The following is a 57671-nucleotide window of genomic DNA, read 5'->3' on the forward strand; positions in this document are numbered from 1 at the left end:
ACTGGTAGAATCGATCACGTACCGCTGGCTTGGGCACTCTACCTCGGATCCGGGAAAATACCGTACCAAAGAAGAAGTGGATGAGTGGAAGAAAAAGGACCCCATTGCACGCTTCAAAGATTATATACTCGAAAACAAACTTGCAACGGAAGAGGAAGTTAAGTCGCAGGAGACCGCATCTGAAGAAGCGGTAGAGGAATCGGTAAAGTTCGCGTTGAGCAGTCCCGAGCCCACGTTGGAGTCGGCTTTTGAAGATATATACGCACCCTGATTGCCTCTTCGGTATACCGTTAATAAAAATGGGGCTTCAGGGAACCCCGCTAAAAAAACAACAGTACAGAAAACAGATAAATGGAAAAAGAGACAAAATTGATGTCCGTGCGTGATGCGATCATCCTGGCAATGTCGGAAGAGATGCGGCGCGATGAGAATGTATTCCTGATGGGAGAAGATGTGGGTATCTTCGGCGGCGATTTCGGTACCTCGGTGGGAATGCTTGAAGAGTTTGGCAAGGAACGGGTAAGAGACACTCCCATATCGGAAAATGCAATCTCCGGCGCTGCCATTGGTGCAGCCATGACCGGTATGCGCCCCATTGTGGATGTTACGTTCATGGACTTTATCGTTTACATGATGGACAATATTGTAAACCAGGCTGCGAAAACAAGATATATGTTCGGCGGCAAAGGGCAGATACCGGTGGTGTTCCGTGCTGCCGCAGGGGGCGGCGTGGGATCGGCAGCACAGCACTCTCAATCGCTCGAAGCATGGTTTACCCATATCCCCGGCCTCAAGGTAATTGCCCCGGGTACTCCCGCCGACGTGAAGGGACTGTTAAAGGCGGCCATCAGAGATAATAATCCGGTGATATTCCTGGAATACAAGGCACAATACAACATGAAGGGAGAGGTGCCTCTTGACACCGAGTTCATCCTGCCCATCGGCAAGGCCGAAATAAAGAAAGAGGGGAAAGATGTGACGGTGGTCACTTACGGCCGCATGCTTGAACGTGTGATGAAAGCGGCCGAAGAGGTGAAGGAAGCCGAAGGCGTGGAGGTGGAGGTAGTAGACCTGCGCACCCTGTCTCCACTCGACAAGGATACCGTGATTGAGTCGGTGAAGAAGACAGGCAAGGTGTTACTGGTGAATGATGCCCACAAGACGAGTGGTTTCATTGGTGAGGTGGCAGCCACGATTGCCGAGAGTGATGCTTTCGACTACCTTGACGGACGTATCCTGCGACTGGCCGGCGAAGATGTACCCATTCCCTATAACCAGACATTGGAGACGGCCATGATCCCGAGCGTGGATCGCATCAAGAAGTACATCCTCAGGCTGGTCAATAACCGATAAAAAAGGAATGATGGAAAACAGGAAATTGAGGGCTACGCCGGCAGCGAGAAGCCTGGCCAAACGGTTGGGAGTGGATCTCTTTCACGTGACCGGCACAGGATATAAGGGACGCATCCATAGAGATGACATCGCCGGCTTCAACTACGAGGAGAAAACGCATATTTCCCCGCTGGCACAACGTATTGCCGACATCCACAATATCGACCTGAAAGGAGTAAAGGGTACCGGTTACGGAAATAAGATAATGAAGGACGATGTGCTTCAGCTGATAGATGACCAGGAGATAAAATCCCGTTTTATGCTCGATGATTACGGCTATCAGATGGCGTCACCATCTCCGCAGGTTACCAAGGCTGCTCCTGGCAAGCAGGCTGTAACTCCCGTGAAGGCGGAGACGGTCAGGGAGCCGGCTGCTGAAGGTGATTCAGAGACGGTACCTATGACGCAGATGCGTAAGATTATTGCAAAACGCATGTCGGAGAGTTTCTTTGGTGCCCCCACCTTTATACAGACCTGGGAGATCGATATGACCGAAATGCTTGCATTACGCAAACGGCTGATTGAACCCATCATGGAGAAGACCGGAAAGAAGGTAACGGTGACCGATCTGATTTCGATGGCTGTAATCAAGACGTTGCCTAAGCATAAATATATCAATTCGAGTCTGAACAAGGATGCTACCGAAATCACCTTTCACAACTATGTGAACCTGGGTATGGCGGTGGGTCTGGATGAAGGTTTGCTGGTGCCGGTAGTGAAGGGTGCCGACAAGATGTCGCTGAGCGAATTCGTTGTGGCAATGAAGGACCTTACCGAGCGGACCTTCTCGAAGAAGCTGCTGCCCGACGAACAGGCGGGAAGCACCTTTACCATAAGCAATCTGGGAATGTATGGTGTGGATGAGTTCACAGCCATCATCAATCAGCCCAACTCTGCCATTCTGAGTGTATCATCCACACAGCAGAGGGCGGTACCGCGGGATGGTGAAATTGTGATCCGCCCCATCATGAAGGTAAGCCTCACAGCCGATCACCGGGTGATTGACGGGCTCACGGGAGCAAAATTCATGACCGATTTGAAAGCGGCCATGGAGAATCCGTTGACGCTGTTCATCTAATGTGCCAATAAAATATAGAGCTAAAAGCTAAAAACAAAAAACAGAAAACAAAAAGATATGGCTTTTGAAATAATCATGCCCAAAGCAGGTATCGACATGACCGAAGGGCAAATTGTGAAATGGTTGAAAAAAGAGGGCGACCCGGTGAAGGAAGGTGAGATTATCCTCGAGATTATGACCGACAAGACCAGTATGGAGATTGAGGCAGAAGCTTCAGGAATCCTGCTGAAAATCGTGCATCACAACGATGAAACGGTGCCGGTTACTACAGTAATTGGTTATATTGGGAATGAAAATGAATCGGTAGACATCCTGATGCCTGAAGAGTTTGAAGATACCGGGGCCGAAGAAAGCGAAGAGGATAAACGGATGATCCGCCTCGAGGACAGTTACAACGTGGCGGTAATCGGTGGCGGACCGGCAGGCTATGTGGCCGCCATCAGGGCAGCTCAGCTGGGAGCCAAGGTGGCTATAGTGGAGAAGGGCGTGTTCGGGGGTACCTGCCTCAATGTGGGTTGTATACCATCAAAAGCTTATCTGAAGAATGTAGAAATAGTGGAGCATATCAAGCATGCCGCAGCCAGGGGAATCATCATTGAGAATCCGGAGATCAGAATCGATATGGAGAAGGTGGTGGCGTTCAAAAATGGCGTGGTGAAAAAACTTACCAGCGGCGTGGAGGCTTTGTTGAAATCTAACGGTGTGGATATCTACAAGGGATTTGGGAAGATCAATAAGAATAAAGATGTGGTGGTGGATGATGCAAAGATCATCAAGGCCGACAAGATTATTCTTGCCGGCGGCTCCAAGGTATTCATGATCAACATCCCGGGTATTCAGAACGATAAGGTGCTGACGAGCGACGACCTGCTCGACATAAAAGAGGTTCCCGAAACCATGGTAGTGCTGGGAGGCGGCGTGATTGGTGCCGAAATGGGACTTTCCTTCGCGGGACTTGGCTCGAAGGTGATCATTGTGGAGATGATGGATCATATTGTATCTATGTTTGACGAGGATGTGACTGAAGAGCTGACCCGATTAATCAAAAAGAAAGGAATTGAAGTGGTCACATCGGCCCGGGTTACCGAGGTGGTTGACAAGGGAGATAAGCTTGAGATCAAGATTGAAGGCAAGGATTCTGTCATAGCCGATAAGGCACTGCTGGCAATAGGGCGTGTACCTGATCTTGAAGCAGTGGGAGAAGTGAAGTTTGAGACCGAAAGAGGCAGGATCAAAGTGGATCAGTATATGGAGACCAGTGTGAAGGGTATTTATGCTCCGGGCGACATCAATGGGATCAAGATGCTGGCGCACGTGGCCTTCCGCATGGGTGAGGTGGCAGCGGATAATGCAGTGAAAGGCAATCACCGCCAGGTGAAGCTGCTCTCCGCACCATCGGTGGTCTACACCCTGCCCGAAGTGGCCATGGTGGGACTGACGGAGGCGCAGGCACGGGATAAGTATGGTGACGATATTCGCATCGGACGTTTTAACTTCAATGCCAATGGCCGTGCTTTGGCATCGAGTGAAGCGGAGGGTTTCGTGAAGGTGATCGCCGACAACCGCTATGGCGAGGTGCTGGGTGTACATATCCTGGGACCGTCGGCTGCAGAACTTATTACCCAGGCTTCCCTGATCATGGAGATGGAGATTACCGTGGAGGAGGTGGTGAACACCATTTATGGCCATCCCACTTACTCGGAGGCAATCTTCGAGGCTTTTGCCGATGTGCTGGGTGAAGCGGTGCATATTATTCCGAAGAAAAAGAAATAATATCAGACAGAAGTTCTTTGTTTGCAATTAAGTCGCCGACTGTCGAAATTTTGTGACTCATTATCGCTCGCGCGAGCTGAAGAGTAGAACTATTTCGTAAGTTAAATGAGTAGAAGGCTCGCTCATTTTTCATGACGGGCCTCCACAAAATATCTGAATGTCTCCGTCTTGATTGCAAGCAATAAAGGAACTACGGAAGAAACATAAACTTGAATTCTAAGGGGATCGGTTCGGGCTTACAACAGCCGGAATTGATCTTCTTTTTTTACCTTTGCACGGTTTAATTTTTTAAAGGATAACCAATGATATATATCGTCAGTCAGTCGAACAAGCCCGACTTTAATATCGCGCTGGAGGAGTATTGTTTTAAACAGATGACGCAGTTCGATAAGATTTTTATTCTGTGGATCAACGAACCTTCCATCATTGTGGGCAAGAATCAGAATACCCATGCCGAGATCAATGAAAAGTACGTGAAGGAGAAGGGTATCCATGTGGTGCGCCGTATTTCGGGTGGTGGTGCCGTTTATCACGACCTCAACAACCTGAACTATACCATCATCTCCAACGAGGATTGTGACAGCAGGAGGTTCGACTTTAAAGCCTTCTCCGAGCCGGTGATTCAAACATTAAAGGATCTGGGCGTAGAAGCTCAGTTTACGGGCCGGAACGACATCACCATCAACGGTAAAAAGATCAGTGGCAATGCGCAGGCCTATCTCGGAGGGCGTGTGATGCACCACGGATGCATCCTCTTTGATGTGGATCTTACGGTACTCTCAAAGGCATTGGAATCATCGGATAAGATTGTCGATGCCAAAGGGGTGAAGTCGGTGCGCAGCCGCGTGGACAACATCCTTCCTAACCTGCCGGAGAAGATTACCGTGACCGAGTTTGCGGATAAGATTCTGGCACACATGAAGCAGAAATACCCGGAGATGAGGGAGTACCTCTTCAGCGATGAGGAGTTGGTGGCCATTGAAGAAAGGCGCCGCAAAAAGTTTGGCAGCTGGACATGGAATTTTGGCAGCAACCCCACTGCGGAGATCGTGCGTGAGCGACGTTATCCCGCGGGGAAGATGCAACTGTTTATCAATACAAAAAAGGGAGTTATTGAGGATGTCACTTTCTATGGTACTTTCTTCGGGGTGAGGAGTGACCTTGCCGAGGTACAGCATCTTCTGAAGGGAGTAAAATATACTCCCGGCGAGGTCCGCAAAAGACTCTCCTCTTTCGATATCTCTCCCTATTTTTCAGGTTTCTCCATCGATGAACTTACCGATGCCATTGTGGGCTAATGCTTCATCATACGCTTCCATTTAAAGTAACCAAAGACGGAAATGATTGAATAGATGGCAAAAAGGATTGAGGTGGGGTAAAGCCCCTTCCAGAGATAGAGCCCGCACGACACAATATTTACCATGAACCAGAACAGCCACTGCTCTACACGCTTGCGTGCCAGCAACCACATTCCGAGGATGCTCAGGGCGGTGGTAAAGCTGTCGCCATACGGAACCGGGCTGTCGGTGTATCGCACCAGAATATAAGCGATAGCAGCAAAAAGAGCTACACCCACCACCGCGAGCGGTAACAGATGGCGCCGCGGGGTGTGGGTGACGGGCAGCTCCCTCTCTTCCTGTTGTTTGTGCCGTGTCCAGTATATCCAGCCATAGATGCTGGCGAAAAAATAGTACACATTTATTCCCATATCGGCATAAAACTTGCTCTGGAAGAAGATCCACACGTATACCACCGGCATCACGACGCCCACCGGCCATAGCCATTTGTTGGCTTTGTATTCGAGATACAAATAAAGCAGGCCGATGACGGCGCCGATAATTTCGATGGATTGCATTTAAAATCTTATTGTGATGCTTGCCAGTGCGTTTGTTCCCGCCTGGGTAAAGTAACGCTTTTCATTAACCCGTTTCCCGTCCAGGTAGTAGCTATACCAATTGTAACCGTTTGTTTCGTACTCCACATTAAACAGGTTGTTTACCCAGACACCCAGGGTCACCGACTCGAGATGGGGAAGATCAAAGGAGTAGCTTGCGCGCAGGTTGTTCACGAAATAGGCATCAATACTGCGTTGCTTGCTGGAGGTGTTATCCAGATACTGTTGCCCCACATAATTGCTGTGCAGGGCTGTTTCGAAACCGCGGTAGGAGAACGAAAGGATGCTGTTGGCGATGATGTCGGGGGAGTAGGCGATGTTCGTGTTACCCAGCTCGTTGGATCGGGAGTCGACCCAGTTCCAATCTGCATCGTATACATCGACATCCTGCTCCACAAAATTCTTAATCTTGTTTTGACTGAATGTGACGTTGCCATCCCAACGCAATAAGGGGCTTATTTGTACGCCTCCGGTCAGTTCGATTCCCGCGCGGTGGCTGTCGGGTATATTGGTCGTTAGCATCTCTCCTATTTCGCTGATTTTCCCTGTGAGAATCAACTGGTTGTTGTATTTCATATAATAAATATTCGCACCGAAACTGGCGACAGGAGATTGATATCGGTATCCTATTTCGGTATCGTACAACCGCTCACTGGTAGGCTTGTCGTTGGGTCCCGCGTCGGTGTAGTTGTTCCTGTTTGGTTCACGGTTGGCCACGGAGAATGAAGCGTAGAGGTTGTTCCGGTTATTCAACCGGTAGGTTGTACCCACTTTGGGGTTGAAGAAGGAGAAGGTATGCTCTTGCGTGATATCGCGCATCGCGTTTGCCGTTTCATCGTATTTATCATCCTTGCCCCGCATGTCATACGCTATGTAGCGGTATTGTGCATCGGCATATACAAACAGATCACGTATCGGCTCCACATTTAATTTCAGGTAAATGTTTGCATCATTTTTTTTACTTTTGCTGCGATACCACTCTTTGTCGGGGTCGAAACTGTTTGGATGGCGTACCCACAAGACTTTCCCGAAGTGATCACCTTCATACGAATTTGCGCCTCCACCGAAGATCAATCCGAGTTGCTCCCGTGTATAATTCAGCGCGAAGGTGGCTCCGTAGAAGTCGTTATCGAGCCATTTTTGGCGGATAAGATCCGTTTTTTTCCGTTCCACGCCGTTTTCCACGGCAGGGGTGAGCAGGTATTCAACATACTTCCGGTCTGTTCGGTATTCCTCATAAAAGCCCTTCCCCGCCGTGTAATGCAAAGCTGCGTTAAGATACAGGGATGGGGAGAACTGATGCATGGCATGCAGTTGGTAATGTGTTTGGGTATAATTGTCGGTTTGGTTATTGTAGAACTTCACATGGCCTTCGTCATCGGTATACCGCCCCAAATCGTTGTAGCTGCGTGAGTAGTTCAATGGATCGCGTCGCACCAGATCCAGGTCTACACCGTTCCAGGCCTGGTATGTTTTTTCTTTCCCTCCGAATGTGACAAATTTAAGAACGGTATTTTCAGCCAGATATGCTCCGGCGAGATAATATGAGCGCATGTTTACCGATGCCCTGTCGATATACCCGTCGGAGGCGATTGTTGAATACCGTCCATCTATGGCGAAACGGTTGTTGATAAGGCCTGTACCCGCTTTCAATGTGTTGCGGCTGGTATTGAATGAGCCGTAGGATGAGCCAATTTCGGCATATGGCAACCGGCTCACGTTCTCGGTCTGCATGTTCACGCTCGCGCCGAATGTTGCGGCACCGCTTGTGGATGTTCCCACGCCCCGTTGTACCTGGATGGAAGAGAGAGAAGAGGCGAAATCGGGCATATTGACAAAGAAAACACCATGTGATTCCGAATCATTCAAAGGTACGCCGTTTACGGTGATGTTGATACGATTGGCATCCGTCCCGCGTATGCGAAAGCCGGTGTAGCCGATACCTGTGCCGGCATCGGAGGTAACGATAACAGAGGGTTCGAGAGACAAAATGTAGGGAATGTCTTGTCCCGAATTGCGTTCGGAGATAGCACTCCCGGTAATGTTGCTGTGTGTCACGGGTGTGTTGCTTCCTGCCCTTGTAGCCGAGACAACCACCTCTTCGAGCTGGATGTGATTGAGGCTGTCGGGCGCTGCTGCTTCCACTGGTGAGGATCCGGAATTGGCCGAGGCCTGATAACCTGCTGATAGGCTTATCAGCATAAACAATAAAAATACCTTTTTCATTTTCTTAAAAATTTTAGATGAATCTTGCCATACAGCGGATTCATCGGTTGTTAGTGAAATAAAAAAGGGGAATAATATAAGATGTATACCATAGAAAGCGTCACTGGAACGTGAGCACTTTTTTTTCCCTCCGCCGGCATTATCCGGATCAGGTAATTTGGGTATGATCTCAGCCCGTATATGTGGGGCACCCCTGTTAAGGGGCAAAGGTAAGTACTTTTATACAATAAACAATGAATCCGGACATTTTAACATCTTGAACGGCTCCCACATGTATCATTCTGTTTCTTCATATACCTCACCTTTCAAATAATTGAGGCTGGATTTGAATTATCTGCTTATTTATTTGTAATTTCGTTCACTTTAAACGTTGGGGCTTTAAAATTGTCGAACAAACGATGAGTGACGAAGATAAACTGACAGTGGAAGATCAGATGATTGAAGAGGAATTTCAGGGGTTACTGAATGACTACCTGAATTCCAATCATCGGCGGAAGGTGGATATCATCACCCGGGCTTTTAACATGGCGAAGGAGGCACATAAAGGTGCCCGGCGCCGGTCGGGTGAGCCTTATATTATACACCCCCTGTCGGTAGCCCGCATTGTTTCCCGGGAGATGGGACTGGGGTCGACTTCCATCTCTGCCTCGTTGCTTCATGATGTGGTGGAAGATACCGACTACACTGTGGAAGATATACGTGCCCTGTTTGGCGACAAGATTGCGCAGATTGTGGACGGACTGACCAAGATATCGAGCGGAATGTTCGGGGAAAACGTGTCGGCACAGGCTGAGAATTTCAGGAAGTTGCTGCTCACCATGTCCGACGATATCCGGGTGATTCTGATCAAGATAGCCGATCGTTTGCACAATATGCGCACACTTTCTTCCATGGCGCCTACCAAACAGTTCAAAATTACCGGCGAGACATTATATATATATGCCCCGCTGGCTCACCGGCTGGGGCTGTTTGCCATCAAAACCGAACTGGAAGAGCTCTGTTTCAAGTATGAACATCCCGAAGCTTTTGCCGACCTTACTAGAAAGATTGAAGAGACGGCGCCTGAACGCAATAAAGTTTACGAGCATTTTGCAGTCCCGGTAGTCAGGGCTCTCGATAAGATGGATATCACCTACGAAATGCGAGCCCGTGTAAAATCGGTATACTCCATCTGGAATAAGATGCAGACCAAGGGTATTGAATTCGGTGAGGTGTATGACCTCTTCGCGGTGCGTATCATTTTTGAGGTCTTCCCCGGTATGGACGAGAAAAAACAGTGCTGGGATATTTATTCGGCCATCACCGATATCTATAAGCTACGTCCCGACCGTATACGGGACTGGGTAAGCCATCCTAAGGCAAACGGCTATCAGGCTCTCCACCTCACCGTAATGGGGCCCGATGGGAAGTGGATTGAGATACAGATCAGAAGTCGCCGGATGGATGATATTGCTGAAAAAGGTTTTGCAGCACACTGGAAATATAAGGAAAACAGGATTGAAGAAGACAATGAACTGGATAAATGGTTGAAAACCATACAGGAGATACTCTCTAATCCGAATCCCAATGCCATTGACTTTCTGGATACGGTGAAGATGAATCTTTTCTCATCGGAAATATTCGTGTTTACCCCCAAGGGGGAAATAAAAACGCTGCCGCAGGGTGCCACCGCACTCGATTTTGCCTATACCATCCATACCCGCATTGGTGATCATTGTCTGGGGGCGAAGGTAAACCATACCCTGGTGCCACTTAGCCAACAGCTTCGCAGCGGTGATCAGATAGAAATACTTACCTCCCAGTCGGTCAACCCCCAGCCTGAGTGGCTTAACTTCGTGACGACAGCCAAGGCACGGACAAAGATTGAGGCCTCTTTGCGCCGACAGCGCCGCCGCATTGCAGAGATTGGAAAAAATATGCTTGAAGAGTTGTTCAACAAGGAACCCATAGACAATACTTTGTTCAACAAGATTCTGCATGCCTACAAAGCCGAGAATAAGGAAGACCTTTATTTTCTGATCGGAAACAACGACATAACACTACCGGCCAGTAAAAATGCTTTTTTTAAGATAAGGGAGGAACCGGAAAAACAGGACAATCTGTTTGTGCGTTACATGAAGCAGGCCATGAATGCCATCAAGAAGCCTTCGTCCGATCAGAGAGGCATGAAGAAAGACGTTGAACCGCCCACTCTGAGGCCGGAACAGGAGAAATTCAGTGTGAACAGGAAAGAGGTTTTCCAGCTTACCGAAGTGAAGTTCCGGAAAAACTTTATTGTACCTGCATGTTGTAACCCGTTGCCGGGCGACGATGTATTTGGGTATGTCACGGAGAAGGAAGAGGTGGAAGTGCACAAACGTTCCTGTCAGACAGGACTGAAGCTGAAATCGAGTTTTGGCGACCGCATTATTGCCGTGGCGTGGGGCGACTACCGTCAGTACTCATTCCTAGCCTCCATCGCGTTTACCGGGATCGACCGGATCGGTATTCTCGGCTCCATCCTGGCCAAGCTCGCAGAAGATGTGGTGGTAAACATACAAAGTGTGAATGTGTCTTCAAAAGATGGTATCTTTGAGGGAATCTTTAACCTGCACGTGCACAGTGCGGAAGAAGTGAATCAACTCTGTGCCAAGATAGCAAAAGTGGACGGCGTAAGCACCGTCCACAGATCTCCTCTTTAAAAATTACACCGGGCGAAACCGGCATGAACGGGTTTATCTCTTCGTTTTTCTTTTTCTTCCAAAAAGGAACGAACTTACTTTTTTTGCAGCAAAGGCGAGTATGGCCGGTTTTGCTATTCCCCAGGCGATGGATCCTATCAGTGGCATATTCGATAACGCGAAGTTTATCCAGGGATTTGCCCTTTTGGTGACAAACGGCGTGAGGGCGTGGGAAGATCCTCCAGACAAATTATCCATTGTTTCAGCAATTTTCGTCTTGACCGAGGAGGACACCCCTTTGGTGAGCATCGATCCCCAGTTGTCGTTCAGGTACTGTAGTTGATAAGCGAGTCGCCGGCTGGCAATGGCACGTTCCTCTCTCAATCGTTTTTTTTCCAAACGCAGTTCTTCGAGCGGAGTTAGTTTATAAGTACTCATTTCTTGCTGTTTTTGTCATCATTATTGTCGTTCTCCATGAGAAACCGTATCACACGGCTGGTGAATCTTTTTCTGAACGGCCTTCCTGAAGCCAGGATAATGAGGAATACAAGCAGCGTAAACGCTGCTACGATACCGAATCCTAGCCAGATGCTCTGCAGAACTTCACCCAGATAAAGTCCTGCTGTTACCAAAATGAACAAAAGTGCGAATAGCGCTGTGGCGGCTAAAATGAAACCGTATAAGATAGTCGATGCACTCAGGCTGATTTTTTCATACGCTTCCAGTTTTCCGAGCTCAAGGGTACTGGTGATAAATTTGGCTATATCATTCCGCATCTCCTCGAACAACGTACTTACTTTTTTTTCTTCCATCGTCTCCCGGGGGTTTGAAAATCATTTATTGTTTGGCAAGCTCTTTCTTTGCAATTTCTGCAATGTCATCGATATCTTCCTTTAAATCATGCACTTCACTTTTGCCTTTGTAGATGGCAGACTTTACGTTTGCTTTTATCTTATCTGCAAGCTCATTGGCCTGTTCAAGCCATTCTTCACGCTTATCGGTCCCCATAATGTAGCCTACGGCAGCACCCAGTGCAATGCCAATTCCTAAACCTAATAATAATTTTGCTTCTGATTTCATAATTTTTGCGTTTAATGGTGAATACTTTTTTATACTATAGTCGGTTCGTTCATTGAAAACCTCATTACTAAAGCATTTTGGCTTCCTACATGAATGTAAAACGTTTTTTTGCCAAAATTGTTTTTACAAATGCATGGGAATCTGTTCCGGGTCAATCGGCATCCACGGAAGTCCCAAGCAATGTGGCCGGGGTGAAGCCGGTTATCTTCACCTTCACAAATTCCCCTATACGGTGGTTCTTTTTATCAATAATGACCACTTTATTCTGGTCTGTACGACCAAAAAGTTGTTCACGGGAGCGTTTTGAGAAACCTTCAGTCAGTATTTCAAATTCCTTTCCCATATCCTTCTCGTTGCTTTGGCGTGACAACTCCAGCTGCAAGTCGATGATCTCCTGCAGGCGGCGGTTTTTAATCTCTTCGGGTATATTGTCTTCCAGCCTTTTTGCCGCGTAGGTACCCGGCCGCTCCGAATATTTGAACATGAATGCCGAATCGAATCCTACTTCCTTCATCAGTGACAGCGTTTCCTGGTGATCTTCTTCTGTTTCGGCATGAAAACCACACATGATGTCGGTCGACAGGCCGCATCCGGGGATGATCCGTTTTATGGCAGCAATTCTTTCGAGATACCATTCCCTGTTATAGCGCCGGTTCATCAGCTTGAGCATACGTGAGCTTCCCGACTGCACGGGCAGGTGGATGTAGTTGCACAGGTTCTTGTATCGGGCAATGGTTTCCAGGGTTTCGTCGTTCATGTCCCATGGATGTGAAGTGGTAAAGCGGATGCGCATTTCGGGTGCTTCTTCCGACACCATGGCCAGCAATTCATGGAAACCAATGGTTTTACCATCCTCATGGTAGCGGTATGAATTTACATTCTGTCCCAGAAGAATGGCTTCCCTGAATCCTTTGTCGCGCATGATACGCAACTCGTTGAGGATACTCTCCGGCTCGCGGCTTCGTTCCCGCCCACGCGTGAAAGGTACGATACAGTAGGTGCAAAACTTGTCACAGCCACGCATAATTGAGATGTATCCGGAGATATTGCTTCCTTCAAGCTTCAATGGAACCACATCCTTGTAGGTCTCCGTTTTTGAAAGTTCGATGTTCATTGCTTTTTCACCACGCTCAGCAGCGCCCACCAGGTTTGGAAGATCGAGATAGGCGTCGGGCCCTGCCACCACATCCACATGGTAGCGGTCTATCAGTTCAGATTTGGCCCGTTCTGCCATACATCCCAGTACACCCACAATAAGGTGATCTTTTCGTTTTCTTTTCAATGAATTGAAATATTCCAGACGCTGAATTACTTTCTGCTCTGCGTTTTCCCTGATGGAACAGGTGTTCACGAAAATGGCGTCCGCATCCCGGTCATTATCCGTCAGTGTGTAGCCGTCCATTTCCATGATGGAAGCCACTACCTCGGTGTCGGCCACGTTCATCTGGCAACCATAAGTTTCAATAAAAAGTTTTTTATCTGTTGTTTTATCTGTTTGCATGATTCATTTTTTTAGCTGCGATTGATTTTTTTATCTGCCGAAATGTTAAAATATTCATTTTGTGGATGGAAAAGTTGGATATAAATATTCAATGTCCTATTTTTGTAATGAAAAAAATAAAAATTTTTTCATAGTTAAGGTTTTGGTTAAATATTCGGGAGTGACTGTGAAGTTACTCCCGGATTTTTTTATCACCAAAAACGCTTAATTACGCAAAAAATCACTATTTTTGTCCTGTTGCAAAATTAATCAAAATATGGAGTCTGGTGATATCATTTATTTAGTCCTTCTGGTATTTTTTATGATATTGGGATTTTTTAATGATTCCAGGAAGAAGAAAAATCAGCAGAAGCAGCAATCTGAAATGAAGCCACGGCCTTTTACTGAAACTTCCAGATCGTATGACGAGGAAGAGGAACTCGCTCCGTGGTTTGAACAGGAACCAGTAACCAAGACCCGGACTACACTCCCTCCATTGCCGGTTGTGCGTAATGAGACGGAAAGAACAACCTTCCGCTCTTCGATGGAACTGACTACCGATTTTGCAAAAGAATCATCACTGAAAGGTTCTATTTTTGTATACGATGCTGATTCTTCATACGAGAAAGATACCGATTCTGCTGATATAGCTGAAATGCAGGATGTAATGGCCGAAACTATTACCGACGGAAAAAAGCGAGGCTCACCACACCCGCTTGTGGCGGAACTCTATGGTGAATCGGGCCGCAATGAATTGATTAAAGGCCTGATAATCGGCGAAATCATTGGCAGGAAATACTGACTACACGTTTATTACATAAATATTATATGGCTTTAAAATTTATCAGTGCTGAAGAGGCTGCGTCTCTTGTGAAAGATAATGACAACGTAGGCTTCAGCGGTTTTACCCATGCCGGCTGCCCAAAAGTGGTGCCGGTAGAGATTGCCAAAAGGGCGGAGGCAGAGCATGCCCAAGGCAACTCTTTCAGGATTGGTGTTTTTACCGGTGCTTCCACCGGCGACTCCATCGATGGAGCACTTGCACGTGCCGGAGCGATTAAATTTCGTACCCCCTATCAGACCAACAAGGATATGCGTGCCGCACTGAACCGGGGTGAGTTTGATTTCTTCGATCTGCATTTGTCGCAGTTGGCACAGGAAATAAGATATGGCTTCCTTGGAAAAATAAATGTGGCCATCATTGAGGCATGTGATGTGACGGAAAAAGGAGAAATTGTACCGACCACCGGCGTGGGTATTACGCCCACGATCTGTCGCCTGGCAGATATTGTCATCGTGGAGCTGAATAAGAAAGTGCCAACGAAGTTACGCGGTATTCATGACATTTATGAGTTGCAGGATCCTCCCAAACGGCGTGAGATACCGATCTATGAGGTGCAGAGCCGGATTGGACTTGACTATGTGAAGGTAAACCCAGAGAAGATTTTTGTGGTAGAAACTGAAAAAGACGGTGAAGGGGGAGGCTTTGCTCCGCTCGACGAGGTCACGGCCCGCATAGGGAACAACGTGGCTGAGTTCTTCGTAGCTGAGATGAAAGCCGGACGTATTCCCGCCCATTTTCTGCCCATCCAGTCGGGTGTGGGAAACATTGCCAATGCTGTGTTGGGCTCCATGGGCAGTAATCCGGAGATACCCCGCTTCGAGGTATATACGGAAGTAATACAGGATGCGGTGATAGACATGATGCAGCAGGGAAATATCTCCTTTGCCAGTGGCTGCTCGCTTACTGTGAGCAACGAGGTACTGCACAGGTTTTACGATGACCTTGCTTTCTTTAAAAATAAACTGGTCCTGCGCCCCTCTGAAATATCCAACAATCCGGGCCTTGCCAGACGTCTTGGCATCATCGCACTGAATACGGCCATAGAGGTGGATATTTTCGGCAGCGTGAACTCCACCCACGTGAACGGTACCAAGATGATGAACGGGATCGGCGGATCGGGAGATTTCACCCGAAACTCCTATCTTTCGGTTTTCCTCACACCATCCACTGCCAAGAATGGATCTATCAGCTGCATCGTGCCCAAGGTGACACACGAAGATCACAACGAACACTCGGTGAAAATCATTGTCTCGGAATATGGGGTTGCCGATCTCAGGGGTAAAGGACCAAAGAACCGTGCAGTGGAGATTATCGAAAAGTGTGCCCATCCTGATTATCGTCCTCTCCTGCACGAATATCTGAGTCGTGGGGTAAAAGGGCATATTCCGCAGGATCTGTATGCCTGTTTTGCTTTCCATCATGCTCTGGCAGAGACGGGCAGCATGATGAACACCGATTTTTCGAAATATCGGAAACCCTGATTCTGAAAGAGAATAAATTATCCTCATAAAAAAGCGACCCCAATTACGGATCGCTTTTTTCGTTGTCAGCAATAGGTGAAATTTTATGTTTTTTACCTCAAGGATTGTACTTACTCCTGTATTCCTTTGGGGTCAGATTCGTTTCTTTCTTAAAAGTCTTCGAAAAATGGAACGGATCAAAATATCCCAGTCGATAAGCAATTTCCTTTATTTTCAGGTCTGAAAACTGAAGATAAGAGCAAGCCCGTTGAATTTTAAGCTGTTGATAATATTCCATGGGAGTATAGGAAGTTTTTTTCTGAAAGAGGTTTCCGAAGTGTGAAGCTGAATATCCTACATGCTGTGCTATATCTTCCAGTTCTATCTTATTCTCCAGATTGTTTTTCATAAACAGGATACTTCTTTGTACCACATCCATTTCCTTTACACTCTTTATTTCCCTGAATTGGGAAAGGTACTTGATCGATGCCAGAAAGTAAGACAGACAAAAACTTGTATATTCAAGATTTTCAGGACTGTATCCCATTTCGAGATTCTGATAGATTTCCTCGAATAACTGGAACCGGTCACCATACCGGCTGCTGTCGGAGTCATATGTATCTACTCTTCTTCCAATGATGGAAGAGAATAACTCCACATCTTCACCTAAGAAATGCACCCAGTAGATACTCCAGGGATCCTTGTTGTCCGCACCATAGGCATGTGTCTCATTGGCGGGCAGGATATAGACCTGATTCCGTTCCAGGTAGCTTTTCTCGTTGTTATGAATAATCCATCCCTTCCCTTTTTCACATAAAATGAGAATATTTTGATTGGCTCCTGATTTTCTTTCCCTGAAGTGATATTTTGCGTCAGGATAGTAACCTATATGGGTAACATGCAAATTTCTTGTGACATTGTTTTCTTTCAGATAAGCACGTATATTGTAGGGCAGAATGATGGCTTTCTCATTTTTAAATCCGTCTGCAATTTTTTCCACCATGTTATTTTACATTTATATATTGTTATTTTACATGTTTTGTGTTATGTGGCTGATCAATAGTTAAAATACTTTCAAAAATAGTGATTATTTACATTAAATACAAAATTTATTACATTTTTATTGTTTTTGATCGATATACTTTTGTAGAGTTAAAAAAATAATCCATGACAAAAGAAAAAAACAAAGTCAATCATCTTTATTTGATCCTTATCTCATTGATTGCCGGAATGGGTGGATATCTGTTTGGCTACGACTGGGTAGTAATAGGAGGAGCAAAGCCTTTTTATGAAGTGTATTTTTCCATTGATAATATACCGTGGCTACAGGGTTGGGTGATGAGTAGCGCCCTTTTGGGTTGCCTGATCGGAGTGGTTGTTTCTGGCATTTTATCCGACAAATACGGTCGGAAATTCATGATGCTTCTGGCTTCCCTTATTTTTGCACTGTCTGCATTTGGAACTGGTGCTGCACGCACCCTCGAAGTGTTTATTCTGTTCAGAATAATTAGCGGTATAGGGATCGGCATTGCCTCCAATATTTCACCGATGTATCTTTCGGAAGTATCTCCTCCGGCAGTCAGAGGTAAGTTCGTAGCCATCTATCAGCTGGCCATCGTATTGGGCATTCTCTCTGCTCAGATTGCCAACTGGCAGATTGCTGATCCTGTTCTGCCGGGTGAGGATATGCTAAACTCATGGAACGGACAAACGGGCTGGAGATGGATGTTATGGGCTCCGGCATTTCCGGCAATCCTTTATCTTCTTCTGATTTTCATCCTGCCTGAAAGTCCCCGGTGGCTGATATCCAAGGCAAGTTACAACAAGGCAACCGCTATCTTTACCCGGATAGCAGGAACGGATTATGCGACGGAGCTGGTGGAGGAAGTGAAGAAGACAACAAGTGAGACCCTGCAGAAAGTGAAATTATCGCAGCTATTCCGGGGAAAGACCCTGAAAATTGCCATGATAGGTATTGTGTTGGCCATTTTGCAGCAATGGTGTGGCATCAATGTGGTGTTCAACTATGCACAGGAGATCTTTACTTCGGCCGGATACAGTGTATCTGATATGTTATTCAATATTGTGGTGACAGGAGTTGTAAACGTAATTTTCACATTCGTTGGAATGTATACTGTCGACAAATGGGGCAGACGTTCACTGATGCTGATGGGTACAACGGGGTTGACTTTTATTTATCTCCTGCTGGGTGGTGGTTACTATTTCCAGCTCGAGGGATTCATCATGCTTATCCTGGTGGTGCTGGCCATTGCCGTATATGCCATGACGCTGGCCCCTGTAACCTGGATTGTGATCGCTGAAATTTTCCCGACAAAATTCAGAGCCAGAGGCATGGCTTTATCAACCTTTGCGCTATGGAGTGCCAGCTTTCTGCTTACCTATACATTTCCTCTGCTGAATAGTTCACTTGGTGCTTCCGGCACATTTTGGCTCTACGGCATAATCTGTCTGCTGGGCTTGTTCTTTATCAAAATGAATCTTCCGGAAACAAAAGGAAAGTCATTGGAGGAGATAGAAAGTGTCATCACAAACAAGAGATTAAGCTAAATATTTTGAAGTAATCATTTATAATGGAAAAAATAAGCAATTATTTGATTCAGTCGACTGTCAGTTCACCCGTTGTCAAGGCATGGGTGGAAGAAATTGCCCTGCCTGCCTACGAGGTGGGGGAGGAGGAGAAGAATCCCGTATTTCTGGAGAAACGGGTTTATCAGGGAAGTTCAGGAGTGGTCTATCCATACCCTGTGATTGAGAAGATCTCCGATGAGAAAAAGGATAAATTATACAAAGCAGTTTTTATCGAAAACCGTTATCTGAAGGTGATGATTCTCCCGGAATTGGGGGGACGTATTCAGATGGCTTATGACAAGATCAGGGCTTCCCATATTTTTTATTATAACCAGGTGATCAAGCCTGCCCTGGTGGGGCTTACCGGACCCTGGATCTCCGGTGGAATTGAGTTTAACTGGCCACAGCATCACCGGCCCAGCACCTTTTATCCTACAGAGTGCCTGATTGAAGAGCATGGGGATGGGAGCGTCACTGTCTGGTGCAACGAGGTGGAACGTATGTTCCGGCTGAAAGGGATGCATGGCATTACCCTCTATCCCGACAAGGCCTATATCGAGATCAAGGCAAAGACCTATAACAGGACACCCTTTCCCCAGACTTTTCTTTGGTGGGCCAACCCTGCGGTATCGGTTGATGATGCCTACAAGTCTGTCTTTCCCCCTGATGTACATGCTGTGTTTGATCATGGCAAGCGGGATGTGTCCTCATTTCCGATTGCGACCGGAACATATTACAAGCAGGACTATTCGGCGGGTGTGGATATATCGAGATATGCCAATATACCCGTACCCACTTCCTATATGGCCATCCAGTCGGAATATGATTTTGTGGGTGGTTATAATGAAGAGACTGAAACGGGATTACTGCATGTGGCCAACCATCATGTTTCTCCCGGAAAGAAACAGTGGACCTGGGGAAATGGTGATTTCGGGAAGGCCTGGGAGCGTAACCTCACCGATGAGGATGGTCCCTACATCGAATTGATGACCGGAGTCTACACCGACAACCAGCCCGATTTTGCCTGGCTGCAGCCCTATGAGGAGAAAAGCTGGGAGCAGTATTTTATGTCCTATGCAGCAGTGGGCAATGTGAAGAATGCCACCAGGGATCTGATCGTCAATTTTGAGACTGAGGGTGATTCTGTAACCCTGGTTGTGTATGCCACTTCAGAGATGCAGGATTTGAAGCTCTCCCTGGAGAACAGCTCCGGCAATATCCTTTGGAGTGAGATAACGGTGATTTCTCCGGAAACTCCTTTTGTACGGACGGTCAGGCTGGCCGGCAGACAGCTGGATGGCCTTTCGCTGATCATTGCAGGAGAGGGTGGAAGGGAGCTGATGAGGTGCCACAGCGATGAAAAACAGGAGCAAACCCTGCCGCCGGCAGCCGAAGCTGCTGAAGATCCTCAGGCGATAGCACATATTGAACAGCTTTATCTTACGGGTCTCCATCTGGAGCAGTACCGGCATGCCACATTCAATCCAGCCGATTACTATAAAGAGGCACTCTCCCGAGATCCGGGTGATGTGCGCTGCAACAATGCCCAGGGGCTCCTGTTGATGAGACGCGGACAGTTGAAAAGGGCACAAGCCCATTTTGAGAAAGCAATTGAGACCCTCACCAAAAGAAATCCAAACCCTTATGAGGGTGAACCATACTACAATCTGGGCTATTGCCTTATGTTGCAGTCTGATCTTGACGGAGCGTATGCAGCCTTTTACAAGTCGGCATGGAATGCCGCCTGGAAGGATCCGGCTTATCTCTCCATTGCCCAGATCGATACGCTACGCGGTAACTGGCAGGCAGCCCTCGGCAATGTGGAACAGAGTCTTATCCGCAACTGGCACAACCATAAAGCACGCCAGCTGAAAGCATCGCTGCTGCGTAAAACGGGAAAAAGGGAGGAAGCCCTGCAGTGGATCGTGGCATCCCTGGAGATCGACCGGTTCAATATGGGCTGTCTGTTCGAGCAGTTTCTCATCACGCGTGCGGAGGACGTGAAAAAGGAGATGATGGAGCTACTGCAAGGAAATCCGCACAGTTACCTTGAATATGCTCTTGACTATGCGGCAGCCGGACTCTATGAAGAAGCGATTGAGTTATTACATTGGGCATTGGCAACAGCGGCAGGAAACTATCCGATGATCCGGTATGCATTGGGATATTTTCTTTCGAAAACCGGCATGGATGAGAAGGCATTGCACTACTATCAGCAGGCTTTCGCCCTCTCTCCCGACAGATGCTTCCCCAACCGGCTGGAAGAGGTCCTCATTCTTCAGCATGTACTCACCTTGCAACCTGGCGATTCAAAAGCACTTTACTACCTGGGAAATTTCTGGTACGCGAAGCGTCAGTATGCCGAAGCCATTGTATGCTGGGAGCAGTCTATTGCCAGCAACGGGCAGTTCCCCACGGTATTGCGGAATCTGTCGCTGGCCTATTACAACAAGGCAAACAGAAAGAAAGAAGCGCTTGAACTGCTCGAAAAGGCCTTCTCGCTGGATGAGACCGATTCCCGTATCCTGATGGAACTGGATCAGCTCTATAAAAAGCTCAATTACCCTCCGGCAGAGCGGCTTGCCTTTCTGGAAAGACATATGAACCTCGTGGAAGAGCGTGATGATCTGTTTGTGGAGCGTATTGCCCTCTACAATCAACTGGGTTGTTATGAAAAAGCGAAGGAACTTTGCGATTCACGCAAATTTCATCCGTGGGAAGGGGGTGAAGGGAAGATCACTTATCAGTATACCTATTGCAGGCTGCAGCTGGCAAAGAGAGCGATAGGGAAGGGGGATTTCAGAGAGGCGCTGCAGTACCTGAACGAAACAGACGCTTATCCACACAATCTGGGAGAAGGCAAATTGTGTACGGTGAACGAGAATGATGTGGATTACTACAAGGGTATTTGTTACCGTGGACTGAATGATGAAGAGAGTGCGGCAAAGTGGTTTGCAAAGGCAACCAGAGGTCCCGTTGAGCCGAAACAGGCATTCTATTACAACGACGAACATCCCGATAAGATCTATTATCAGGGATTGGCATGGAGGGCTCTGGGCTTTGAAGACAAAGCGGAGGAACGTTTTCGCGCATTAATAGCGCATGGGGAGAAGCACCTGAACGATGACTGCAAGATCGACTATTTTGCCGTTTCCCTCCCCGATCTGGCCATCTGGGAGGAGGATCTGAACAAGCGTAATCGCATACATTGCCATAATGTGATGGCATTGGGGTGGCTGGGGCTGGATGAAAAGGAAAAAGCAGCGCACGCAGTGGAAAAAGTTTTGGCGCTGGATGTAAATTACCAGGGAACAGTGAATACTCCTGAAACAGGGAGAAAAGCCAACACTATTACAAAATGAAAAATGAAATAGTCATATTGATTTCTCTTCTATTATGGCTCGCCTCATGTCAAAAACAGAGAACTGATACGATTGATTTGTCAGGTGAGTGGCAATTCCGGATGGATCCGGAGGATCGTGGGGCGGGAGAAGAGTGGTTCGTAAAGGAATTACCGGAAACCGTTCTTTTACCCGGTTCCATGGCTGAAAACGGAAAGGGAAATGATGTTACGCTACGAACGAAGTGGACTGGCGGGATTAACAATGCGCAGTGGTACGATGACCCTGACTATGCCCCCTACGTGGATTCAGCAAATGTCAGATTTCCCTTCTGGCTTCAGCCGGAAAAGGAATATACCGGTGCCGCATGGTACAGGAAAGAGATATCCATTCCGGACGACTGGTTGAATAAAACGGTGTTGTTGACATTGGAGCGCCCTCACTGGGAAACTACCGTTTGGGTAAATGGAAAAAAAGCAGGCATGCAAAACAGTCTGGCCGTTCCACACCTATTTGATGTGACTTCTTTTGTACAAAGAGGGAATAACGTCATCACCATCTGTGTGGATAACCGGACCAAAGATATTGATGTAGGTGAAAATTCCCATAGCATCTCCGATCATACCCAATCTAACTGGAATGGTATTGTAGGAGAAATATCACTGAGAGCTACGGGGAAGATACTGTTTGATGAGGTGGCGGCTTTTCCCAATGTGGAAAATAAAAGTCTGACAATAAAGGCGGTAGTGAATAACCAGCTTTCTGAATTACGCAGCGTGGAGTTTTCAGCAAATGTCCTTAGTAAAAATGGGAACGGAAAGGGGAAAAGTAAAAGATGGAAATTTGATATTTCTCCCGGTGAAAATGTGGTGGAAATGATTCTTGATCTGGGAAAAGATGCCCTTTTATGGGATGAGTTCAACCCGAATGTATACGAATTGCTTTTTACACTTGCTTCAGATAATGAGTCGGATACCCGTTCCGTTGATTTTGGATTGCGTGAGTTCCGGTCAGAAGGTTCCCGTTTTGTCATCAACGGACGACCGGTTTTTTTGCGTGGAACACTGGAGTGCGCCATTTTCCCTAAAACGGGTTATCCTTCTACCGATATTGACTACTGGAAGAAAATTTACAGAGCCGTAAAGAATCATGGCTTGAATCACGTGCGTTTTCATTCCTGGTGTCCGCCGGAAGTCGCTTTTGATGCCGCAGATGAGATGGGGGTATACCTTCAGGTTGAATGTTCTTCCTGGGCCAATCAAAGTACACAATTGGGAAGTGGATTGCCGGTTGATCAATATATTTGGGACGAAAGTGAACGGATTGTCAAAAGTTATGGCAGTCATCCTTCTTTTGTAATGATGGCTTACGGCAATGAACCGGGAGGTCCCAAATTCAGAGAGTTTCTTACGGACTTTGTCAGTTATTGGAAAGAAAAGGACAATCGTCGGGTATATACCAGTGCCGCCGGCTGGCCGGTATTGTCTGTGAATGATTATCATAACATTCCCGAACCGCGCATACAGCGATGGGCCGAGGAGCTCAGGAGTATCATTAATTCAGAAGCTCCACAGACCGATTACGATTGGTCCCGGAAAATCCCGAAAGACGGAATTCCTGTAGTGAGTCACGAAATTGGCCAATGGTGCGTATATCCCAATTTCAAGGAGATGGGTAAATATACAGGAGTTCTGAAACCGAAGAATTTTGAGATTTTTCGGGCCAGCTTGCAGGCTCACGGGATGGAGCATTTGGCTGATAGTTTCTTGCTGGCTTCCGGAAAGCTGCAAGCGTTGTGCTACAAGGCTGATATCGAAGCCGCACTTCGTACTCCCGGTTTTGCCGGCTTTCAGTTGCTCGATCTGCACGATTTCCCCGGCCAGGGGACTGCTTTGGTGGGGGTCCTGGATCCTTTTTGGGAAGAGAAGGGGTATATCTCTCCGGAAGAATACAGTCGGTTTTGCAATGCCACTGTTCCTTTGGTCCGGCTTGGGAAACTGATATTTATAGAAGGTGAAACAATGACGGCGAATATCGAGGTAGCACACTTCGGAGAGAAACCTTTGCAGTCAATCAGCCCGAAGTGGCAACTTACAGAGGATGGTGAAACTATTTCGGAAGGGACGTTGGATCAACAGGATATTCCGATAGGAAATGCCATTCAATTGGGGAAGGTGGCTTATCGCTTTGAGAATAAAGATAAGCCCCGGAAATTGAATTTCAAAATAAGCGTGGAAAAGTTTGAGAATTCATGGGATATCTGGGTTTATCCCGCAAACCAGGAGATTGAATTCGCCGATATCAAGGTGGTTGAAAATATAGATCGGTCTACGCTGGATTATTTACAAAATGGAGGGAAAGTATTGCTCAGTCTAGGTAAAGGGAAAGTAATTCCGGAAATGGGTGGAAATGTGGGAGTAGGATTTTCGAGTATATTCTGGAATACGGCTTGGACAGGAGGCCAGAAACCTCATACCCTTGGAATTCTGTGCGATCCGACACATCCCGCACTCAAGAATTTTCCGACAGAATACCATTCCAACTGGCAATGGTGGGATGCAATGAGTCATAGCGACGCGATCTTGTTGGACTCTTTGGCTGCCAATCTAACACCCATTGTCCGTATTATAGATGATTGGGTTTCCAACAGAAACCTGGGTCTCATATTTGAGGCGCAGGTAGGTAAGGGCCGGATTGTGGTGAGCGGGACAGATCTGGTCAATAATTTAACATCACGGCCAGAAGCGTTCCAACTGAGAACCAGTTTACTTCAATACATGAACAGTAAGACTTTTAAACCGGGTACAGAAATTAAACCCGATGTCCTGGCAAAAGTAGTCAGATGATATCGCCCGGATTGCAGTTTGAGATGGAATTTACTTCAATACCAATATTTTAATAGATATAATTCACCATGCAGATTATGAATAATTACCGTCAAAGGGAGTCAATGAAATATTTTTTATTGACCGTGAGAATAACTGCACTGTTACTATTTTCCATTGTTTTTCATACGATGGCAGACACAGGTTATTCTCCAAACAGCAAAACAGATGATCTTGAGAATCGTTCCAGCCAACAGCTAAGAAAAATGATCACCGGAACAGTGGCTGACGATAAGGGAATACCCATCATTGGGGCCAATATAATTGAAGCAGGAACAGCCAATGGAACAGTCACCGATATGGATGGGAAATTTTCATTGAGGGTAAATGACGATGCCACAATTCGGGTAACTTATATTGGTTATTTTAGTCAGGAGATTTCTACCGTAGGCAGAACAAACTTAAGTATCACCTTACTGGAAGACACACAGGCATTGGATGAGGTGGTGGTAATAGGTTACGGTACACAGCGAAAAATAACGACTACGGGAGCAATTACCTCTGTTTCGAACGAGGAACTGATAAAGGCTCCTGTTGCCGGTGTAAGCAATGCATTGACGGGACTCACCTCTGGCTTGCAATCGGTTCAGGTATCCGGTGAATTTGGCAATGACAGGGCAAACATCCGCATCAGGGGTATCGGTACATTGTATACCGGTGGGGCTGCACCTTTAATATTGGTAGATGGTGTGGAAAGAAGCACCTATAATGACATCGATCCCAATGAAATTGAATCGCTGAACGTGTTGAAAGACGCTTCTGCAACCGCTGTCTTTGGCGTAAGAGGGGCGAATGGGGTTATATTGATTACCACCCGTTCGGGAAAAGAAGGCAAGCCAAGAGTCAGTGCCACCATAAATGCAGCAGCGCTGCAACCATCGATATTACCGGAAATGCTTCGTTCGTATGATTATGCATTATTAAGGAACGAGGCCGAACGCAACATGGGTCGTACACCTACTTTTTCGGAGGAGGATCTGCGTATCTATCAAAGCGGTGAAGACCCGATTTTTCATCCCGATAAGAATTGGATTGAAGAGCTGATCAGGCCGTTGTCGTTCCAACAGTCGTACAATGTCAATCTAAGCGGTGGCACGGAAGGGGTACGTTATTTCACCAGCCTGGGTTACTTCAATCAGTTTGGTGGTTACAACAAGCCGGAGCAGGATTTCGGTTTCTCACCCGAACACAGCTATGACCGGTACAACCTGCGTATGAATTTTGACTTCGATGTCACAAAAGAGCTCCTGCTGTCTGTAAAGTTGGGAAATCAGGTTACTGAAAATGTTTTTCCTACGGGTGGTGCATGGGCGGCCTTTGATAAGGCAACAAGTACTGCCCCCATGTCGAGTCCCGGATTTATCGATGGCAAGGTGATCACCGAGGTTTCAGGTTTCCCGCAAGGAGTAAGGGAGTTTAATCCATGGGTGGAAACCGGTCCTACGAGTGGTAGCAGTTATGGCTTGCAAGAGAAGAACTACTCCAATACCATCAATACCAATATTTCGTTAAAATACAATCTTGATCGGTTTATAAAAGGTTTATCCATCAGAGCTATGGGCGCGTATGACTCCTATTACAACAAGTACAGCCGACGTCAGCGTTATTTCGATACCTATACTGTGGTGAAAGATCCGGAGAGCGGACTTCCCCTTGTTTTCAGAAATGATGAAAAAGGACCCTATTATGGTTTGGGTGAAAATATTTCAGATGGCAATAAGTGGAGAAAAATGTATGGAGAGGCTGCCGTTGATTATGAAAGTACCATAGCGGATAATCACAAAATTAGCGGACTTTTGCTAGGTACCATGCAGAAGGCTTATTATCCAAATATGCAATACAAACTCCCCACAGCCTATATCGGATTGGTTGGCAGGATAACGTACGATTATAAAAACAAGTATCTGGCCGAAATAAATGCCGGTTATAATGGTTCGGAAAACTTTCCCGAGGGAAGCAGATTTGGGTTTTTCCCGGCTTTTTCACTTGGGTGGATTCCAACGGAGGAGTCTTTTTTTCCGGAAAACGAGTTTCTTACTTTTCTGAAGATTCGTGGTTCGTATGGAGAAGTAGGAAATGATAAGATAGGTGGCAACAGATATCTCTATATTGAAGGACCGTATGCATTGACCAATGACGGGAATGCCCGTACCACCTTTGGTATTCCCGGCGTTAACCAGGCCACTTACCCGCAATACAAAGAAGGATTGCCCGGCAATCCGAATGTCACATGGGAACGGGCCAGGAAGTGGAATACAGGCTTTGACATGAAATTGTTGAAAGATAAATTGAGTATCACGGCTGATTATTTCGAGGAAAAACGGGATAATATTTTGTGGAATCTGTCAACCATTCCCGAATTGGTTGCAATACGGCTCGCACCTGCCAACATTGGGAAAGTAGATAATTACGGTTATGAATTGGAGGTAGGATACCGCGATAAAATTGAAGCGGTAAATTATTGGGTAAAAGGCCTGTATTCGTTTTCCCGCAATACCATTGTCTTTCAGGATGAACCGAACCGTAAATATGAGTGGATGCGTCGTACGGGACAGTCGGTAGGACAACATTTTGGCCTGGTCTTCGATGGGTTTTATAATACCCAGGAAGAAATTGATGATCCCGAACGCCCCATCTCTCAATGGGAGGGAGCAGGACTGAAGCCGGGAGATATGAAATACCTTGATTTGAACGGGGATAAACGTATTACAGAAGAAGATATGCGGCCGATAGGATACAACGATTTTCCGGAAATCAATTACAGTGGTTCGTTTGGTCTTTCCTATAAAGGTTTCGACATGACTGCCCTGTTTCAGGGTGCAACCAATGTATCTGTCTATTTTGCAAAGCATGCCGGAGCGTATGCTTTCGACAGCGACTGGGGGGCTGCCTATTCATGGCAACTGGAACGATGGGAACAGGGCCGATATGAAAGAGGAGAGAAGATATCCTACCCCCGTGTGGAACTTTCACCTACACTTGGTTTACACAACTATCAGAAATCAAGTTTCTGGGTGCAGGATGCATCTTACGTGAGACTCAAGAACGTGGAACTCGGATACCGGCTTCCTTCCTCTTCCCTGAAACACCTTGGATTGCAGACGTTGCGTTTTTATGTGAGCGGTAATAACCTGATCACCTGGACTGGCATCCGCTACACCATGGATCCGGATGCAAGAGAATCATACGGGCGTGTCATGCCACCCATGCGGGTGTTCAATGTCGGCGTGAATGTTCAATTTTAAAAAGAGACACTATCAAAAAAATAATAATTGTATGAAATATCTATTAATTATAGGTTGTATCCTGATTTCAACGCTGTTCTTTTCCTGTGAAGATTATCTGGAAAAACCGATCAGCAGCGATATAACTGTGGATAGCGTTTTTAATTCAGCTATTCGTACAGAGCAATTCTTATGGAATGTATACAGTACGGCCTCCATCTATGAATTTAATCATTTCTGGAGTAGTTCCGACCCTCGTTTCTATCATTATGGCGCCAGCGGTTCGCTTGTTTCTGTAGCCACGGATGAATTGGAAGTAGAAGGGACATATCCTGCCATACCACGTTATTTTCATACTGGAACATGGAATGCGGCGACCATTGACCCGGGGAGCTGGGGTTTGGAGTTTATGTCGCATATCACCTATCAGGGTATTCGCAATGCGAATATTTTCATGGAAAATGTGGACAAATCTCCCTTCTCTGAAAACGAAAAAAATAGCATGAAGGCGGAGGCACGGTTTCTCAGGGCCTTGATGCATTTCGACCTGATGCAACGCCTCGGTGGTATATCCATTGTGGATCACGTCTTGTCGGTCAGTTCAATTGATGATGTGGAAGGGGTGAAAATTCCCCGTTCAACCTATGCTCAAACAGTGGACTTCATTGTTTCCGAGTGCGAAGAAGCGGCCAAATACCTGCCCAATGTGTATGAGGATACCAAATATCTCGGCCGAATTGTAAAAGGTGCCGCACTGGCTTTGAAAGCAAGGGTACTGTTATATGCGGCGAGCCCGCTCTTTAACGATCCGGAGGGTAAAACATACGTACCGGTAAACGATCCTGTTCTCCGTGAATTGATAGGTTATCCGACGTATGATCCAAACAGATGGCAACTGGCGGTTGAAGCCAATAAGGCTGTGCTCGACTGGGCTGCCAATGAGAGTGGTTGGTGTCAGCTATACACTGGCTTTGACAATCCGGTGGATCGATACGAAGAAATTTTCATCAATCATACCTGTCCGGAAGTGATATTGAGCGCCGGGCTTATGCAGAATGCCGGTGGTTATTTTTGCCTCTTTATGTTACCTGGACAGATCATTCCGCAAGGGCAGAACAACCCTTCGAACCATGCTATCACGTTCAATTTTACAAAGTTTTATCAGAAAAGTGATGGCACGGATCAGGTATGGAATGAAGAGGAAGGCGTGGCATATCCCTATTCGCAGTACCAACGGAAACTGGGTGAACTGGAACCGCGTTTTCAGGCTTCTGTTTTTCAGTCCGGTACCGAATGGTCGAGAGGGTCGGGTACGGTGTACCACTTTTATGAGACCAATACGCTGCAGTTAAAAGATATTCGTGGGGTAGGCTTTATGAGGAAGTTTGTGAAAGGGGTCACACCAAATAGTCCGGCTCCGAGATGGATCACTTTCCGCCTGGCTGAATTTTATCTTAATTATGCAGAGGCACTCAATGAAGTAAATGGAAATCCGGGTGAGATAGAATGGGCGGTAAATCAGGTGCGGCGCAGGGTCGATATGCCCGATGTCAAGTTTACAAATCAAAATGAAATGAGACAGATTATCCGTCGGGAAAGGGCGGTAGAGTTCGCGTTCGAGCAGCATCGTTATTTCGATCTGCGCCGTTGGAAAACGGCGAGTGAAGAAGGGGTTATGAAAGGGAAAATTTATACCCTCAAGCTCTATGATACCAAACCGGAGCCTACCTATAAGCTGGAACAGATATCAAGTCGAGTTTGGGAAGACAAAATGTATCTTTATCCATTCAGGCAGCAGGAAGTAGACCTGGGTTATATCATACAGAATCCAGGGTGGTAAGGTTTAACAGTATACCCAATAACAGCAATTCTTATGGAACGAGTAAATAAATCTTCAACGTAAGGAAATGATTAAAGCAAGTTCCATATGATACCTTTAAAAAAAGTTTTAATCTTATGAAAGAAAATAATATGAACCGACTGGCTACTTTCATTGTTTTTCTGATAATTAGTGCAGGAATGCATGCCGCTGACCCAGATAGTACATTGTTGAATATCAGCTTTGGAAAGCAGGAAGCGGAGCTCTCTACCTCGTCTGTATCGGAAGTAAAGGGAGATGATTTACGCAAATCTCATGTTGCCACGTTAAGTAACACTTTCTTTGGCCGTTTCAGCGGCATGACCACCCTGCAGACAGACGGTGAGCCGGGATACGACGAGGCCACGATTTACCTGCGAGGGCCCCATTCAATGCGGAGTAATTCATTCATTATTCTGGTAGATGGATTTGAGACGGACGGTTTTAACCAACTTACTGCAGAAGAGATAGAGTCGGTGACTTACCTCAAGGATGCGGCTGCACTGGCTGTTCATGGCATTAGTGGAGCCAATGGTGCCCTGCTCATCACCACCAAAAGGGGAAGCCTGACCGGCAAGAAGTTAAAAATATCTTTTAAAGCAAGGTACGGCGTTCAAACACCCACGCATCTTCCCCGGTTCGAGAATGCGTATAACTACGCTCGACTTTACAATGAGGGTTTAGAAAATGATGGCATGGCGCCCCTCTATAGTGAGAGTGACCTGGCGGGATATCAAAGTGGTACCGATCCCTACGCTTATCCCGATGTGAACTGGTACGATGAGATGTTGTCAAAAACATCTGATTTACAGGATTACACATTGTCTTTTTCAGGTGGAAACAAGTTTTCCCGCTACTATGTGATGGCCGGTTACATGGGTAGCAACGGTTTGTATGCACACACCGATGGGAAGAATAATTCCAATATCAGTTTTCAACGGATCAATTTTCGTGCAAATGTGGATATTGACGTATCTTCCAATCTCTCTTTCGCGCTGAACCTGGGTGGACGTATCGAGGATCGTAAATTCCCCAACACCGGAACCGCTACGCTGTGGCAAAATATGGCAACTTATGCGCCCAATCTATATCCGGTGCGCACTCCCCAGGGGCAAATAACAGGAACGGCGAATTATCCGGACAATCCGATCGGTAGCTTGCTTGAGGAAGGATATGGATCCCGACATTCGCGAAACGTGCAGGCAATTGTTACTGCAAAATATCTCCTGCCTTTTATAACCGATGGATTGGCTGTATTTGGAGGTGTTGCTTTGAGCAGTAACTACATGAGCGGTTACAATAAGACCAAGAGTTATGCTTATTACGAGCCGGTAAAGACCCTGTCACAAGTTGGAGAGGATTCTCTTTACTACATCAGGAGAGGTACGGACACCGATTTAACCGTGTCAACCGGGAACGATGGCGAGACAAGCAGGACGGGAGTTCATGCCGGAGTAGAATACGAGACACGTTCTGATTTGCATAATCTGAACCTGCAGATGATGTTCAAACAGGACGCTTACTCAATTTTTGGTCAGCAATCTGTTTTTGCCAAGCAAAATTGGCTGGGACGATTTGGTTATGCCTACGACCGGAAGTATCTCGCCGAGTTGTCTTTTTCATACAGTGGTACGGACAACTATAAAAAAGGCCAAAGGTTCGGACTTTTCCCGGCTCTCTCATTGGGTTGGATCTTATCAAATGAAGACTTTATCCCGAAGACAGACAAGGTGAACTTTCTGAAAATAAGGGGTTCGGCCGGACTTTTGGGAAATGACAATGGGGCAGAGCGATTTGCCTACAACCAGTATTGGGGTACCGCTTCAAGGCAGGGCTATAATCAGGGATATTTCTTTGGCACAGGGGTTACATTCCAAAACGCGCTGGTGCAATTGGCGTTGGCTGATCCGAATTTCACATGGGAGAAAGCCATGTTGTATGACGTGGGTATCGATGCTCTCTTTTTCAATCGTCGCCTCTCGCTGACTGCCGATCTTTACCTGGAAAACAGGTATGATATTCTCGTGAATGTGGCCAACACGATGCCGAGTTTCTCCGGAATTGATTTTTCTTCTATGCAAAATAAAGGCAAGACCCGCAATCAAGGCTTTGAAGTATCTGCAAGGTATGCCGACAAGGTCGGTGACGTGAACTATTTTGCCGGTTTGGGCGGATCCATGTCACGCACGAAAATCGTGGCAAGTTATGAGACGCCAAGAAAAGAAGAGGCGAGATATACACAAGGACGTCCCCTGGGACAACGTTTCGGTCTTGAAGCAATAGGTTTTTTCCGGGATGAAACGGATATTGAAAATAACCCATTACAGACCTTTTCCAACGTTCGCCCCGGTGATCTTAAATACAAAGATCAAAATGGCGATGGAATTATCGATGTGAACGACGAGGTAGCTATAGGCAATCCGAATATTCCGGAAATTTCTTATTCTGCCAACGTGGGTGTTTCGTGGAAAGGATTTGATCTGGAGTTTCTTTTCGACGGCAATACAAATCGGAGTGTCTATCTCAGCGGTTACATGTTTTGGCCTTTCATCAATGACTACAACATATCCAAATGGACAACTGAAAGGCGATGGACACCTGAAACGGCTGACCGTGCAGCTGCCCCCAGACTGGGTGTGCAGGCCAATGCCAACAACTACCGTTCGTCGGATTTCTGGGTACGTGATATTTCTCTTCTGAGACTAAGGAATGCGGAGATAGGATGGACTTACCAGGGAGGAGCCCTGCAGCGGGCTAAAATCGAGAAATGCAGGGTATATCTGAGTGCTTTAAACTTGTTCACTTTGGACAATCTTGATGCCGATGTTGATCCTGAAACCTTGAGTGCAGGGTATCCTACATTGAAAACTTTCTCGCTGGGCGTGACTTTGGATTTTTAAGCAACCATCAAAAAAATATGATTCTATGAAAATATTTATATATTCAATATTCTTTGTTTCTCTTTCCCTGCTTGCGGGATGTAGTGATTTCATGGATACTGCCATCGAGACAAAATATCAGGAAGAAGATGTATTTGTCAATTATTCACGTATGAGCGAAGCGGGATATGGAGTGTATGCTACACTTTTTCACTTCGGTTTTAACAGAGTGAACTCTGCCATGCTTGCTTCTGCATCCGATGAAGCCGATCACGCCGATGTCAACTCCTCGGTTCAGCATTTCAATACTGGCACATGGACCTCTTCTTTAAATCCTGATGATGCCTGGAGTACGTTTTACACGGCTATTCGTCGTGCCAATCTCTTTTTGGAAGGATCAGCCGATTATAAGAAGATTCTTTTTCGGGATACAACGATTGCTGCCAATGCCGAAAACTACAGATACCAGGTCAGGGATATAGAATGGCTGAGAGCCGAATCCCGCTTCCTGAGGGCCTTATACCATTTTGAACTTGCAAAGCGTTATGGTGATATACCCATTATGAAGCAGGTGATCAATGACGAGGAGACGCTGCGGGGGATAACAAGGGATGATTTTGACGATTGCATCGATTTCATCGTGGTGGAATGCAATGAGATAATCCCACTCCTGAGAGAAACCTGGGTCGATTTTGATGGAAATAAATGGCGGGGACGTGCTACAAAAGCCGCCGCACAGGCATTGAAAGCGGAGGCCTTGCTATACGCGGCCAGTCCCCTTCATAATCCTTCGAACGACCTGCAGCGATGGAGCAGGGCTGCCCAGGCTGCCCATGACATCATCGCTTCGGGAAAATTCTCCCTCCATAATAATTACCGCGGGCTTTTTAATCTGGGCAATGGTTCCGATGGCAACCCTGAAGTGCTGTTTGCCGTGCAACGGTGGAACGAGAATAGTTTCGAGAGATATAATTTCCCGATAGGGTATGATCAGGGGGGGCAGGGTGCCACATCGCCTTCACAGAATCTTGTCGATGCCTATGAGATGCGAAGTACGGGCAAGTCCATCAGTCAGCCGGGTTCGGGCTATGATCCGCAAAAACCATACGAAGGTCGGGATCCCAGGCTTACCATGTCGATAATTGTCAATAATTCTATATTTAAAGGACGCCCTGTGGAAAGCTGGATTGGCGGAATAGATGGAACCGACAAGCTGAGAGCCTCCACTACCGGATATTACCTCAAAAAGTACATCAATGAAAATCTGAACCTGGCACAAAATCAAAGCAGTGTGCACTCGTGGATCATCTTCAGATATGCTGAAGTACTGCTCAATTTTGCGGAGGCGATGAACGAGGCTTATGGGCCGGAGGAAAAACGGGGTATGTCGATGAACGCCAAGTCGGCCGTAGACGCTGTCAGGCAACGGGCAGGAGTCAATATGCCCATCTTGCCTCCGGGGTTGACTCAGATCGAAATGCGGGAACGCATCCGCAATGAACGACGTGTAGAGCTCGCCTTTGAGGAGCACCGCTTCTTTGATGTGCGTCGTTGGAAAATTGCGGAACAGACAGAGAATCTCCCACTGATGGGTATGCAGATAACAAAGAGAGAAGACGATACGTTCGATTATCTGGTGGTGAAGAAAGAAGACCGTGTCTTCAAAGCACACATGTATTTTTATCCTATTCCCGAGGCGGAGACCCTGAAAGGTTCCATCACACAAAACCCGGGATGGTGAACCCATTTAATAAATCCTTAAAATTAATCTGAAATGGTTATGCAAAGAATATTATTCATACTTGTAACTGCTTTTGCTCTCAGTTGGAGTGCTTGTACCGATAAGATTGTTTTCCTTGCGGATGAGGCTCCGGAAATCCCTGTACTTGAAAGTTATTCAGCTAAATACTTGTGGATTGGGCCGGATTATAAACTCGCGCTTGACGCGGTTATAACCGATAAAAGCGCTTTAAAGTCGTTGCAGCTATCTGTAAGCGAATGGAATATTGATGAATCGCTCAGTCTCTCGGGAAAAGAATATCTTCTTCGGGATACATTTTTAGTAACCAAAGATGCCAACCGAACGAAGCATGAAGTAGAACTTGTTGTCAGTAATGAGGCCCAGGGAATCTTGCGCGTGAAAATTCCAGTGACCGACCTGTCGGCCACGAACCAAATCGAAGGTTATTCCCCTGATCTTCTGCCCCCAGTTATCACTGTCAACGCTCCCAAAGTCAACCGTTTTTACGGTCTCATCGATGCACCTGTCCCATTAACTGTGGATGCCCTGATCACAGAAGATGTGGAAATGACCGATATTTATTTCAAGGTGTGGGGTGAAAATATCAAAGGTGACTATTTCGAGGTGGAGGATACCTGGAGTCCCTCTATCGAGGAGGAGAAGCAGGCCTATCATTATGCAAAAGAACTGGAGATTCCAGGTGGTACGGCAGGGGAATATCAGTATATGATTCGGGCAACAGATAAGGCCGGTAACCAGGCGGTTACAGGTGGAAATCTGACAGTGGGCATGATGGACAGATTGTATCTTTCCGATGCCAAGAATGAACAGGAAGTGATTGGCCAGGGTTTTGACGCCTACGCTTCAGCTGACGCATGGGGCCTTGGTACGCTCCTGCCCATGCAAAAGATAGGGAATAACCTTTTCCGGTTGAACTACTATTATCGCAACGAGAGTGACGAAAATATCCGCTTTATTGCGTTCATGGGCACCGACAGGCCATTTAATAAATCACCGAGAGGGATCAGATATACACTGGATGGCGATAATGTATTGGCGCTTTCCTCCGGTTCGTCTGATGAACTGACAACCAATCTTCAGGCTTCCGGATTTAAGTTGCCAGTGTTACAAAAAGGATATTACACCATCACAGTGGATATGTCGGCCAGAACGGTTAAGGCTGTTCCCATGGTTGTTGTCAATCCCGATTTCACCAATACCTCCCTCTTCCCCGGATTCTCGGCGGCTAATCCCTACCCGTATCTGGCAATTATTTCCGGTGGTAATGTTGTTGGTACATCCGGATGGAGTGAGATAGAAAACAATACCAGTCTTCATAAAGAGGCGGAACATGATTTTATTTACAGCGGTGATTTTCGCACTACTGGTGGGGTGAATATCAATTTTACCGTTCCCAAGGCATCGCTTCTACCTAACTCGGGATGGTTCCGTTTACCTGCCGGAAGAGCCAATATGAAAGATACATATGGCGATTTAATTTCGGCCATCAAACCGGTAGGGGCATCCAATCAAGGTGCCAATTATGGTATTACGCTTACCGGAAATACCGACTGGCATGCTTCCTATGATCTGATCACGTATAGACTTCGGATAGTAAAGAAACAATAAATTGTAGAATACTACTCCAAACCGGTAATAACTGTAAACAGGGGGCAGGCCCCTACCGTTTGTCCCCTGTTTTATTAGTGGAAATAACCATGAGGCCCGGGAGGTATTGGAAAAATATCTTTCAGATTCCGACCCGGATTTAGTTTTGATGGTTTTGCACAATTTACATTATATGCAGAGAAATAATGATTTTGTCGAACAACTGGAACAAGTATGCGAAAGGATGGGGACAGAAGGCAGAAATATGGGATTACCTTGGCAGAATCTACAGGTATTATTATACAGGCTTATTGATCAGCCTCTTGAAATGAAATCTTTTAGGTAGAGTGCAGTAAAATAGAAAATCAATCACTTAAATCATGTAAAAATGAGATCTATCGGTAATATTATCATAGGGTTTGCAGTTCCTTTTCTGGCTTGTGGATCAAAGGTGGATATCCCTTCGCCGGCTGTTCCCTCCGAGGTACGCATAATGAAAATTGATCCGGAAAAGGAGTTACAGACTATTGACGGCTTTGGTGCTTCTGATGCCTGGCGTTGCCAGATGGTAGGTAAATACTGGCCGGAAGAAAAGAAAAACAGGATTGCCGATTTGTTGTTCAGCAAAGAAACCGATGGGGAAGGAAACCCAAAAGGGATCGGATTGTCTATCTGGCGATTTTATCTTGGTGCGGGAAGCATGGAACAAGGAGCGGACAGCGATATATCTGATGAGTGGCGCAGAGGTGAATGTTTCCAGTCTCCCGACGGAACATACAATTGGGACAAACAGGAAGGGCAGCGCTGGTTCTTGCAGGCCGCCCGCCAGCGGGGAGTTGAAAAATACCTGGCTTTTACCATCAGTCCGCCTGTACATATGACCATTAATGGTAAGGCATTCTCACCCCAAAAGCAGAGAATGAACATCAAAGACGGGATGATGCCCTCTTATGCCGATTTTCTGGTCGACTGCATTGAAAACCTGCAGGAGAAAGAAGGGATAACATTCAACTACCTGAGTCCGGTAAATGAACCTCAGTGGGATTGGATGGCAGGAAGTAACGGCAAGGCGAACCAGGAAGGTACACCTGCCACCAACCGGGAATTGTTTGAGCTTACTACCCTTTTGTCAGAAAGGTTAAAAAAACGGGGCCTGGTCACCACCGTCGCACTGGGCGAAGCAGGTGCAATAAATTATCTTTATGGCATTGTAAACAATGAAATGCGCGACAATCAGATTGAGGAATTCTGGAGCCCTGCCTCAAATCTCTCCATTGCATCATTGCCCAATGTGGAAAAGGTGATCACGGGACATAGTTATTTCTCAGTATGGCCTGTTTCCAGTCAGGTGGACCATCGTCAGAAGCTGGATACCCAGGTTAAGAAGTACCCGGGACTTAAATATTGGCAGACAGAGTATTGTATTCTGGAGCAACCTGGAGAGAACGAAATACCGGGAGGTACCGGGAATCAGCGTGATTTGGGGATGAAGACAGCCTTGTTTGTGGCTCGAATCATTCATAATGACCTGGTGGTTGCCAATGCCTCTTCCTGGCAATGGTGGACAGCCCTTACCCGTGCCAATTACAAGGATGGGCTGATCTATCTTGATGATGGGGCGAGTAACGGAGGCCTCTCTCCCGGATATTGCAAACAGGACGGGTTTGTCCGTGATTCCAAACTGTTGTGGGCTCTTGGAAATTTTTCTTTCTTCATTCGTCCGGGTATGAGAAGGATTCATGTTGATGGACAAAGCAACCTGCAGGCATCCACTGATGTGATGATCAGCGCCTATAAAGAGCCCCTTACAAGGAAACTGGTGGTGGTAGCCATCAATGCAAGCAATACGGAACGCAAATACAAGCTTGAGCTGAGGGGAAAATTAAAAAATGGCAAACTCACTCCCTATGTGACTTCAGAAAATGCGAATCTTCAAAAAGGAGAGAATGTCAATTCGGATGAGATCATCCTTGCACCGAAGAGCGTGGTCACACTTACAGGAGAAATAGAATAGGTTGTTGATGAAGTTAAGAATAAGATTGATGCAAATACACGTGAGAGCGATGATCCGGTCACTTTTTCTGATAGTATTCATAACCGGAAGTTGTTTCATGATGGCACACTCCCCACGAAACGGGAAGTCTGCCCGGGACTTTGTCTCCTTGGCAGGTATCTGGAATTTCAAGCTTGACCCGATGAATGTGAGTATCCCTGTGAAAGGGAGCAGTTTCGTAAGTAGACTTCCCAAGACAATTCTGTTGCCCGGTTCCACTGATCAGGCCGGTAAAGGATACAAGACACAGGATATGACTTCCATCCGGCTGACCCGTCTTTTTGAATATAGCGGGGCTGCATGGTATGAAAAAGAGAACATCTTTATACCCGAAGGATGGGAAGACAAACGGATCTTTCTCTTTCTTGAACGGGCACACTGGGAAACGCAAGTCTGGATAAACGGCCTCAAGGCGGGGCAGGGAGAGAGTCTCTCCGTTCCGCATATGTATGATATTACTCCTTATGTGAAGAGCGGAGAAAAAAACAGTGTACGTATTCGCGTAGACAATAGCCTGATTTATGACATTGCCTACACCCATGCCATCAGTGCCGAAACCCAAACCAACTGGAACGGAATTATCGGCAGGATAGAAATTCAGGCATTCGATAAAGTACATATAGCCGACCTGCAGGTTTATCCCAAACGAAAAGAAAATAAACTGTTGATCAGAGCCGGGATATCGAATAGTACCGGCCAACGGGTGAAAGGGGAGGTACATATCACCTGTCGCTCCGTGAAGACTCCCGGAAATCAGTCAATGCCGGAGGTTGTAATTCCTTTTGAAGGAAGCGACTCGCTCATTACACTTACCCATCGCTATGATCCGGTAGATACACTCCACACATGGGATGAGTTTGACCCATTCCTTTATGAGCTGACCTATACCGTGATCATCCCAGATAAAAATTATTTTGATGAAAAAAGTGTACGTTTTGGGGTACGTGATATTGCCACGCAAGGAACACAGTTTATCGTCAATGATCATCCCGTTTTTATACGTGGATCAGTTAACTGCTGTGAGTTTCCGCTGACAGGATATCCGCCTATGGATTATCCCGAATGGAAAAAAGTGCTTACGGTATACAAGGAGTATGGGTTTAATGCAGTTCGGTTCCATTCCTGGTGCCCTCCGGAGGCTGCCTTCACGGCTGCCGATGAGTTGGGTTTGTATCTCCAGATAGAGAACTCCGACTGGCGTTTTACCGTGGGAGAGAATGAAGCAACCAACCGGTTTTATCATGACGAAGTCCGTAGGATTTTCGAAACATACGGGAACCACCCTTCATTTGCTTTTTTCTGTGAAGGGAACGAACTTGTCGGCAAAGGGTGTGTGCCTTTCCTCCAGGAAATGCTGAAAAAGTGGAAGTCCGATCCGAGACATCTTTACGTGGCAGCCTCTGGATACCCCACGGTGGAAGGGAGCGACTTCTATGTATTCTACGGAGCGCGCCCCCAACGCTGGCAGGAGGAGTTGAAGGGAAGATTCAATGCAGAACCGTTGAATACCATCTATGACTACACCGATTATGTGCGAAAGTTTACCGTCCCGATGATTACCCATGAAATTGGACAATGGTGCGCGTATCCCGACTTTGATCAGACAAGCAAATATGTTGGGGTGTTAAAACCCTATAATTATGAGCTTTTCCGCGAGGATCTCAGAAATAAGAACATGCTCGGTCAGGCACATGATTTCCATATTGCTTCAGGAAAATTCCAGGTCATACAGAAAAAGGAGGAGTTTGAATCCTATTTTCGTACACCGGGATTTGGAGGATATCATCTGTTACAGTTGAACGACTTTCCCGGGCAGGGAACCTCGCCCGTGGGTGTGGTGGATGTATTTTATGCCCCGAAACCTTACGTGACAGCTGAGGAATTCAGGAATATGCAACGTCCATGTCTGCCGCTGCTCAGGGTGGAAAAATTTACCTGGCGCCAGGACGAAACCTTTACCGCCAAAGCACAGATAGTTAATTTTTTGAAAAACGCATTCAATAATGCGATGGTAAGATGGACGCTCCAGTTTCCCGATGGAAGGATATTTGATGAGGGTAGTTTCAAGCACATCCAAATTCCAGTTGGTACTGTTACAGATATTGGAGAGATAACCGCCTCACTCGAGACTATCGCAGATGCGACCGATTTGATCCTGAAAATCTCAATGGATGGTACCGATATATCCAATGAGTGGAAGATATGGGTCTATCCCAGGACACTTCCTGAAATGATTCCGAAAGATGTGATGATAACCCGAAAATGGGATAGGAAGGCAAAAGCCCATCTTGAGAAAGGGGGTAATCTGCTTTTACTGGCCGACACGGCAAAAATTGATTCAGACGTACAACCTGGATTTTCCGGCATTTCATGGAATGTTGTATGGTCAGGAACCCCACCCAACCTGTTGGGTATATTGTGTGATCCACTCCATCCTCTGTTCCGCCATTTCCCCACAGAGTTTCACTCCAACTGGCAGTGGTTCGATCTGGTAAGAAATTCGAAACCGGTTATACTGGATCATTCTCCCTACGCGTTTAAGCCATTGGTGCAAATTATACCGGACTGGAACAACAATAGAAAAATAGGCCTTATATTTGAGGCAAAAGTGGGAAAAGGAAAACTGCTGGCAACTGCCATTGCATTTGACGATATACTGGATAGAAGTCCGGTGGCGCGTCAGATGTATTACAGTGTGCTCAGCTACGTGAATTCTCCGGATTTCCGGCCCAATGAGACGCTGACATTTGAAATGATCGATAAACTGTTTTTACAACCATGAGTTATGAAACATTTGCTGGTAAATATTTGCTTTGTCGCTGCAATGATTTCCTGTACTCAACCGGAAGGCAGGATGGATTTATCGGGAGAGTGGAGGGTGAGGGTTGACTCAGTTTATCATAGGATAATTCTTCCGGGCTCACTTGCTGAAAACGGAGTTGGTTGTCCATCAGTAGATTCTGTAACAAATAGGCTGAGTGAGACATATGGTTACCAGGGTGCTGCATGGTATGAAAGAGAAGTGATGATCCCTTCATCCTGGGTCAACCGCCCTGTGGAACTCCATATGGAACGGACGAAAGTATCGGAACTGTTTGTCAACGGACAACCTGTGGGGCACCGGAATAGTGTTTCCACCCCTCATCTGTACAGAATTGACTCCTTATTTAAGAAGGGCCGTAATCATATTGCGATCAGGGTGGATAACACCAAAAGTCTGCTTCCGCTGGGAGGATCGCATGCCTATTCAGAGCATACCCAAACCAATTGGAATGGGATATTGGGCGATATTTATCTCAGGTTGTTGCCCGATATATCGATCAGGCATATCAGAATAGACTCGTCGGTTGATGGAAATTGTATGGTCCGGGTGTCTCTTGATAATCATGCCAGAATCTGTTTGGATAATCAGCATCTTGGGATTACAGTGAAAGATGATGAAGGCAGGATCATTGCACAACAGGAGGTGTGGGTGAATGTAATTCCCGGCTGTTCGGTATACCCGATAGAAACAAATATACCCAACCCTCGTCTGTGGGATGAATATTCTCCTGCTCTATATACTTTTCACATTGATATTCGGGGCTATGACTCGAAATTGGTTCGTCATGGAATCCGCAGTTTCACAACAGAGGGAAGACAATTTGTGAATAATGGCAGGACTGTTTTCCTTCGGGGCAAAAACGAATCGGGTGTTTTTCCTCTTACCGGCTATGCAAGCATGAATACAGATGATTGGAGAAGATATTTCTCAATCATCCGGTCGTATGGTTTGAATCATGTGCGTTTCCATTCGTGGACACCACCAGAGGCTGCTTTCATTGCTGCAGATGAAGCCGGTATTTTCCTGCAAACGGAACTCCCCCTATGGGGTACTTACCGTGAAACAGATACTGTCCTTATTTCCTATATGAAGGAGGAAGGGAAAAGGATTATCGAAGAATATGGCAATCATCCTTCCTTTGTGATGCTCAGCCTGGGGAATGAACTGGAAGGGGACACGGCGGTCATGGCAGATATCGTCAAAGAGTTTAAAGAGGATGATCAACGACATCTTTATGCATTGGGCACAAACAACCATTATTGGGATCCCCAGACGCATCCTTCGGAAGATTTCCTCGTGGCGATGCGCTATGGTAAGATGGCTCCGGATAACAGTACCGACTTACGGGGGGCGTTCTCCTTTGCGGATTCCGACAAGGGAGGAATGATTAACCGGCAAAAAGCGAATACCTTGCGTGATTTCTCTGCCGCAAGTGCTAATGCCGGTAAGCCGATTGTCGGGCATGAAACCGGACAATACCAGGTTTATCCCAACTTTAAGGAGATTGATAAATATAAAGGCGTGCTCCGCCCTCTGAATTTCATGATATTCAAAAAGCGACTGGAACAGACCGGTATGGGTAAACAGGCGAATGCTTTCCTAAAAGCTTCGGGCGCTTTGGCAGCCCTGTGCTACCGAGAAGAGATCGAGATGGCATTGCGCACATCCGAATTTGGCGGGTTTCAGTTACTCGACTTGCAGGATTATCCCGGACAGGGAACTGCGCTTGTCGGTATCCTCGATGTTTTCATGGAGTCCAAGGGGATCATTTCACCGGAAAAGTGGAGGGAATTCTGTAACGATATAGTGCCACTTGCACGATTCCCGAAATATTGCTGGAATAACGACGAGTTGTTTACAGCAGAGATACAGATTGCCCATTACGGGAAGACGGATGTAACGGGAGAGACCGTTTCCTGCATATTGTCAGCCGAATCGGGTGAAACGGTTTACCGTAAGGAGGTTTTCTGCCCGGTAATCTCACAGGGGAAATTGAATTCCCTGATAACTCTGGATATTCCGTTAAGCGAAATCCGGGAACCGGCAAAGATGAGGTTTGAAGTCAATATGAGAGAAACAGGTTATCGTAATTCGTGGAATATCTGGGTATACCCGCCCTACAATAGTGTGAAAATAGCCGAAGAAAAAGTAGATGGGGTAACGGTTACCCGCGATAAGAAACTTTTTGAAAAGTTATATGCATCAGGAAGCCCGGTTCTCTATATCCCAATGGAAAGGGATGTTCGTGAAAAATCCGTGGAAGGACTGTTTATCACTGATTTTTGGAATTATCAGGTATTTAAAAGTGTAACCGAAAGGCTGGGTGTAGAATCTTCTCCCGGTACATTGGGACTGTTGATTGAAGAGCCCACACATCCTGTATTCAGTTCTTTTCCCACTAGTCATCATTCAGACTGGCAGTGGTGGAATATTGTGAAAAATTCACGACCCATAATTCTTGACGATATGCCGTTTGATTATTTTCCCATCGTGCAGGTAATTGACAATTTCGACCGGAACCATAAACTGGGAATCATCTATCAACTTCCCGAAAGCAAGGCTCTGGTCTGCTCCTCCGATCTGTTTGCCTGCAGTAGTGAACCGGAGGTGAAAGCTTTCTTTCATAGTTTGGTGGAGTATTTAAAAGAGAAAAAACAATGAATCAACCGGATTCCGGTAACTTGTAAATGATGTAAACATGAAACCCGTTCTTTTCTTGCATATATTTATTTTATTTTCCCTGAATGCGTTGACACAAACAGGGAAGCAACAGGATTATCTCGGAGATATACGACAAGAGATGCAAAAAAAATGGCCCCACAACAAAACCATAAATCTGGTATTTCACGGACACAGCGTTCCATCGGGTTATTTCAATACACCCTATGTAAGGACAATGCTGGCATATCCGCAACAGGTACTGGAAGCGGTAAAGGAGATCTATCCCTATGCGGTGGTCAATTCAATAACCACAGCTATTGGAGGAGAGAATGCTGAACAGGGAGCAAAACGGTTCGAACAGGATGTACTTTGCCATAACCCGGATGTCTTATTTATTGATTATGCATTGAATGACAGAGGAATTGGTCTGAAAAGATCCCGCCAGGCATGGGGAGAAATGATAAAAGAGGCGCAAAGACAAGGCATTAAAGTAATCCTGATGACTCCCACTCCGGATTTAACGGAAAATATGCTGGATGACAATTCTCCGTTGGAGCAATACAGTAAACAGATTCGTGATCTCTCGGTAAAATACGGGACGGGATTGGTAGATAGTTATGCCGCCTTCAAACAAAAGAAGAAAGACGGTAGAGAACTGAACGCATTTATGAGCCAAAGCAACCATCCCAATGAAAAAGGGCATGAAGTGGTGAAGGAACTTATCCTTGATTATTTCTTTGACAAGAATCAATGGAAGGAATATAACAGGAACTCAACCCTGAAAACAATCAGGAAAGTAGCTGACTGGCAATTGATGCACTTCGAGAGCCAGGTACAAAAAGGATCACGATGGCCCAATTCTCATGCATACTGGGCATGGACAAACGCAACGTTGTATATAGGCATGGCAGAATGTGCCGGACTGACCGGCGAGCAGAGGTACTGGGACTTTCTACTCACCGTGGCAAAGAAAAACGGGTGGAAGACCGGCCCCAATCCCTACTTTGCCGATGATCTGTGCATTGTACAGCCATATGCCATGTTGTATAATCAGTTCCGGGAACCTTACATGATCGGCGAATCGATAGGAATCTTGGACTCTATTATCAGCAAGCCCCGAAAGGTAAGTCTGCGTTATGATGCCGAAGGATCGCACTCCCGCTGGTGTTGGGCCGATGCTTTGTTTATGGCTCCCACTTCATTTGCCCGGATAGGAAAGATCACCGGAGAAAAGGTCTATTATGATTTCATGGACCAGGAATTCAGGGTTACTTACGATACTCTTTATTCCAGGACCGACAGCCTCTTTTACAGGGATACCCGATACAAACAGATGAAGGAAGAGAATGGGGAAAAAGTTTTCTGGGGACGTGGTAACGGATGGGTGGCGGGTGGTCTGGCAATCATTATTGATCATCTTCCTGAAAATTATCCATCCCGCAATTTCTATACAACCTTGTTTAAAGAGATGATGGGAAAAATTGCCCGGTTACAGGATGAGAGCGGATTCTGGCATCCGTCACTGTTGGATCCGGAAGCCTATTCCATGCCCGAATCAAGTGCATCGGCATTCTTTACTTACACTCTTTTCTGGGGAATCAACCGGGGTTATCTGAACAGGGAAAAATATCTGCCAATAGCGCTTAAAGCGTGGAATGCCATACATTCTGTTGTACACGTGGATGGTAAAATAGGGTTTGTTCAGGCGATTGGAGCCGACCCGAAAAAGGTGGATTTTAATGATACGGAAGTGTATGGCACCGGTGCTTTTTTGTTGGCTGCGGTGGAATATATGAACTATTTAAAAAGTGAATAATGACAAATAAAGCAATTGAAATGACGATCAGGAAGCTGATGCTGCTTTTGTGGTTCATCCCGATTTCCATCATCTCCCAGGAGCATTACTACTTCTTCACGGAAGAAGACATGGAGAATATTCGTACTTCCGTACAAACCGAATGGGGGCGTCCTATCATGGAAAAGTTGGAGATCACGGTGAATGAACGCAGGAAACATTCTTTGCGTGTTCCCTTGCTGGAGGGAGGACACGCGCACGATTACTTCTGTCCTGTTCATAACCAGCAGTTTCGATTCGACTGGGAAAGTCCCCATGCTCACTATTGCGCCCTGTGCGACAAATATTGGGAAAATAATAACCGGTTCGATTGGGCATGGATCAATCATGTTCACCTGCAAAACAGGATTTACCTTACTGCCTGTATGTATCTTTATGTTGCAACGGATGAAAAAAAATATGCAGAATACATCCGGGATATGATGCTGGATTATGCATCCAAATACCTTACCTATCTGAACCATGATACGGCGCGAAAAACGGGTCCATGGGGCGGTAAAATGTTTGGACAGAGTCTGGACGAAGCGGTATGGGCAAGCGACGTTTGTCCGGCTTACATGATTGCCCGCCCGGTAATGACTGCCGACGAAATCCAGAAAATTGAATCCGGATATCTGACTCCTTGCACCAACCTGCTTCTTGCCCGCCGGGGAAGTGCCAATTGGCAGGTGTGGCATAACAGCGGACTAATCGCATTGGGCGTGGCCCTGCAAAACGACAGCATCATCAATGTGGCCGTCAATGATCCCGAATGTGGTTATTACGCACAGATGGACAAATATGTGCATGATGACGGCTGGTGGAGCGAGGGCTCACCTGTGTATCATTTTTATCCGTTACGGGCAATGTTGTTGTCGGCCGATGCTGTACGATGCCGCAATCTGAGCCTGTATGATGAGAAGTTGCATAAAATGCTTGCCGCACCTGCGTTGGCAGTCTATGCCGATCTCTTTTTCCCTTCCCATAACGACGGGTGGTATGGTGAATCCCTCGTGGCACAGGCAAGTTTGTACGAAGTGGCTTATCGTAGATATAATGATCCCCTTTTTCTGGAATTGCTTAACAGGTGTTACCGGCATACTGAAAGAAATTCAGTGGAGGCTCTGTTAAATGCAACCGGAATAAAACCTGCTCTGGAAAACTCTTCCCTGCCTTCCGTCAATTTTGGGAATAGCGGTTTTTCAGTTCTGCGTTCCGGCAATAAGACGGTGGTGCTGAAATATGGTCCGCACGGCGGTGGGCATGGCCATCCCGATAAATTATCAATATCCATACATGACGGTGATAAGGAGATTGTGTCCGATATGGGTACCACAGCTTATGGTGTGCCGGCTTACACCCGTTGGTACAGGAAGACTTTGTCGCATAGTACCCTTACTGTTGACGGGAAGGACCAACAGGAAACAACAGGGAAACTGATCTCCTTCCAGGCAGACAGGAAGGGGGGACAGGTTCGTGCCGGAGTAGTCGACGCATATCCGGGAGTGGAAATGGAGCGACATCTTACCCTTGATAAGGATGTATTGAAAGATTTATTTACCGCTGCCTCATCAGAGGAACATCTGTACGACTATGTGCTGATACTGACGGAGAAACCTATTTTTACAAAAGATGGGGAAAGTGTCATGCTGGATGATGCTCCGGCATATCGCTACATCACAAAGGCAACAAAACGGACCATGACAGGGTCCGTCACCTGTAAGGTGGGTAAAAACAGGCTGAATATCAGATTGTCCGGTGCAGAGCAGTTTGAAGTCATTACGGGGGAAGCACCGGGAATACCTCCGGGCAACGAGAGGGTGAACGAGAAATATTCCCCTCATCTCTGCTATCCCTTGATTATCCGTCTGAGAGATAAGAAAATGAAAATAGAAACCGAATGGAGATTTGGATCATGAGAGTAAGACAATACATTTCTTTTCTGGTTATGGTTTTCCTGTTTTCCACCGCATGCAAACAGGATAGAGTGGAAATCAGTCTGGCAGGTGAATGGGAAGTGATGCTGGATAGTCTGGATAAGGGCATTGAGGAGGAGTGGTTTAATCAGCCATTTGCAGATAAAATTGCTCTCCCCGGCACGTTGTGCGATGCCGGTTATGGCATACCCTGCAAACTGGAACCGGCTATGGATAAGGAGATCTTTCTCAACCTGAAGCGCAGGTTTGATTACGTGGGGCCGGCCTGGTACCGGAAAGAGGTAATCATTCCCCGGAGCTGGGAGCACAAGAAGATACTGCTCACTCTGGAGCGTATCATCTGGCATTCGCAGGTGTGGGTTAACGGCAGAAAGGTGACAGGGTACAACGAGAGCCTGAGTACACCTCATTATTTTGAGCTGGGGGAATACCTGCTGCCGGGCCAGAAAAACAGCATCGTTGTCCGCATCGATAACAGAAAGCAACATGATATTTCTGTCAGGAACCTTGCTCATGCATATACCAATGACACACAGACCATGTGGAACGGGATACTTGGACGAATATCCTTAACGGCAAGAGACAAGGTAGTGATCGATGAACTCTGTATTACACCGGATGTGGACAACCACAAAGCGCGCGTGGCAATAAGCCTGTCTTCTCCGGTTTCAGGTACAATTTCGTTGACAGCTACTGATCCTGAGGGGAAATCATTACCGGTTGTGGAGATACCGATAGAAGGTTCCGAAGCGGTTAGTGACTATCAGCTGGAAGATCCGATGCCATGGGATGAGTTTCATCCCAATTTGTATCGGATAACCGCCACGCTGCAGTCGGGTGAATCAATGGATACCAGAAGCGAGACTTTTGGCATGAGGAAACTGACCAACGGGGGGGCTCTTCTGCAGATAAATGACAGAAGACTTTTCCTTAGAGGTACACTGGAATGTGCCATTTTTCCTTTGAGAGGATACCCTCCCACAGACAAGGCCGGATGGAAGAAGGTTTTGAACACTGCCCGTGATTACGGCTTGAACCATATTCGATTCCATTCCTGGTGCCCCCCGAAAGCCGCTTTCGATGTGGCCGACGAGATGGGATTCTACCTGCAGGTGGAGTTGCCGCTATGGACGCTGAATGTAGGTGAGGACCAGCCGACAGTTGATTTCCTTTACGATGAGGCGGAGCGCATCATGAAAGAGTATGGCAACCATCCTTCTTTCTGCTTCTTCAGCCTGGGGAACGAGTTACAGGGCGATTTCGAAGTGTTGGACAGCCTGCTCACCAGTATCAGGGAGCGGGATAACCGTCGCCTTTACATGACTACTTCGTTCACATTTGAACAGGGACACGGCAGTTGGCCGGAACCGAATGATGATTTCTGGGTTACCCAATGGACAAAGCATGGTTGGGTGAGGGGACAGGGTGTCTTCGACGATCAGCCTGCCAGCTTTGACAAGGACTATACCTCTTCCATCCGGGATCTGCCAGTACCGCTTATTACACATGAAATAGGTCAATACAGTGTTTTCCCCAACCTGAAGGAAATAAAGAAGTATACCGGCAACCTGATGCCGTTGAACTTCCGGGCTGTTGTGCAGGATCTTGAAAAGAAGGGAAGACTGTATCTCGCGGATGACTACCTGATGGCAAGCGGCAAGCTGGCCGTGATTCTTTACAAGGAAGAAATAGAACGGGCATTGAAAACACCCGGATTCAGCGGTTTCCAGTTGCTGGACCTTCACGATTTCCCCGGCCAGGGAACAGCCCTGGTAGGAATTCTCGATGCTTTTTGGGAAAGCAAAGGATTGATTACTCCCGAAGAATTTCGCCGGTTCTGTTCACCTGTAGTCCCGCTGGCCAGGTTTGAGAAAGCTACTTACATGAATAATGAAACGCTCGATGTGCAGTTTGAGGTGGCCAATTTTAGCGAGAAAAAATTGATGCAGATGCAACCTTTATGGTCATTGAGCCGAACAGATGGAATCGTTCTGGCAGAAGGCGAATTGAGCAGACAGGATATCTCCGTCGGAAACGGGTGGGTATTGGGCCATGTCTCTGTCCCGCTGAGCAAGGTGACAGATGCAGCCCGGTTGGTGCTGACAATTGAATTTAAAGATACGGAATACCGGAATGCATGGGATATATGGGTATATCCGGAAGCTATTCCGCCCCTTGAAGATAATGTGGTGTACACACGGAATTTTGCGGATGCCCGGAAGGCGCTTGAGCAAGGAAAAAAAGTCTTGCTTAATCCGGTGAAGGAGGAGATAAACGGACTGGAAGGGAAATTTGTGCAGGTATTCTGGAGCCCGGTGCACTTTCCCAATCAACCGGGAACAATGGGAATATTGTGTGACCCGTCACATCCGGCTTTGTTGCATTTTCCGACGGAAATGCACAGTAACTGGCAATGGTGGGATATTTGTAAAAATGCCAGGACGATCGAACTGGACAGCGTAAAGGAAAACTTGCAACCCATCGTGAGAATGGTGGATAACTTCTATAAAAACAGAAACCTTGGACTGATTTTTGAAGTCAGGGTGGGAGAGGGCAAGCTTTTGTTCTGTAGCACAGACCTGGGTAACAATATGGAGAACCGGCCTGTGGCAAGACAGATGTATTACAGCTTGCTGGCATACATGCAATCAGACCGGTTCAATCCTTCCGAAGAGGTCTCATTTAAACAAGTGCAGGAAGCACTATACGATGCTATCCGCAAAGAAGAGACCGAAAAATCGATATACGATTCGGAATAACGGACGTAGGGTTTATCGCAAATCGATAGGTCATGGTTGACAAAACATTTAAAAGTTTCTTTTTTCGCTGTATTCATCTCAATATGATGAATAGGTGGAGGTTCAATAGTTCTCTGTATGAAACGAGCATGGGAACCGTTCTCACCCGGAAACATGATTATTTGCGGTTCCATACACCATAACGTAAAAAACAAAATAATCGTATGAAAATAAATCGCTCTGTTTATCTGTGCTTGCTTCTATGGGTATGGCTGATGATACCAACAACCGGTAACTGCCGGAATGGCTCGGATACACACCCTTCAGTAAGCATTCTTCCTGAAATAATTGACTCCGTACTGGATCGTTCCGTAAGACAGTACCGGTTACTAAGTCAAAACCTGAAGCCGGATGAATGGCCCAGAACATGGGACAAAAACAGGCTTCACACCGTCGATGCGTATGGATGGATCAGCGGGTTCTATCCCGGAACATTGGCATATCTTTTCGAATATGCCAGTGACAGCCTGTTGTGGGGTGAGTTGCAGGACCGGTTAAAAAAGATGGAGAAGCTTCAGACCTTTACGGGACATCATGACCTGGGATTCATGATGTATTGCAGTTTTGGCAATGCTTACCGGCTTACCGGCAATCCTCACTACGAAAGAGTCCTGATTCAATCGGCAAAATCACTGGCTTCACGGTTCGATCAGCGGGTTGGATCGATCAAGTCATGGGACCAGGCGAAATCGCTCGACGGCACTCATATGCTAACGTTTCCCGTGATTATTGACAACCTGATGAATCTGGAACTATTGTTTTTTGCTTCAAAAGTGACTGGAGATCCCTGTTACAAGAATATTGCCGTGAAGCATGCAGAAACAACACGGAAGAACCACGTTCGCTCCGATTTCAGCAGTTACCATGTGGTGGACTATGATTCCATAACCGGAGAAGTGAAGAGCAGAGAGACCCAGCAAGGCTTTGCCGATAACTCCACCTGGTCTCGTGGTCAGGCATGGGGAATTTATGGTTTTACAATGGTCTACCGGGAAACAAAGAATCCTTCTTTTCTGGAAGTGGCCCGGGAAATGGCCGACTTTTTCCTCGATCATCCCAATCTTCCTGAGGATAAGATCCCTTACTGGGATTTTAATGCAGGCCAGCCTGGCTACACTCCCTCATGGAATTATGATCCCGGTAAATATCCGGAAGTGCCCCGTGATGTTTCCGCTGCAGCTATTACTGCATCGGCATTGCTGGAACTGTCCGGTTTACTGGATGTGGAAACAGGGAAAAAATATTTAAAAGCGGCGGAAGACATGCTGTCTTCCATGATATCTTCTTCCTATCTGGCAGACGAGGGTACAAATGGAGGATTTATCCTTCAGCATGCTTCGGGAGGTGTCCCCGGCAATCATGAGGTGGATGTTCCACTCTCCTATGCCGATTATTATTTCATCGAGGCATTGATGAGATTGAAAAATAGAATAGAAGAATGAGTTGTTATAAACTGAAAAATTGCTTATTCACCAAGGCGGTTTAATCCCCGCCTTTACATTTTCGATGATAATAAATCCAATTTTATTAAAAAAATTGAATCGGTTGAGTGGGCAAAATTATCATAGTAGTAAACGTCATAGAAGAACCTATTCAAAGCGGATTGAAAGAAATTAATTTTTCGCCTTTTGAGAATAAATTTATCAAAATAAAATTGTGATGATTAAAATAAATTATATTCTTATTATTATAGGTATGATCGCTATCTTGCCGGGATGTGGAAAGAGGCAGGAAATCAAAACAATATGGCAAATAGGGATTAATGACAACAGTGCAGCTGAATTTGCATTGTCACCCGGAGATTATAAAGAGTTCCTCAATCACGATTTTGGATGGGAAGATCGTTTCTTTTTGATCGGAAAATCAGATCCTCAAAAAGATTTTCCATACATTCTTCCCGGACCGGACGATGCGTGGGGGGGAACCAGTCATACGGCCGGTATCAGAACCCATGTCCTGAACATTCTTTTCAGGATGAAATCGGTCTCTGATCATGGTAATTGGAAATTGATCATTGATATACTGGATACGCACAAAAATCGTCCTCCCTATTTTAAAGTAACCGTTAACGGTAAATCGTGGAAATATATTTTGCCGAAGGGGGGAGGAGATGAATCTCTGACAGGAAATTACGATAAAATAAAAAGACATGCAATTGAGATTCTGCTGGATCCTGCCCTGATAAAAAAAGGTGGAAATGAGATAAATCTCACAAATCTTGAAGGTTCCTGGCTTATATTTGATGATATAAGACTCGAAGGCCCGGCAAATGCCAATATGGATAAAACAACCGGACCGGCTTATCTGAGGGGAGTTGAAGTGGCAGACTATCAGTTGCCGGAAATATCAAGTCAACCGCTTTTGGTTGATCTGGAGCATTTGTACGGATCATCCAATGTTGAGGTAAAAGTTGACGGGAAAACAATACTTGAACAGGTACTTGAGCAGGGAAGATATATACTGGAAGCACCCATGCCTGCCGTAACCTCGCAACAGAAAAGCAGATATACCATATTGATAGATGGGAGGGTGGTTGAAAAAGGCAGTGTAATACGTACTCCCAAAAAGGATATGACTGCGGCGGACTATATAGACACCCGAATGGGGACTGCTCATTCGCGCTGGATGATAGCGCCAGGTTCATGGATGCCTTTCAGTATGGTAAAACTTAGTCCCGACAACCAGAATCCTGGATGGCAGGCCGGATATGAACCTAGTTTTGAAAGTATTGGCACATTCAGCCATATTCATGAATGGACGATGGCAGGGTTAGGTATCATGCCTGTAAATGGGCCCTTGAAAACAAAAATAGGAGATCAGTCCATATTTAAAAAAGATACATTGTCGTATCGTTCCCTGATTGATAAACAATCCGAAGAAGCAAAAGTCGGATATTACAAGGCCGATCTGACTGATTACAATATCAAAGCTGAACTTACTTCCACTACTCGATGTGGTTTTCAGCGTTATAGCTATCCTCCGGGTACCGATTCACGGGTGATGATAGACCTGAAGGTCCCTTCTGAATACAGATTCGATATACTTGAAGCAAAAATTAATCGGGTGAGTAGCAGGAGGATTGAAGGTTATAGTAAGCAACAATCCAAAAAAGTATGGTCCTCTGATGTCAATCAGGATTATGTTATATATTTTGTGATAGAATTCGATCGCGATATCATGAATTTCGGAGGATGGGTCAATAATGAAATACTGAACGAAGAAGAAATATACGCTGAGAGCCCGGAGATAATGGGTTGTTTTGCCGAATTTGATACGCGCCGGAACCAGGTTGTGCAGGTACGCTCCGGAATCTCGTATGTGGATATGGACGGTGCCTCAAATAACCTTAATGCGGAAATAACAAGACCGTTTAACTGGAACTTTGATGCAATCCGTGATAGTCATCGTCAGGCTTGGAACGACATTCTTTCGCGTATATACATACAAAGCAATGATAAGAGAGAAAAGCAACGGTTTTATACCAATATGTACCGCTCATGCTGTCGTAACATGTTTAGTGATGTGGATGGCCGCTGGGTGGATGCTGCCGAGAAGACCAGGCAGTTTGATGATCCCGATGCGGTGGCTTTAGGATGCGATGCTTTCTGGAATACATTCTGGAACCTGAATCAATTTTGGAACCTTGTAACCCCGGAATGGTCGTCGCGTTGGGTGAAATCGCAACTGGGCATGTACGATGCCAATGGGTGGTTGGCCAAAGGGCCGGCCGGAATGGAGTATATCCCCGTAATGGTGGCGGAACATGAGATACCGTTGCTTGTAAGTGCCTGGCAGATGGGTATCCGGAACTATGATGTAGAGAAAGTCTTTGAAGCAGTCAGAAAAATGCAGACCACGCTTCCCCAACATGTTGGAAATGGTTTTGCAGGAAACGGAGACCTGGCTGCATACCTGAAATATAAATATGTCCCTGCCGACAAGGGCCGTTTTTCCAATACGCTTGAATATTCATACGATGATTGGACTGTATCGCAGTTGGCCAAGGCTCTTGGCAAAGAGAAGGATTATGAACTCTTTTTAGACAGGGGCTATTGGTGGCAAAATGCAATTGACAAGGAGACGGGCTTTGCACGTATGCGTTACAGCAGTGGCGACTGGGAGAAAGATTTTGATCCGTTCAAATCAGGAGCAAATCATCACTATGTAGAAGGAAATGCATGGCAGTTGACATTTTTTGTGCCGCAAGATATACCCGCACTGTCCCGGATGATAGGTGAAAAAGTGTTTGTAGATCGCCTGACGTGGGGATTTGAAGCCAGTGAGCCTTTGCGTTATAATGCTCCGGGAGACCAGTACTGGGACTATCCGGTAGTACAGGGAAATCAGCAGTCTATGCACTTTGCATTCCTGTTTAACTGGGTAAACCAGCCATGGGAAACTCAGAAATGGAGCCGCTCTATTATTGACCGATACTACGGACATGAGGTGGCAAATGCCTATCTGGGCGACGAGGATCAGGGACAGATGTCGGCCTGGTTTGTAATGGCAGCACTGGGTCTGTTCCAGACAGACGGTGGATGCAGTGTGGAACCGGTTTACGAAATAGGAAGCCCTTTGTTTGAAAAGACTGTCATCAATCTGGGTGAAAAATTTGGTAGAGGAAATCGGTTTGAAATAATCGCCAACGGAGCTTCCAGAATTAATAAATATATCCAGTCGGCTGTATTAAACGGGAAACCTCTCTATGATTTTAAATTTCCTGCTGGTGAGTTGTTGAAGGGAGGAAAACTGGAGCTTGAAATGGGTGACACCCCGAATTACAAATGGGGAGTGAAATAAACCAGGAATGCTTTTTATTTGTCAGGTGAATATTTATTTTTTTATGGAATGTAAACCAGAGACAGGATTGAGCAGACAATTCCCCTCTTCACCTGATGAATGTGTATGTTATGATGCGTAAGAAAAAGTTTCCGCAATAAATTTGGAAGAAAGAAAAAATTAGGGTAATTTTGCGCTCACATTTTCGGGATGTAGCTCAGTCCGGTTTAGAGTACGCGTCTGGGGGGCGTGGGGTCGGAAGTTCGAATCTTCTCATCCCGACACGATGTAAGCGGGACAGTTATCATAGTTTACTTGATAACTGTCTTTTTTTATATACTGCGACACAGTGTTTTTATCCGATGAAAGTCAGCCTTGCTACGGCCTTGATTTTCAATCTGATTGCACGGGTTGCAGAACAGGAGAGCATGGAATTATCGGACTTTTCTTCTTTCACTGAAATATTATTCGTTAATTTGTGAAATTATTAGAGAGAATAACTGTTCCACTGAACTATAAACTGATGAAATTTTCCGCAAAACAAATAGCCGATTTCCTTAAGGGAGAACTGGTTGGTGACCCGGACGTGACTGTTTCCAATTTTTCAAAGATTGAAGATGGAAAACCTGGTACTATCACGTTTCTCGGTAACCCTAAATATACTGCATACATATATCAGACCAGGGCGGATATAGTCCTTGTAAATGATGATTTTGAGCCGGGGCAGCCTATAAAGGCAACATTGATCCGGGTACCAAATGCATATGCAGCACTGGCATCACTCATGGAGATGGCCGGTAGTAAGCATTCCCGCAGACGCGGTATTGAAACAATGAGTTTTATTTCACCGGAAGCATTGATGGGTGAGAATGTATATGTGGGCGCTTTTGCATATGTGGGTGCCGGATCACATATTGGAAATGACAGTAAGATTTATCCGCAGGTATATGTGGGTGAAGATGTGCATATCGGTAAAAACTGTACGATTTATCCCGGGGTAAAGATCTATTCCGATTGTGTGATCGGTGATAATTGTATCATCCATGCGGGTGCTGTTATCGGAGCAGACGGATTCGGATTCAGCAAGGAAGAGGAGCGTTACCACAAGATTCCCCAAATAGGCAATGTAATCATTGAAGATGACGTGGAGATAGGTGCCAACACTACTATCGACCGGGCAGTAATGGGTTCCACAATTATCAGAAGAGGTGTGAAACTCGATAACCTTATACAAATTGCGCACAACTGCGAGATCGGGGAAAACACGGTCATGGCTGCCCAGGCAGGCATTGCCGGTTCCACAAAGATTGGCAACAGTTGTGTGTTGGGCGGGCAGGTAGGTATTGGTGGCCATATTACCATAGGAGAAAATAGTCAGATAGGCGCTCAGTCTGGTATCATCAGCAATACCAAGAGAGGGTCCGAGATCATGGGGTCTCCGGCCTTTCCGGTAAAAAACTTTTTTAAGTCGAGTGTCATTATCCCTAAACTGCCCGATATGTACCGGCAACTCAATACACTGGAGAAAGAGATTGCCGAACTGAAAAAAGATCTTTTGCCGCGCGAGTAATTTATCCCATGCCTGTGCCAAACCAGAAACATTTCTAAAAAATGGCTCCATTTTCTGCTTTTGATTGTATCTTTGCACAAAAGTTGATGAACTGTGAAATGAATCATACGTTTTCGGCGTCAATGAGCCGGAACGTGACATGGTTTAGACAACCCGGTATCGATTATCTGATTATTAAATTCAACAAATAGTGAAACAGAGAACTTTACAAAATAGCTTCACATTAAGCGGAATCGGACTCCATACCGGTTTCCATATCGTGGTTACCTTCAAACCTGCTCCGGTTGATCACGGATACAAAATAATAAGAACCGACCTGGAAGGCCAACCGGTAATTGAGGCGTTGGCTGAGAATGTTGTGAATACACAACGAGGCACTGTTGTCGGAAAGGATAACGTGACGGTAAGTACCATTGAGCACGGGCTGTCGGCATTATATGCTTTGGGTATAGACAATTGCCTGATAGAAGTAAATTCTTCTGAATTTCCCATACTCGACGGAAGTGCCATTGAATATGTAAAAGAGATCCGTAAAGCAGGAATAAGGGAACAGGAAAAGGACAAGGATTATTATATTGTCCGTAGTAAAATGGAAGTGGCGGATCCGGAAACCGGCTCAAAGCTGACACTTCTCCCGGACGATTCTTTTGGTATCAACTCCTTCATTGAGTTCGATTCCAAATATATCCCAAATCAGTCTGCTTCACTGGATTCAGTGGCTGAATTTGAAACGGATATTGCGCCGGCACGTACTTTTGTTTTTGTACGTGAGATACAACAACTACGAAAGGCGGGACTTATTAAGGGAGGAAATCTTGATAATGCCATCGTAATATACGAAAGAAAATTATCACAGCCTGAGCTGGACGAAATTGCAGACGAATTGAACATACCCCGTCACAATGCCGATGAACTGGGATATCTGAATCACCGTAAACTGGAATTTCCCAATGAACCGGCGCGTCACAAGCTGCTTGACATCATCGGGGATATGGCACTTATCGGAAAACCGATCAAAGGGCGGCTTATCGCTACACGCCCCGGACATAAAATAAATAACCAACTGGCACGCCTTATTCGCAGGGATATAAAACTCAACGAAGTACAACCACCCATATATGATGTGCTTGCCGATCCGGTGATGGATAACAACCGTATCCGCGAACTGCTGCCACACCGATACCCTTTCCTTATGGTGGACAA

Annotated in this window: 33 protein-coding genes, 1 tRNA gene and 1 riboswitch (2 of these 35 cut by a window edge); of the genes, 27 read left to right on the plus strand and 7 right to left on the minus strand. The window is 46.2% G+C overall.

Annotated features, from left to right (window positions below):
* The 5 genes from AC1HCU_RS01350 to lplA form a co-directional block, all read left to right on the plus strand.
* Positions 1-271, plus strand: the end of a protein-coding gene (locus AC1HCU_RS01350; RefSeq protein ID WP_480368120.1) for a thiamine pyrophosphate-dependent dehydrogenase E1 component subunit alpha. The gene continues 728 nt to the left of window position 1, outside the view; the window shows 271 of its 999 coding nt (coding positions 729-999); its start codon lies off the left edge, out of view; the stop codon is at positions 269-271.
* A gap of 80 nt (positions 272-351) precedes the next feature.
* Entirely contained in the window at positions 352-1353 is a 1002-nt protein-coding gene (locus AC1HCU_RS01355; RefSeq protein ID WP_480368123.1) for an alpha-ketoacid dehydrogenase subunit beta, read from the plus strand.
* Positions 1354-1360: 7 nt separating this feature from the next.
* A complete protein-coding gene (locus AC1HCU_RS01360; protein ID WP_480368125.1) occupies positions 1361-2470 on the plus strand; it encodes a dihydrolipoamide acetyltransferase in 1110 nt (369 codons plus the stop codon).
* A gap of 57 nt (positions 2471-2527) precedes the next feature.
* Entirely contained in the window at positions 2528-4243 is a 1716-nt protein-coding gene (gene lpdA, locus AC1HCU_RS01365) for a dihydrolipoyl dehydrogenase (protein ID WP_480368127.1), read from the plus strand.
* A gap of 302 nt (positions 4244-4545) precedes the next feature.
* Positions 4546-5541 carry a lipoate--protein ligase gene (gene lplA, locus AC1HCU_RS01370; RefSeq protein ID WP_480368129.1) on the plus strand — a complete coding sequence of 332 codons (996 nt, stop codon included), beginning with the start codon at positions 4546-4548 and terminating at the stop codon, positions 5539-5541.
* On the opposite strand, the gene pnuC is transcribed toward lplA, so the two are convergent.
* Entirely contained in the window at positions 5538-6098 is a 561-nt protein-coding gene (gene pnuC, locus AC1HCU_RS01375) for a nicotinamide riboside transporter PnuC (RefSeq protein WP_480368132.1), read from the minus strand. The genes lplA and pnuC overlap by 4 nt on opposite strands.
* Complete coding sequence (locus AC1HCU_RS01380; protein ID WP_480368134.1) at positions 6099-8363, minus strand: TonB-dependent receptor; 2265 nt, start codon at positions 8361-8363, stop codon at positions 6099-6101. It lies immediately after the preceding gene.
* A gap of 108 nt (positions 8364-8471) precedes the next feature.
* A riboswitch (TPP riboswitch) is annotated at positions 8472-8568 on the minus strand.
* A 193-nt stretch (positions 8569-8761) separates the two neighbouring features.
* Here AC1HCU_RS01380 and AC1HCU_RS01385 point away from each other — a divergent pair.
* Positions 8762-11044: a RelA/SpoT family protein gene (locus AC1HCU_RS01385; RefSeq protein ID WP_480368137.1), complete on the plus strand. Its 2283-nt coding sequence runs from the start codon at positions 8762-8764 to the stop codon at positions 11042-11044.
* A gap of 33 nt (positions 11045-11077) precedes the next feature.
* On the opposite strand, the gene AC1HCU_RS01390 is transcribed toward AC1HCU_RS01385, so the two are convergent.
* From AC1HCU_RS01390 to miaB, 4 genes are all read right to left on the minus strand, one after another.
* Positions 11078-11461 (minus strand): hypothetical protein, encoded by a 384-nt coding sequence (locus AC1HCU_RS01390; protein WP_480368140.1) that lies wholly within the window; start codon positions 11459-11461, stop codon positions 11078-11080.
* Positions 11458-11835 carry a phage holin family protein gene (locus AC1HCU_RS01395; protein WP_321722036.1) on the minus strand — a complete coding sequence of 126 codons (378 nt, stop codon included), beginning with the start codon at positions 11833-11835 and terminating at the stop codon, positions 11458-11460. Before AC1HCU_RS01395 ends, AC1HCU_RS01390 begins: the two co-directional genes overlap by 4 nt.
* Positions 11836-11860: 25 nt before the next feature.
* Positions 11861-12103, minus strand: a complete 243-nt coding sequence (locus AC1HCU_RS01400) for a YtxH domain-containing protein (protein ID WP_480368142.1) — start codon at positions 12101-12103, stop codon at positions 11861-11863.
* Between the two features lie 151 nt (positions 12104-12254).
* Positions 12255-13604 carry a tRNA (N6-isopentenyl adenosine(37)-C2)-methylthiotransferase MiaB gene (miaB, locus tag AC1HCU_RS01405; RefSeq protein WP_480368145.1) on the minus strand — a complete coding sequence of 450 codons (1350 nt, stop codon included), beginning with the start codon at positions 13602-13604 and terminating at the stop codon, positions 12255-12257.
* A gap of 256 nt (positions 13605-13860) precedes the next feature.
* Between miaB and AC1HCU_RS01410 the strand changes: the two genes are divergently transcribed.
* Both AC1HCU_RS01410 and AC1HCU_RS01415 read left to right on the plus strand, forming a co-directional pair.
* On the plus strand, positions 13861-14385 hold the full coding sequence (locus tag AC1HCU_RS01410; protein WP_480368148.1) for a hypothetical protein: 525 nt from the start codon (positions 13861-13863) through the stop codon (positions 14383-14385).
* Between the two features lie 26 nt (positions 14386-14411).
* Positions 14412-15908, plus strand: a complete 1497-nt coding sequence (locus AC1HCU_RS01415; protein WP_480368151.1) for a butyryl-CoA:acetate CoA transferase — start codon at positions 14412-14414, stop codon at positions 15906-15908.
* A 97-nt stretch (positions 15909-16005) separates the two neighbouring features.
* Here the strand turns inward: AC1HCU_RS01415 and AC1HCU_RS01420 are convergent, their stop codons facing one another.
* Positions 16006-16890, minus strand: a complete 885-nt coding sequence (locus AC1HCU_RS01420; RefSeq protein WP_480368155.1) for an AraC family transcriptional regulator — start codon at positions 16888-16890, stop codon at positions 16006-16008.
* A 164-nt stretch (positions 16891-17054) separates the two neighbouring features.
* Between AC1HCU_RS01420 and AC1HCU_RS01425 the strand changes: the two genes are divergently transcribed.
* The 19 genes from AC1HCU_RS01425 to AC1HCU_RS01515 form a co-directional block, all read left to right on the plus strand.
* Positions 17055-18455 carry a sugar porter family MFS transporter gene (locus AC1HCU_RS01425; RefSeq protein WP_480368157.1) on the plus strand — a complete coding sequence of 467 codons (1401 nt, stop codon included), beginning with the start codon at positions 17055-17057 and terminating at the stop codon, positions 18453-18455.
* A 23-nt stretch (positions 18456-18478) separates the two neighbouring features.
* Positions 18479-21838: a tetratricopeptide repeat protein gene (locus tag AC1HCU_RS01430; RefSeq protein WP_480368160.1), complete on the plus strand. Its 3360-nt coding sequence runs from the start codon at positions 18479-18481 to the stop codon at positions 21836-21838.
* Positions 21835-24663 (plus strand): sugar-binding domain-containing protein, encoded by a 2829-nt coding sequence (locus AC1HCU_RS01435; RefSeq protein ID WP_480368164.1) that lies wholly within the window; start codon positions 21835-21837, stop codon positions 24661-24663. Before AC1HCU_RS01430 ends, AC1HCU_RS01435 begins: the two co-directional genes overlap by 4 nt.
* Positions 24664-24767: 104 nt before the next feature.
* Positions 24768-27947, plus strand: coding sequence for a SusC/RagA family TonB-linked outer membrane protein (locus AC1HCU_RS01440; protein ID WP_480368166.1), 3180 nt, complete (start codon positions 24768-24770; stop codon positions 27945-27947).
* Positions 27948-27978: 31 nt separating this feature from the next.
* Positions 27979-29766 carry a RagB/SusD family nutrient uptake outer membrane protein gene (locus AC1HCU_RS01445; RefSeq protein ID WP_480368168.1) on the plus strand — a complete coding sequence of 596 codons (1788 nt, stop codon included), beginning with the start codon at positions 27979-27981 and terminating at the stop codon, positions 29764-29766.
* 116 nt (positions 29767-29882) lie between these two features.
* On the plus strand, positions 29883-32684 hold the full coding sequence (locus AC1HCU_RS01450) for a SusC/RagA family TonB-linked outer membrane protein (protein ID WP_480368171.1): 2802 nt from the start codon (positions 29883-29885) through the stop codon (positions 32682-32684).
* Positions 32685-32709: 25 nt separating this feature from the next.
* Positions 32710-34404 (plus strand): RagB/SusD family nutrient uptake outer membrane protein, encoded by a 1695-nt coding sequence (locus AC1HCU_RS01455; protein ID WP_480368173.1) that lies wholly within the window; start codon positions 32710-32712, stop codon positions 34402-34404.
* Positions 34405-34443: 39 nt separating this feature from the next.
* The gene (locus tag AC1HCU_RS01460; RefSeq protein WP_480368176.1) at positions 34444-36033 is read left to right on the plus strand and encodes a hypothetical protein; all 1590 of its coding nucleotides are present in this window, start codon (positions 34444-34446) and stop codon (positions 36031-36033) included.
* Positions 36034-36400: 367 nt separating this feature from the next.
* Complete coding sequence (locus AC1HCU_RS01465; RefSeq protein WP_480368179.1) at positions 36401-38026, plus strand: glycoside hydrolase; 1626 nt, start codon at positions 36401-36403, stop codon at positions 38024-38026.
* 7 nt (positions 38027-38033) lie between these two features.
* Positions 38034-40847 (plus strand): sugar-binding domain-containing protein, encoded by a 2814-nt coding sequence (locus tag AC1HCU_RS01470; RefSeq protein WP_480368182.1) that lies wholly within the window; start codon positions 38034-38036, stop codon positions 40845-40847.
* Positions 40848-40850: 3 nt separating this feature from the next.
* Positions 40851-43550: a glycoside hydrolase family 2 TIM barrel-domain containing protein gene (locus AC1HCU_RS01475; RefSeq protein WP_480368185.1), complete on the plus strand. Its 2700-nt coding sequence runs from the start codon at positions 40851-40853 to the stop codon at positions 43548-43550.
* A gap of 37 nt (positions 43551-43587) precedes the next feature.
* Positions 43588-45366, plus strand: coding sequence for a glycoside hydrolase family 88 protein (locus AC1HCU_RS01480; RefSeq protein ID WP_480368187.1), 1779 nt, complete (start codon positions 43588-43590; stop codon positions 45364-45366).
* Complete coding sequence (locus AC1HCU_RS01485; protein WP_480368189.1) at positions 45366-47303, plus strand: heparinase II/III domain-containing protein; 1938 nt, start codon at positions 45366-45368, stop codon at positions 47301-47303. Before AC1HCU_RS01480 ends, AC1HCU_RS01485 begins: the two co-directional genes overlap by 1 nt.
* On the plus strand, positions 47285-50080 hold the full coding sequence (locus tag AC1HCU_RS01490) for a glycoside hydrolase family 2 protein (RefSeq protein WP_480368191.1): 2796 nt from the start codon (positions 47285-47287) through the stop codon (positions 50078-50080). The genes AC1HCU_RS01485 and AC1HCU_RS01490 overlap by 19 nt, the downstream gene beginning before the upstream one ends.
* A 203-nt stretch (positions 50081-50283) precedes the next feature.
* Positions 50284-51561 (plus strand): glycoside hydrolase family 88 protein, encoded by a 1278-nt coding sequence (locus tag AC1HCU_RS01495; protein WP_480368194.1) that lies wholly within the window; start codon positions 50284-50286, stop codon positions 51559-51561.
* Between the two features lie 253 nt (positions 51562-51814).
* A complete protein-coding gene (locus AC1HCU_RS01500) occupies positions 51815-54919 on the plus strand; it encodes a GH92 family glycosyl hydrolase (RefSeq protein WP_480370991.1) in 3105 nt (1034 codons plus the stop codon).
* Positions 54920-55104: 185 nt separating this feature from the next.
* Positions 55105-55180 (plus strand) — tRNA-Pro (locus AC1HCU_RS01505).
* Positions 55181-55421: 241 nt separating this feature from the next.
* Complete coding sequence (gene lpxD / locus AC1HCU_RS01510; protein ID WP_480368195.1) at positions 55422-56468, plus strand: UDP-3-O-(3-hydroxymyristoyl)glucosamine N-acyltransferase; 1047 nt, start codon at positions 55422-55424, stop codon at positions 56466-56468.
* Positions 56469-56655: 187 nt separating this feature from the next.
* A protein-coding gene (locus AC1HCU_RS01515) for a bifunctional UDP-3-O-[3-hydroxymyristoyl] N-acetylglucosamine deacetylase/3-hydroxyacyl-ACP dehydratase (RefSeq protein WP_480370994.1) crosses the window boundary here: on the plus strand, positions 56656-57671 show its 5' portion. 370 nt of this gene lie beyond the right edge of the window; only the first 1016 of its 1386 coding nucleotides appear in the window; it begins with the start codon at positions 56656-56658; its stop codon lies off the right edge, out of view.

The sequence above is a fragment of the Proteiniphilum sp. LBM24028 genome (genome assembly GCF_056629195.1).

Bases quoted from the DNA above. Each gene is read 5' to 3' on its own strand.
- AC1HCU_RS01395 (WP_321722036.1), bottom strand. From the start codon at position 11,835: ATGGAAGAAAAAAAAGTAAGTACGTTGTTCGAGGAGATGCGGAATGAT.
- AC1HCU_RS01430 (WP_480368160.1), top strand. From the start codon at position 18,479: ATGGAAAAAATAAGCAATTATTTGATTCAGTCGACTGTCAGTTCACCC.
- AC1HCU_RS01490 (WP_480368191.1), top strand. From the start codon at position 47,285: ATGGAGATTTGGATCATGAGAGTAAGACAATACATTTCTTTTCTGGTT.
- AC1HCU_RS01450 (WP_480368171.1), top strand. From the start codon at position 29,883: ATGAAAGAAAATAATATGAACCGACTGGCTACTTTCATTGTTTTTCTG.
- AC1HCU_RS01410 (WP_480368148.1), top strand. From the start codon at position 13,861: ATGGAGTCTGGTGATATCATTTATTTAGTCCTTCTGGTATTTTTTATG.
- AC1HCU_RS01435 (WP_480368164.1), top strand. From the start codon at position 21,835: ATGAAAAATGAAATAGTCATATTGATTTCTCTTCTATTATGGCTCGCC.
- AC1HCU_RS01485 (WP_480368189.1), top strand. From the start codon at position 45,366: ATGACAAATAAAGCAATTGAAATGACGATCAGGAAGCTGATGCTGCTT.
- AC1HCU_RS01495 (WP_480368194.1), top strand. From the start codon at position 50,284: ATGAAAATAAATCGCTCTGTTTATCTGTGCTTGCTTCTATGGGTATGG.
- AC1HCU_RS01355 (WP_480368123.1), top strand. From the start codon at position 352: ATGGAAAAAGAGACAAAATTGATGTCCGTGCGTGATGCGATCATCCTG.
- AC1HCU_RS01385 (WP_480368137.1), top strand. From the start codon at position 8,762: ATGAGTGACGAAGATAAACTGACAGTGGAAGATCAGATGATTGAAGAG.
- AC1HCU_RS01470 (WP_480368182.1), top strand. From the start codon at position 38,034: ATGAAGTTAAGAATAAGATTGATGCAAATACACGTGAGAGCGATGATC.
- lpxD (WP_480368195.1), top strand. From the start codon at position 55,422: ATGAAATTTTCCGCAAAACAAATAGCCGATTTCCTTAAGGGAGAACTG.
- lpdA (WP_480368127.1), top strand. From the start codon at position 2,528: ATGGCTTTTGAAATAATCATGCCCAAAGCAGGTATCGACATGACCGAA.
- AC1HCU_RS01360 (WP_480368125.1), top strand. From the start codon at position 1,361: ATGATGGAAAACAGGAAATTGAGGGCTACGCCGGCAGCGAGAAGCCTG.
- AC1HCU_RS01445 (WP_480368168.1), top strand. From the start codon at position 27,979: ATGAAATATCTATTAATTATAGGTTGTATCCTGATTTCAACGCTGTTC.
- AC1HCU_RS01475 (WP_480368185.1), top strand. From the start codon at position 40,851: ATGAAACATTTGCTGGTAAATATTTGCTTTGTCGCTGCAATGATTTCC.
- pnuC (WP_480368132.1), bottom strand. From the start codon at position 6,098: ATGCAATCCATCGAAATTATCGGCGCCGTCATCGGCCTGCTTTATTTG.
- AC1HCU_RS01465 (WP_480368179.1), top strand. From the start codon at position 36,401: ATGAGATCTATCGGTAATATTATCATAGGGTTTGCAGTTCCTTTTCTG.
- AC1HCU_RS01500 (WP_480370991.1), top strand. From the start codon at position 51,815: ATGATCGCTATCTTGCCGGGATGTGGAAAGAGGCAGGAAATCAAAACA.
- AC1HCU_RS01390 (WP_480368140.1), bottom strand. From the start codon at position 11,461: ATGAGTACTTATAAACTAACTCCGCTCGAAGAACTGCGTTTGGAAAAA.
- AC1HCU_RS01425 (WP_480368157.1), top strand. From the start codon at position 17,055: ATGACAAAAGAAAAAAACAAAGTCAATCATCTTTATTTGATCCTTATC.
- AC1HCU_RS01420 (WP_480368155.1), bottom strand. From the start codon at position 16,890: ATGGTGGAAAAAATTGCAGACGGATTTAAAAATGAGAAAGCCATCATT.
- AC1HCU_RS01480 (WP_480368187.1), top strand. From the start codon at position 43,588: ATGAAACCCGTTCTTTTCTTGCATATATTTATTTTATTTTCCCTGAAT.
- AC1HCU_RS01380 (WP_480368134.1), bottom strand. From the start codon at position 8,363: ATGAAAAAGGTATTTTTATTGTTTATGCTGATAAGCCTATCAGCAGGT.
- AC1HCU_RS01440 (WP_480368166.1), top strand. From the start codon at position 24,768: ATGAAATATTTTTTATTGACCGTGAGAATAACTGCACTGTTACTATTT.
- AC1HCU_RS01460 (WP_480368176.1), top strand. From the start codon at position 34,444: ATGCAAAGAATATTATTCATACTTGTAACTGCTTTTGCTCTCAGTTGG.
- AC1HCU_RS01415 (WP_480368151.1), top strand. From the start codon at position 14,412: ATGGCTTTAAAATTTATCAGTGCTGAAGAGGCTGCGTCTCTTGTGAAA.
- AC1HCU_RS01400 (WP_480368142.1), bottom strand. From the start codon at position 12,103: ATGAAATCAGAAGCAAAATTATTATTAGGTTTAGGAATTGGCATTGCA.
- miaB (WP_480368145.1), bottom strand. From the start codon at position 13,604: ATGCAAACAGATAAAACAACAGATAAAAAACTTTTTATTGAAACTTAT.
- lplA (WP_480368129.1), top strand. From the start codon at position 4,546: ATGATATATATCGTCAGTCAGTCGAACAAGCCCGACTTTAATATCGCG.
- AC1HCU_RS01455 (WP_480368173.1), top strand. From the start codon at position 32,710: ATGAAAATATTTATATATTCAATATTCTTTGTTTCTCTTTCCCTGCTT.